Genomic DNA, 55918 nt, shown 5'->3' with positions numbered 1-55918 from the left:
GTGATAATCTCGCCAGCCTTGAACATCCGCCCATCCGCGGCCTGCAGCATCTTGAGCTTGGTATGGAACTTGATGTTGGATGCACCGACAATACAGGGCAGCCCCAGACCGCGGCCGATCACCGCGGCGTGGCTGGTCATGCCGCCCTTCTCCGTCAGCACCCCGGCAGCGGCGTGCATGCCGCGCACATCCTCCGGCGAGGTTTCCCGCCGCACCAGGATGCAAGGCTCGCCGCGGGCCGCGCTGGCCTGCGCCCCGGCGGCAGTGAACACCAGCTTGCCGGTGGCCGCGCCCGGGCTGGCGGCAATGCCGCGCCCGATCACGTCGCGCTTGGCATAAGGCGCCACCTGGCGGTGCAGCAGCTCGTTCAGGATATGCGCATCGACCCGCATCAGCGCCTCTTGCTGCGGGATGATGCCATCCTCCGCCAGCGCCACCGCAATCCGCACCGCCGCCCGCGCCGAGCGGACCACGCGAACCCCGTCCAGGATATGCACCCGGCCGTTGTCGACGACAAACTCCAGCTGCATCTCCTCGCGCAGCTTGCGGCGCATCAGCGCGGCGTGGGCCTTGAGATCCGCGAAGGCTTCCGGCGCCAGTTCCTCAAGCGACAGCCCGCGGGCGTCTTTGGCCAGATACAGCGCCCCGGCCCCGGCCCCCAGCGCGTCGCGTCCCTGGCTCTGGCTCAGGTAGCGCCCGGTCAGTTGCGGCTGGCCGGTGGTGGAATTCACCAGCTGCAGCACGCCGGAGCCGCATTCGCCCTGCCCTACACCGGGGATCATCTCCTGCACCACCAGCCCGAGGCCGGCATCGGCCGGTGCGCCCTTGGCCTGGCGCAACAGCCGCGCCGAGGTGCCCTCCCACGCCCGCGCCATCGAGCGCAGCACCTCCGCCAGCTGCTCGCCCGGGTCCTGCGGGAACGGTTCGTCAGTTTCCGCCTCATAGGCATGCAGGATCTCGCTCAGCGCATCCGGGCCGCCGTCCTCGACATCGTCGAACACATCCGGGTCCAGCCGCGCCACATGCACTGCGTAGGATTGCACGAACCGCAGATACAGCGCCGCCGCCGCTTCCCGGCCCAGGGTGTCGCACAGGTCGACATAGCGCGCATCATTCATGCCGATGTTCAGGATCGCGCCGGGACCGCCCCAGTCCGGGTCCTCGGACGAGGGGCGCACGCACAGCAGCGCTTCCGGGTCGAACTCTCCCAGCACCACCGACAGATCAGGCATCTGCCCTTCGGCGATGGCATGCACCGCGTCAAAGGACAGCGCCACCGTGCGCGGCACCGGCAGGTCCAGCCGCACCAGCCGCTGCAGGCATTTTGCCCGCCCGCCATGGGTGGCGGTGGCAATCGGCGCGGTGGCGGTGATGAGGCAGGCCGGCGGGGTCTGTACGAAATCTTTCTGCACTGCAGCACGTCTCCTTTGCCAGTCACCATAAGGGGATGCGGCGATGGCGCAAGAGCCTTGTAACGGCCTGCGGAGGCTGAAAGCGCTCCGGAAACGAAAAACCGGCCTTCCCTTGCGGAAAGGCCGGTCCCTGCGGGGCGAGTATTTCTGGAAAGATGAAAGCGCGGCCGCGCCCTTTCAGCCCTCGACTTTGGTGAGGTCAGCCACCTGGCCGCAGACCTGGCGGATCTGGCTGAGGAGGTTGAGGCGGTTGCGGCGCAGCACCTCGTTCTCCGCATTCACCTGCACCGCTTCAAAGAACGCATCGACCGGCGCACGCAGGGCGGCCATGCCCCGCATGGCTGCCGCGAAATCTTCGGCCTCGATGGCCGGAGAGATCGCCGCCCCGCCTGCCTCCAGCGCGTCGAACAGCGCGGTTTCGGCCGGGTCTTCGGCAAACTTACGGTCGGCGCCATAGGAGTATTCGACACCGTCCTTTTCCTCCGCCTGGCTGAGGATGTTGTTGGCGCGCTTGAACCCCTGCAAGAGGTTCCCGCCATCCTCCGTCTTAAGGAAATCCTCCAAAGCGCGGGCGCGTTTCACCAAGAGGGTCAGGTCGTCGTTGCCGTCCATGGCGATGCAGGCGTCGATCACGTCATGGCGGATGCCCTGATCGCGCAGGAAGACCTTGAGCCGGTCATGGAAGAAGGAGAGGAGGTCATCCGAAGTGTCCGGAACCTTCTTTTCGAGGTTCAGGAAGGCTTCCGCAGGAGACCCGCCAAGGCTCTCTTTCACGGCCTCAAAAGCGGACCCGAATACACCGTGCTCTGCAATCTCCTGCAGCAGGCTATTCACGGTCTCCTCCGGCAGCCCGCCATTGGCGGCGCTTTCCGCCCGCAGAAGCTGGCTGTCGAAGAACCGGTCCAGCGGCATCCGCACATCATTCTCCAGCACCAGCCGGATCACCCCCAGCGCAGCACGGCGCAGGGCAAAAGGGTCTTTCGACCCGGTAGGCTTTTCATCAATCGCCCAGAAGCCGGTCAGCGTGTCCAGCTTGTCGGCCAGCGCCACGGCAACCGAGACCGGCTCCGACGGCACATCATCGCCCGGCCCGAGCGGCGAGTAATGCTGCTCGCAGGCATTGGCGACTTCCTGAGGCAGGCCCGCGGCCTCGGCGTAGTAGCGGCCCATCAGGCCCTGAAGCTCCGGGAACTCATAGACCATTTCCGAGCTGAGATCGGCCTTGGCCACCCGCGCCGCCTGCTCTGCCAGATCGGCATCGGCGCCGACCACCGGCGCAATTTCCCGCGCCAGCGCGGCGATGCGGTCGATGCGCGCCGCCTGGGTGCCCAGCTTGTTGTGGAAGGTCACATTGCCGAGGTTTTCAACCCAGGACCCCATGCCCGCCTCGGACTTCGCCGTGCGCAGGTCGTTCTCCCAGAAGAACTTGGCGTCCGCCAGACGCGCGCTCAGCACCTTCTGGTTGCCCGCCAGGATGGTGGCGCCATTGTCCGCCGTTTCGCGGTTGGCAACGGTGATGAACTTCTCAATCCGGCCGGTCTTGGGGTTCTTCACCGAGAAGAATTTCTGGTGTTCCTTCATCGAAGTCTGCAGCACCTCTGCCGGCAGCCCTAGGAATTCGGCGTCAATCGCGCCCATCAGCACCACCGGCCATTCGACCAGGCCCGCGACCTCCGCCAGCAGGCCCTTGTCCTCGACCACGTCCAGCCCGCTGGCGAAGGCCTGATTGGTCGCCTCCTGCCAGATCGCCTCCGCCCGTTCGCGGGCGTCGAGCACCACATGCGCGCGCTTCAGCTTGGCCGCGTAGTCGTCAAAGCCGGTGACGGTGAACTCCTGCGGCGCCATGAAGCGGTGGCCGCGGGTGGTGTTGCCCGATTTGATGCCGTCGATGTCCAGGTCCACCACGGAGGTGCCGTTTTCATCCGACAGGATGCACAGAATCGAATGCAGCGGACGAACCCAGCGCAAAGACCCGGCGCCCCAGCGCATGGATTTGGGCCAGGGGAAGTTGCGGATCGTGTCTTCCAGCACTTCGGCAATGATCTCCGCCGCCGGGCGGCCCGGCTTTTCGATCATCGCGAAATAGACCGCGCCCTTGGGGGTTTCACGCTCCTCCAACTGGTCGCGGGTGAGGCCCGCGCCGCGCAGGAAGCCCTCGATGGCCTTCTCCGGCGCGCCCACTTTCGGCCCCTTGCGCTCTTCGCGGATGGTGGGGCTTTCGGCCAAGAGGCCATCCACCGCCAGGGTCAGGCGGCGCGGCGTCGACAGCGCCGCGGCGCCGGCATAGGTGAGGCCTGCCTCGACCAAACCATCGGTCACGCGCTTCTTCAGGTCCTCAGCCGCACGCGCCTGCATACGGGCCGGGATTTCCTCGGAAAACAGTTCAATCAGCAGATCGGGCATTGGATGTCCTCGGGCGTGGCCGCGCATACGGGCGCAGCAGTATTATTGAATAGGGCGGGCTTGCGGCGAAGACTCATCATTCGCTTCCGCCTGCCTCAGGCCGGGGCGGGCATTCCTCGCCGACCACGGTGCCGTCATAGGCTTTCTGGCCGCAATCGTTCAGCTCATGCCAGACATAGCCGCGGCCCTCCCCGGTGACGGCGACAATGCGGTCGACGCCATAGGAGATGTTCTTAACCGACAGGAACGACCTGGCCGTGCCATCCGCCAGCTTGGCGCCGATGGCGGCGGCATCGAAACACTCGAACCAGTCCGGCGCATTGCGCGGCTCGGTCTTGTCGGACAGGGTGAAGACCTGCGCCAGCTCATCCGGCGACACCTTGGTGCTGAAACAGGCGCGGTAGCGGATCGGGGAGCTGCCGGCGTCAATCGCCTCGAAGTCCGAATAGGCAATCGGCTGCCCCTCGCCGCCGTCCAGCGGCACCAGCACCACATCGCGGCCCGGCTGCAGCGCGACCTCATCGTAGAAGCCATAGACCTGCAGGTAATACATCGCGCTGCCGGCGGCGAGCGCGGAGACGATCAGGATCAGGGCAAGGAATTTCCCCATAACGTTCTGTCCCCTGCTCAGGCCGCGGTCTCTGCCGTGTGGCCGCCAGCCCCGGTCAGCACAAAGGCGTCGGCGCATTGCTTGGCCAGCGCCCGGACCCGGCCGATATAGGCCTGGCGTTCGGTGACGGAAATCACCCCGCGGGCGTCCAGCAGGTTGAAGATATGCGAGGCCTTGATGCACTGGTCATAGGCGGGATGCGCCATGATGATGCGCTTGCCGGTCTTGGGGTCGATATGCTCCTGCGCCAGGATCGCGGCGCATTCGGCCTCGGCCTCCTCGAAATGGCGCAGCAGCACATCGGTGCTGGCCACGTCAAAGTTCCAGCGGGCGTATTCTTCCTCGGTCTGCTTGAACACATCGCCATAGGTCAGCGGGATCATCGCGTCCGGATCGTTGAACGGCATGTCCATCACGTGATCGACGCCCAGCACATACATCGCCAGACGCTCCAGGCCATAGGTCAGCTCGCCGGACACCGGGTGGCAGTCATGGCCGCCGACCTGCTGGAAATAGGTGAACTGGCTGACTTCCATGCCGTCGCACCAGACCTCCCAGCCCAGGCCCCAGGCGCCCAGCGTCGGGCTTTCCCAGTCATCCTCGACAAAGCGGATGTCATGCAGCGCCATGTCGATGCCGATCGCCTCCAGCGAGCCCAGATACAGCTCCTGCAGGTCCGGTGGGCTGGGTTTGATCAGCACCTGGTACTGGTAATAATGCTGCAAGCGGTTCGGGTTCTCGCCGTAGCGCCCGTCGGTGGGGCGGCGCGAGGGCTGCACGTAGGCCGCGGCCCAGGCCTTGGACCCCAGCGAGCGCAGCGTGGTCGCCGGGTGGAAGGTGCCGGCGCCGACTTCCATGTCATAGGGCTGCATCACCGCGCAGCCTTTGGCGGCCCAGTAGTTCTGAAGCCTCAGGATAATCTCTTGGAAGGAGCGCGGCGCGCCGTTGGTCTGGGTCATGTCTTATCCCTTTATGGGCGCAGTTGCTGTGAATTCGAGCATTTGCCGCCGCGGGGTCATAATCAAAGGAGACACCCGAAGCTGCCTAAGGATGCGTCCAAAGTTGTCTCTGGGGTCATATGCAAGGCTTTTGGCAGGGTCAACGCCCTGCGGCAGCTTGCCCGGCAGCTGCGGCCCGCTGCACGCAGCGGATCGGCGACAAAAGTGCGGGAATGCGGCAACGGGCCGGGAATTCCCCCTGCGATGAGGAGTTCCCTTTGCTGCTGCAAAATGCTTTACCTCCGCGGCAAAGAATTAAGAGTAATTCCGGGATACGAGGCCCTGACAATGAATAAACTGTTTGCCGCTCTGGCGCTGCCGCTGATCGCGCTGGCCATTGCGTTCGCTGCGCCTGTGTCGGCGCAAAGCAGCCGGGAAGCGGTCTGGATCCAGATTGCCGCCCGCCCCTCCCTGCGCGAAGCCGAAAGCGAGGCCCGCACCTATGCCGCGCGCCTGCCGGATGTGTCAGGCTACGCGCTTGGCGGCGGCTGGTACGGCGTGGTGCTGGGCCCCTATGCCCGCGAGGACGCAGAGCGGGTGCTGCAGGTCTACCGCGCCGAGGGCCAGATTCCGCGCGACAGCTTCATCGCCTTCCGCCGCAATCTGCGCAGCCAGTTCTACCCGGTGGCGGCGGATGCCACCCCGCCGGCGGAGCCAGCCCCGGCCCCTGCCCCGGCAGAGCCTGCGGTGCAGGAGCCTGAACCGCAGCAGCAGACGGCCCCGCAATCGGCCCTGCCCGACGAGACTCCTGCCCAGGCGCGCCGCAGCGAAAGCGCGCTCAGCCGTGAACAGCGGATGAATTTGCAAGTCGCGCTGAAAGCCGCTGGCTTCTACGAGTCCGCTATCGACGGCGCCTTTGGCCGCGGCACCCGCGCCTCGATGAGCGACTGGCAGGCGGCCCGCGGCTTTGAGCCGACCGGCGTTCTGACCACCGCGCAGCGCCAGGTGCTGCTGGATGAATACAACGCGCCGCTGATCTCCGCCGGCATGGCGCGGGTGGAGGATGCCAAGGCCGGCATCGCCCTGCAGATGCCCGCAGGCGAAGTGGGGTTCGACCGCTATGAATCGCCATTTGCCCACTACACCAGCAAGGGCGATCTCGGGGCGCAGGTCCTGCTGATCAGCCAGCCCGGCGACAAGCGGACCCTGTTCGGCCTCTATGATATCATGCAGACGCTGGAAATCGTGCCGCTGGAGGGGCCGCGCCAGCGCGGTTCCAACAGCTTCACCATCGAAGGCCGCAATGACCGGATCGTCTCCTTCACCCAGGCCAGCCTGAAGAACGGCGAAGTGAAGGGCTTCACCCTGATCTGGCCCGCCGGTGACGAAGACCGCCGCACCCGGGTTCTGGCGGCGATGCAGGCCAGTTTCACCCGCCTCGGCGGCGTTCTGGACCCGGCAGCGGGCGGTGACGCGGTGCAGGACATCGACCTGGTCTCCGGCCTGGAGATCCGCAAACCGAAACTGTCGCGCTCGGGCTTCTTCGTGGACGGCAACGGCAGCGTGCTGACCACCTCCGATGTGGTGGCGGGCTGCACCCGGATCACCCTGGACCACGGCTACCAGGCCGAGGTTGCGGCCAATGACGCAGCCGGCGGCATCGCCATCCTGCGCCCGGCAGAGCCGCTGGCCCCGGCTGCGGTGGCCGAGCTGAGCACCTCTTCGCCGCGCCTGCAGTCAGAGGTTGCGGTGTCCGGCTTCTCCTATGAGGGCGTGCTGGGCGCGCCGAGTCTCACCTGGGGCAAAATCGCCGATGTCAAAAGCCTGGACGGCAACACGGGGGTGGCCCGGCTTGACCTCGCGGCCCAGCCCGGCGACGCCGGCGGCCCGGTGCTCGACCGCACCGGCGCGGTGCACGGCATGCTGCTGCCGCGGCAGCTCGAGGGCAAACAGCTGCCCGAGGGTGTGAGCTTTGCGGTCAACGCCGAAGCCATCCGCAGTGCGCTGAATGCTGCCGGGGTGACCGCGGCCAGCAAGTCCCCCGCCGCCGGCAGCCTGCCCAGCGCGGCAATCGCCCGGATCGCCTCCGGCATGACCGTCCTGGTCAGCTGCTGGGATTAACCGTCCGCCCCGGACGGGCCTCCATTGCCTGCAAGGCACCCGCCGGCGCGGTGAACGCGCCGGCTTTTTTGTGCGGCTGGCCCTGTCCCGGGAAGGGGGGCGTTCCGCCGGTGGAGAAGGGAGCTGCTCCCGCCCGGCTTCGGGCATTACCATGCCGTCAGCCCGTTGGGCATGGCACCGCACCGCGTGCGGTGCAGCGCCGCGCACAGGCGCGGCGCCGGGCCCAAGGCCGCCAAGGCGGCATCAGCTCAGCTGATGGCCCCTGCGGGCGCGGGAGCCCGCCTGGGCTAGCCATGCGAAACTAAAGTTCAGTAGGGGTGGATTCGCCCGTCCCAGGTGTGGAAGCAGCCAGTGGTTTCCAGCGACAGCACCTCGAACTCGTTGATCAGCCCGGCAACCGACTCCGCCACCGTGATGTCGCCCTCATCGCCGCCCATGTCGGTGCGCACCCAGCCCGGGTGGTAGATGCCGACGGCAATCCCTTCGGCCTTCAGATCGGCGGCCAGGTTGCGGCCAAGGTTCAGCGCCGCCGCCTTCGACGCACGGTAGGCATAGCTGCCGCCCGGCGCCCGTGACTGGCTGGCCATTTGCGACGACAGGATGGCGATCTTCGGCTCCTGCGCCAGCCGCAGATTGGGCATCATCGCCTGCACCGTCAGGAACACGCCCGTCACATTGGCCGCCAGCGTCTTGGCCCAGACTTCGGCCGAGTAATCCGCCAGCCCCATCGCCTTGTCGATATAAACCCCGGCATTGCAGACCAGCAGGTCCACCGGCCGGTTCCGGATCTGGGCGGCAAAACGCGCCTGCTGGCCGGGGTCGGAGACATCCAGCTTCACCCCCGAGGAGTGATCCCGCGAGGTGCCGGTCACATCGTGGCCCGCCTCCCGCAGCTGCTTCACCAGCTCCTTGCCGATGCCGCGGCTGGTTCCCGTCACGACTGCATGCATACTGCCCTGCCTCTCAATTCGCTTTACGCCCGGGACGGAACGGCAGCGGCAGCACCGGCACACCTTCCTCGATCAGCTCCCGCGCGTCTTCAAGTTTGGCCTCGCCATGAATGGCCCGCTCCGGCGCCTCGCCCAGATGCATCGCCCGCGCCTCCCGCACAAAGCGGTCGCCCACATAATCGGAGTTCTCTTCCACCTTCCGGCGCAGCTCGGCAATGGCCTTCTCCACCTCGCCTGACGGACGGCTCAGCAGGCCCGGCCCGGCCTGCGCTGCCGCAGGTGCCGGCAGCGAAGCGGAAGGTGCAGCGGCAGCGGGCGCGGCGGCCTGAGGTTCGGGCTCGCCAACAGCGGACACTGCCTTGCGCCCCGGGCGCACCCGCGGGGCCATGATCGCCTTTTTCACCCCGGAGCCGCCGCAAACCGCACAGGACACCATGCCGGCCGCCGCCAGCTTGTCAAACGCCGCCGCAGACTGGAACCAGCTGTCAAAGCTGTGGCCCTCTGCGCATTTGAGGCTGTATTGAATCATGTTTTCCCTCATAGCAGGAAGAGGCGATTAAATCTCCCTTTCCGGCAAGTGCAAGTGCTCTATGCGCTCAATCCGCCGCACCGGGGCGCTGCAACCGCTGCCGCAGCCGCGCCGCAAGTTCCTCCTGCGGCGTTCCAGCCTCCACCGCCAGCCGCCGCAGGCCGAAATGCACATGCGCCATCTCCCGGTAATAGCCGGAGAAGACGTAGTTCACCGCAGCCCCCGCAACCGCGCCGGCAAGCGGCACCGCCTGTGCCGCCAGCTTCTGCCCCAGCACCGCCCCCAGCTTGGGCGCCACCTGCGCAATCAGCTTATGCACCCCGCCGGGCAGCCCCAGCCGCAGCGAGACGAAGCCCAGATCGGCCCCGTCATCGCTGGCCAGCGGGCCCGCCGCGGCAAACACCTGGATGCAATCGAAGGTGACGCTCTCGGCTTCCGGGTCAAAGCCTTCGGCCGCTGCGGCGCTTTGAATGGTGCGCAGCAAAAAGGCGGTGGTGGCAGGCAGCTCGACCAGCGCCCCCGGCAGTCCCGCCGCGCCGCCCGCCGCGCCCATGGCGGCGCTGACAACCCGGTCGACGCCGGGCTTCTGGTCCGGCACCAGGCGGCGCGACGTGGTCGCGCCTTTCATGGCCAGCCGCAGCGCGGTTTCCGTGGCGCCGGTCAGCCCGGCGCGCACCGGCGCCGGCAAGCGTTCCAGCAGGCTCTCGCCGCTGCCGCCCAGCCGGGTCATCAGCTCCACGCCGAACCCGCCCGCCGCGTGATAGCGATTGGCCAGCGCGTCCAGCTCCGCCTCGACCTCTTGCGGGGTCAGCTCCCGCGCGTTGCTCAGAATGTCTGCCACATCCGTCTCCTGTACCTGCATAACAGATCGGCGGAAGCGGCGGCGATTTCAACCCTGCCAGCGGATCACCTGGCCGCGGATACCGTCCCAGGCGCCATCCTGCAGGGCAAGCCCCAGAACCCGGTCCGGGTTGGTGGGGGGCGGCATCTCAACCCCCTCCAGCCGGGTGAAGCCAAAGCGCTGGTAATAGGGCGCATCGCCCACCAGCATCACCCGCGCCCAGCCGCTCTCCTGCGCCTTGGCCAGGCTGTCGCGAATCAGCGACCCGCCCAGCCCCTCGCCCTGCCGCGTCGGATGCACCGCCACCGGCCCCAGCAAGAGCGCCGGCGCGTCCCCGATCAGCACCGGCCAGAACCGGATCGCCGCAGCCAGGATACCGTCGCTGTCGCGCGCCACCTGACTGAGGCCCGCCACCGGCGGCACCCCTTCGCGCAGCCGGTACGAGGACAGCGCCTCGCGGCCCGGCGCAAAGCACAGGTCGTAAAGCGCCTCGACCTCCCACCGGTCGTCCGCTCGTTCCGCTTGCAATTCGATCACGCTGCCCTGCCTCCGCCAATATCTCCTGCAGGCTGGCATTTGGCCTAACACGGGCGTAAGGCTTGGGCAAACACCTAAGCCACAGAACAGGAAGCCAGAATGTTCTACCGCCCCGAGGACGGCCACGGCCTGCCCCACAACCCGTTCAACGCCATTGTCACGCCCCGCCCCATCGGCTGGATCTCTTCCCGCTCCGCCGACGGGGTGAACAATCTGGCGCCCTACTCCTTCTTCAACGCGGTGGCCTATACGCCGCCGCAGGTGATGTTTGCCTCCACCAGCGCCAAGCCCGACCAGGACGGCACCAAGGACAGCGTCGCCAATATCGAGGCCACCGGCGTCTTTTGCGTCAACGTGGTGTCCTATGCGTTGCGCGACGCGATGAACGCCAGCTCCGGCGCGCTGCCCAAGGACGTGGACGAGTTCGCCCATGCCGGCCTGACCGCCGTGGAGTGTGAAACCATCGCCTGCGCCCGTGTCGCCGAAGCCCCCGCGGCGCTGGAATGCCGGCTGACCCGAATCGTGACCCTCCCGGGCGAGGCCAACAAGGTCGTGTTCGGCGAGGTGACCGGCGTCCACATGCGCGACGAGTGCCTGAAGGACGGCGCCTTCGACGTCACCACCTTCCAGCCGCTCGCCCGCCTCGGCTACCGCGACTATTCGGTGGTGCGCGACCTGTTCCCGCTCACCCGCCCCGATGATTGAGGCCCGCGATGCCGCTGCCTGATCCCCGCAAACGCAACCCCATCATTCTGCCGGACGGCACGCCGCACCCGGGCACCGTGATGCTGTCACGGGTGCTGGACCATCCCAACATTCAGGCGGGCGACTACAGCTATGCCTCCGATTTCGACCCGCCGGACAACTGGGCGCAGCACCTTGCCCCCTACCTGTTTCCCGGCGCGCGGGAGCGGCTGGTGATCGGCCGCTTCTGCCAGATCGCCCACGGCGCGCGCTTCATCACCGCCTCGGCCAACCACGCGCAGGAAGGCCTCAGCTGCTACCCCTTCCCTGTGTTCGACCCCAGCCAGATGGCCGGCTTCCAGCCCGACACCCGCGACACGGTGATCGGCAACGACGTCTGGATCGGCTACGGCGCCCTGCTCCTGCCCGGCGCCCGCGTCAGTGACGGCGCCATCATCGGCGCAGGCGCGGTGGTGCGCGGCACTGTGCCGCCCTACGCCATCGTCACCGGCAACCCCGGCACCGTGCAGGGCTACCGCTTCTCCAAGCCGCAGATCGCCCGGCTGCTGGCGCTTAAATGGTGGGACTGGCCCGCGGACCTCATTACCCGTGCCGAACCAGCGCTTTTGTCTGGCGACCTCGACATGCTGGAGAGCATCGCGCCTGACTAAGCGTTTGCTGATATGGTGAGCCGGAAGCCACCTTCGAAATTAAAAAAGCCCGCAGTTCTTTCGAACTGCGGGCTCTTTTGTCAAACCGTCAGCGATTAGTGGCCGCCCAGGATCCCGGTCCTGACCGAGTAGTCCACCGCCAGCTCATAGTCCGGGTCGTCGTCGCTATCGACCATCAGGTGGCCCGCCTTGGTCAGCAACTGGTGGCAGTCGCGGCTCAGGTGGCGCAGCACCAGTTTCTTGCCCTCAGCCTCATACTTTCCTGCCAGCGCCTCGATCGCCTGCAGCGCTGACTGGTCGACCACCCGGCTGCGGGCAAAGTCCACGATCACATGGTCCGGATCGCCCGCCACATCAAACAGCTCGATGAACCCGTCGGTGGAGCCAAAGAACAGCGGCCCTTCGATCTCATAAACCTTGGCGCCTTTGTCGGATGCCGACTCGCGGGTATAGGCGTGGATGCGGCGCGCGTTGTTCCAGGCATAGGCCAGCGCCGAGACGATGACGCCCACCACAACCGCAATCGCGAGGTCAGTCATCACCGTCACCACGGTCACCAGCACGATCACGAAGGCATCCATCAGCGGCACCTTGGTCATGATCTTGAGGCTGTTCCAGGCAAAGGTGCCGATCACCACCATGAACATCACCCCCACGAGCGCGGCCAGCGGGATCTGCTCAATCAGCGGCGAGGCCGCTACGATGAACAGCAAGAGGAACAGCGCCGCGGCTATGCCCGCAATCCGCGTCCGCCCGCCCGATTTCACGTTGATCATCGACTGGCCGATCATCGCGCAACCGCCCATGCCGCCGAAAAAGCCGGTCACCACGTTGGAGGCGCCCTGCGCAATGCACTCCTGGCTGGCACCGCCGCGCTTGCCGGTGATCTCGCCCACCAGGTTCAGTGTCAGCAGGCTCTCGATCAGGCCGATCGCCGCCAGGATCACCGCATAGGGCAGGATGATCCACAGGGTTTCCAGCGTGAAGGGCGCCAGCGCGGTGCCATAAAGCCCCTCACCGGTGCCAAACGGGTTATGGAACGCCGGGAAGCCGCCCTCGATCGAAGCCATGTCACCGACCCGCGGCACATCCAGACCCAGCGCAATCACCAGCACCGCGACGATGCCGATGCCCGCCAGCGGCGCCGGGATGATGCTGGTGATCTTGGGCGTCCCCCAGATGATCACCATGGTCAGCGCCACCAGCCCCAGCATCATGTAAAGCGAGGCACCGCTCAGCCACTCCGCGCCATCACTGCCCGGCACCTTGAACTGGGTGAGCTGCGCCAGGAAGATCACGATGGCGAGGCCATTCACAAACCCCAGCATCACTGGATGCGGCACCAGGCGGATGAACTTGCCCCAGTGCATGACACCCGCAATGATCTGCAAAATCCCCATCAGCACCACGGTGGCAAACAGGTACTCCACCCCATGCTGCGCCACCAGCGCCACCATCACCACCGCCAGCGCGCCGGTCGCGCCGGAAATCATCCCGGGCCGGCCGCCGAACACCGCGGTGATCAGCCCCACCATGAAGGCCGCGTACAGCCCGACCAGCGGATGCACCCCCGCAACAAAGGCAAAGGCCACCGCCTCCGGCACCAGCGCCAGCGCCACGGTGAGGCCAGACAGCAATTCGGTGCGCACGCGGGCCACGGTAAAGCCCTCGTCCTGCATGATGGAAAGGTTCGGAGGGGATATCTGCTTGGCCAGCAAAGCCATGGCTGCGCGTCTCATTGGGTGTACCTGTGCTCGGGAGGAGGAGTGTTCGCTGCCCGCCCCTAGCGGAAATACGCCAATGGGGCAAGGGCGCGGGGCCAAGCGGCCATCCATCGCGCGAACGTGAATTGCACCAGCAGCCCGCCATACACAGGTACAGCCGCAGTAAGCTCCCAGGGGAAAAGATGATGCGGATCCTGCTTGCCTGCCTTGCCCTCGCCGCCGCCCCTGCCCTTGCACAGGACCGGGCCGGGCCGGAAATGACACCGCCAGCGACTGGCGGGTCAAGCATTATGAAAACTTTGGCATTTGGACCTCCGCCTGCGACGAGCGCGAGGAGGCCAAAGCCCTGGTGCAGCGCTGCTACATCCGCTGGGTGGATGTGTTCTCGCCGCGCCCCAGATTTGCGGGCCAGTTCCTTTTCCTCACCCCAGATGCGGAGGGCTGGAAGGTCAGCTTCGGCATTGAACCCGGAACTCTGTTCAGCCCCGGAGGCTTCCGCATCGAACGGCAGGGAGAGGTCGCATGGCGCAGCCTGCATCCCGGCTGCCTCACCGGTCTCAGCTGCAGCTTTACCGGCGCCGGCGCGGACAAGCTGATTGCGCAGATGCGTGAGGGCGGCGCCTTCCGCTTCACTTTCCGCGACCGGCACGGGCAGGCGCAGGATCTCACTTGGCCGCTGGAAGGGTTTGATGCGGCCATTGCCGATTTCCAGGCCGCCGCCAAAACCCGCGGCCTTGTGGAATAGCCTGCGTGGAACGTCAGCAATCCCACTCTGCAAGGCTCAACCCGCCCCCCCTCCGGCACTCAGGAGCCTTGTGCGGAATGCCCGGTTGGCCGGCTTCATCTTTCCTCAAATACTCTCGCCGAAGGCGAAACTTCATAGGGGCTCCGCCCGTCCGGTCCTGAAGCTTTGCCCTTGAAAGCCTCCAAGGCGGGCCTCACCCCGCCGCAGACTCCCGCCGTCTGCGGCACCCGCCCGGTGCACGGGGGGTGCACAGGGGGTGCACGCATGCCACCCCCTCATTTTGCACCTTGGGCTTGCCAAACCCCGGCCCGCTTGCGCATATCCCCTCAACAGCATCAGGAGGGCAGCACGTGACCGCATCAGAACCCCGCGAAACCATGATCGCCGTGATCGGCGGTTCGGGCATCTACGAAATCGACGGGCTCGAAAACGCCGAGTGGGTTTCGGTGGAAACCCCTTGGGGCGCCCCGTCCGATCACATTTTCACCGGCTCCCTGGGCGGCGTGAAGATGGCCTTCCTACCCCGCCACGGCCGCGGCCATGTGCACTCCCCGACCGAAGTCCCCTACCGCGCCAATATCGACGCGCTGAAGCGGCTGGGCGTCACCGACGTGTTCTCCGTCTCCGCCTGCGGATCGTTTCGCGAGGAGATGGCGCCGGGCGATTTTGTCATTGTGGATCAGTTCATTGACCGGACCTTCGCGCGCGAGAAAAGCTTCTTCGGCACCGGCTGCGTCGCCCATGTGAGCGTCGCGCACCCGACCTGCGAGCGGCTCTCGGACGCGGCGGAGGCTGCGGGCCGGGACGCGGGCATCAAGGTCCACCGCGGCGGCACGTATCTCTGCATGGAAGGCCCGCAGTTTTCGTCCATGGCGGAAAGCAAGATGTACCGCGAGCAATGGGGCTGCGACGTGATCGGCATGACCAACATGCCCGAGGCCAAGCTCGCCCGCGAGGCTGAGCTGTGCTACGCCTCAATCGCCATGGTCACCGACTACGACAGCTGGCACCCGGAGCATGGTGCGGTGGAAATCACTGATATCATTGCGACTTTGCAGGGCAATTCGGCCAACGCCCGCGAGCTGGTGCGCCGTCTGCCCGACCTGCTGGGACAACAGCGCGCGGACTGCCCGCACGGCTGCGACAAGGCGCTGGAATACGCCATCATGACGGCGCCGGAGCGGCGGGATCCGGCGCTGCTGGCCAAGCTCGACGCGGTCGCCGGCCGGGTGCTGGGCTGATCCCCGGCAGCAACAGTTTTCAGGTTTCGGGGCGGGCCAGAGGGTACCGCCCCTTTTCTTTGCCCAACAGGGTGCCTTTATCAGTCAACAGGATTTACCTCAGGATTTCAGGACTTTTTCATGCGGCTTCACGGATTGGACATCGCCCGTTTCCTCGCCTTCTGCGGCATGGTGCTGGTCAACTTCCGGATCGCAGCGCAAGTAAGCTCGGGGACAGATGCCATCTCGCTGTTCACCAACGCCCTGGAAGGCCGCGCCGCGGCGCTATTTGTCATCCTTGCCGGCGTTGGCTTGTCTGTCGGCAAGCCGGACCGGGCAACCCTGCTGCGCCGCGCGCTGTTCCTGTTCCTGATCGGGCTCTTGAACCTGACCATCTTCGAAGCCGACATCCTGCATTTCTACGCGCTCTACTTCCTGGTGGCCCTGCCGTTCCTGACGGCCTCCGGCCGGGTGCTGCTGCTGGCGGCCGCGGGCACGGTGCTGATCGGCCTGATCAGCCTGCTGGCACTGGACTACGAGGCGCATTGGAACTGGGCGACGCTGGCTTACGCGGACTTCTGGACGCTGGAAGGCTTCCTGCGCCATTCGTTCTTCAATGGCTGGCACCCCGTGTTTCCCTGGGCGGCCTTCCTGTTTCTGGGCATGTGGATCGGCCGCCTGAACCTGGCCAGCCGTACCGTGCAGGCGCGCCTGGTGCTATGGGGCGCAGCCGCAGCGGTGCTGGCGGCCTTGCCCGGGCTATTGGTACAGAACCCGGACCTGGCAGAGCTTTCGGGCACCAGCGCCATTCCCCCCGGGCCCTTCTACATCCTCGCAGCCTCCGGCAGCGCGATGGCAGTGATCGGGCTGACGCTGGCCATCACCCCGGCTTTGGACAAGGCGGGCCTAGCCGAATGGCTGGCCGCCCCGGGCCGGCAGGCCCTGAGCCTCTATGCGGCGCATATCCTGCTTGGCATGGGCACCCTGGAGGCTATGGGTCAGCTTGATGGCTCGCTATCTGCCGAGCAAATCTTCGGCTACTCTCTGGGCTTCTGTGCCCTGTCCATGGTGGCGGCCTGGATCTGGAGCCTCTTTGCCAAACGCGGGCCGCTGGAGGCCTTGCTGCGCTGGAGCACCAGCTTTCCCAGGTGAAGCCCGCCAGCGGACCAACTGCGGCGCAGAAGGAATAGTCCGCACGCCGCCAACGCTTGCCGCGTTACGTCAGGATCCTTTGGATAAAGCGGCGGATTTCGCGGGCCGCCGTCGTGTCCAGATCCCTGCACAGCCCGGCAAGGGCGCCCCGGTTCTCCTTGCCGAAGCGCAGGATCAGCTGGCTGGCCTTCTTGCCCTGCGCCGCCGCGACTGGCGAAGTGCGCAACTGGCCTGGCTTCCATAAAGCCTCTACCGCAGCGGCCTGTCGCGGCGGAATACCCGGCACGGCAAGTGACGTCACCGGCACGGCTGCCGGTTCCCCCTTGCATGACAGCGCGGCTTCGGCCAAACCCCCTGTGCCTGGCGGCAGTGCCGGGCCGCCGGAACCGATGCGCCAAGGGGAGCCAAGCCGATGCCCAAGAAGACCGCTGTTAAGGATTACATCCGCACCATCGTCGACTTCCCGCACGAAGGGATCATGTTCCGCGATGTGACCACCCTGTTTGCCGATCCGCGCGGTTTCCGCATGGCGATCGACCAGATGCTGCATCCCTACGCGGGCGAGCAGATCGACAAGGTTGTGGGGCTTGAGGCGCGCGGCTTCATCCTGGGCGGCGCGATTGCGCATCAGCTGAGCGTCGGTTTCGTGCCGATCCGCAAGAAGGGCAAGCTGCCGGGCACCACCATCAGCCAGGAATACAAGCTGGAATACGGCGAGGCGATTGTCGAGATCCATGATGATGCAATCAAGCCGGGCGAGAAGATCCTGGTGGTGGATGACCTGCTGGCGACCGGCGGCACCGCCGGGGCCGGCATCAAGCTGATCGAGCGGCTGGGCGGCGAGATCGTGTCCTGCTCCTTCATCGTGGATCTGCCGGAGCTGGGCGGCCGCAAGCTGTTGGAGAGCATGGGGATGGATGTGCATGTACTCTGCGAGTTCGAAGGGCTCTGACGCCCGGCCTGCGGCACGTTCCTGCGATAGAGGCGCAGGCGGCGCGGCGCTCCCGCCCGTCCTGCGCCATTTTCTGCGAAAACGGCTTTGCCGGTTGGGCATGGCCTTTCAGGTGCCCCGCAAGGGCACCTGAAAGGCGCGCCGCGCGGATGCGCGGCGCCGGGCCCAAAGCCGCCAGGCGGTCCGGCGCAGCCGGGCAGCCGCGGGTGCGGGAGCCCTCCCTTATTCAGAGAAATCAGACGGCCCTCAGCACCGCGCCCGGGTTCATGATCCCGTTCGGGTCCAGCGCCTGCTTGATCGCACGCATGGCCGCCAGTTTGACCGGGTCACCGTACCGCTCCAGATCACTGGTCTTCATCCGTCCGATGCCATGCTCCGCGCTGAAGGAGCCGCCGAAGGTGTGGACCAGGTCATGCACCGCCTCCTTCACGGCGCCGCGCAGGTGGTCGTAGTCCTCCCGCCTGCGGCCCTTGGGCGGGAAGACGTTGTAGTGCAGGTTGCCGTCCCCCAGGTGGCCGAAGCAGTTGATCCGGAACGCGCCCAGTGTCTCCACCACCTCATGGCCGCGTTTGATGAACGCCGGGATCTCTGAGATCGGGACCGAGATGTCATGGCTTGAGATTGCGCCGATCGCCTTGTTGGCCACGGGGATATGCTCGCGCAGCGACCACAGCGCCTGCCGCTGCGCCTCAGATTGGGCAATGACGCCATCCTGCGCGAGCCCAGCCTGCTCGGCCGCCTCGAACAGCTCCGCCAGGGCGGTTTCAGGATCCAGCCCGCGCGGCAGGCCGACTTCTATCAGCACCGACCACTCAGGTGCCGGGGCGAACGGCTGGCGCACTTGCGGCTGGGTCTCGGCCAGGAACTCCAGCCCCTGCCGGTGGATCAGCTCAAAGGCGCTGACGGCCTCTCCGGCCTGATCCCGGGCCAGCGCCAGCAGCGCGATGGCCGCTTCCGGGTCCTTCACTGTGAACAGGGCCGTGCCCTGCCCCGCCGGGATGGGCGACAGTTTCAGGGCCGCAGCGGTGATCACCCCCAGAGTGCCCTCGGCGCCGATCAGCAGGTTCTTCAGGTCATAGCCGGTGTTGTCTTTTCGAAGGCGCGACAGCCCGTGCCAGACCTCTCCGGATGGCAGCACCGCTTCCAGCCCCAGGCACAAGTCGCGGGCGTTGCCATAGCGCAGCACGTTCACCCCGCCAGCATTGGTCGCGAGGTTGCCGCCGATCCGGGCCGAGCCTTCCGCCGCCAGCGACAGGGGAAACAGCCGGTCTGCCGCCTGCGCAGCGGCTTGCACATCCGCCAGAATGGCCCCGGCCTCGGCGATGATCACGTTTTCCTGCGGGTGAACCGCGCGGATCGCCGTCATCCGCTCCAGCGACAGCAGCAGCGGTGCCGGGCCGTCAGGCATCACCTGGCCGCCGACCAGACCGGTGCCGCCGCCGTAGGGCACGACCGGCACCCGGGCGGCATTGGCCTCGCGCACCAGGGTTGCGGCCTGTTCCACGGTGTGCGGCAGCCCCAGCACGCCCGCCTGCCCGCGATAGCGCCCGCGCGGCTCCTCCAGGTGGCGCGGCTCGGGCTGGCGCAGCACGCCTTCGGGCAGCAGGGCAGAGAGGCAGGCGGCAAAGGCGGGATCGGCGGGGTTCAGGCTCATGCCTCATCCATGCCGCAAGGCCCGGCGGCTGGCAAGCGGGCTCACTCCTCTTCCAGCAGGTGCTTCGGCCGCAGCACATGGATGGTCGGGCGGCTGGGCAGACTGCGCAGCGAAACGCTGAGTGTGCTGCTGCCGTCATCGACCACATCGAACTCCGGGCCGATCCGGGCCAGGAAGCGGTCCAGCGAGTAGTCGCTGAACCAGTGCATCGGGATGATGACAGAGGACCGCAACCGCCCCAGCACCTCCAGCATCTGATCGAGCGGCAGGGTGATGCCGCCGTCCACCGCTGCCATCACCACGTCCAGCCGCCCCAGCGCGGCATATTGTTCCGGCGTCGGCACATGGTGCAGGTGGCCCAAGTGGCCGATGCAGAGGCCCGCCGCCTCGAACACGAAAATCGAATTGCCCCGCTGCTCCACCCCGCCGAACATATTGCGGATATCGGTGGAGACATTGCGGATCAGCATCTCCCCAAGGTCGAGGTGATGGTCGATGCCCGCCCCGAAAGGGCCCCAGCCTTCCAGCACATGCGGGATCGCCGGATCGGGGTGGGCCGTCCAATGGGTTTCATGGGCGTGGTTCATGGTGACGACATCGGGGATCAAGGGCGCAGCGCCGGTGAAGCCGGTGAAATCGGTGACCACATTCAGCCCGCCTTCGGTGCGCAGCAGAAAGGAGGCATGGGCGATATAGCGGATCAGCACGCTGTCCCTGGCCACCGGATCCTGCCAGCTGGCCTTGTGCAGGTAAGCCAGGCCGGGCGTGCCTTGTGCCAGCGCGATGCAATGGCTCGCCCGCCGCTCCTGTGCGTGGAGGGCACTGGCACAAAGGATCAGCCAAATGAAACAGCAGAGCGCGCGCATGGGGCAGGTTCTAGGGCGCAAACCACCGCTGTCAGCCCCGGGCGCGAAAAAATCTGCTGGGGCGCTCCCGCCCGCTCCGGCAGAATTGAAAAATTCCGCCTAGCGGTTGGGCCGGAATGCGCCGCGCCGCAGGTGCGGCGCCATGCCCAACGGGCGCGGTGCATGCCAATGCACTGGCGGCGGGCGGGAGACTTTGCCTTTTGCGGGGCCGGAGCGCCTAGGCTTGGCCAGTCAGGGTCTTGCCGCGCCGATCGTGGCGCAGGGCGGCGTAGAGCACATGGGTGCGCCAGCGGCCGTTGATCTGCAGATAGGACTGGGCAACGCCTTCATACTTGAAGCCGGATTTCTCCAGCAGCCCGCGGGAGGCCTGGTTTTCCGGCAGGCAGGCGGCCTCGATCCGGCTAAGGTCGAGCTTGGTAAAGGCGTGATGCACCACCGCGCCGATCGCCTCGCGCATGAAACCTTTGCGGGCAAAGGGCTGGCCGGTCCAATAGCCCAGCGTGCCGGCCTGGGCGGGGCCGCGGCGGATGTTGTCGAGCGTGATCGCCCCGACCAGAACCTGGTCCGACCGGCGGATCAGGAACAGCGGCAAGGCTGAGCCCGAGGCCACCGAGCGGCGCGCCCAGTAGACCCGGTTGGTAAAGCTCTTGCGGCTGAGGTGATCCGCCGCCCAGCTGGGCTCCCAAGGTGTCAGATAGGGCTGGCTTTGCAGCCTCAACGCCGCCCAGCCGTGAAAATCCGCATGCACCGGCGGCCTGAGGGTCAGGCGCTCGGTTTCAATGCGGACCTTGCGGCGGCTGAGCAGCATCAGGCAGCGCGCCTCTCCTGCAGCCTCTCAAGCGCCGGGGCGTCCGCCACCGGGCCATAAAGCGCCAGCGCCGCCGGCGCCGTCACCGCCATGGTCTCTGCCAGTTCGCGCACATCCTTGGTTGTCACCGCATTGATGCGATCCACGGTGCGCTCCAGCGACGGCACCTTGCCCCAGATCTGCACCAGCCGCGCCAGCCGCTCCGCCCGGTTCGAGGGGCTTTCCAGCCCCATCAGCATCCCCGCCTTCATCTGGGCGCGGGCGCGTTCCACCTCGGCCTCGCTCATATCGTCCGCAGCGCGCTTCATCTCGTCGATGGTGATGCCCGCCAGTTCCGCCAGCTGCTCGCCGGAGGTGCCTGCGTAGACGGTCATCGAGCCGGTATCGGCATAAGACCCCGCCTGCGAGAAAATGGTGTAGCAGAGGCCGCGCTTTTCACGCACCTCCTGGAACAGCCGCGAGGACATGCCGCCGCCCAGGGCGCTGGCATAGATCTGCGCGGTGTACATCGACTGGTCGCGGTATCCCGGCCCCTCAAAGGCCAGCGCAAAATGCGCCTGCTCCAGATCCTTCACCTGCCGCGCCTCGCCGCCGGTGAAAGTGGCGCCTTCGGCGGTGAAGTCCGGCTTGGCCGACATATGGCCGAACAGCTGCTCCGCCAGTTTGACCAGCGCGTCATGGTCCACACCGCCGGCGGCTGCCAGGATCATCTGGCCGGGGCCGTAATGTTCGGCGACAAAGCCCTGCAGATCCTCGCGGGAGAAGCTGCGCACGCGTTCTGCGGGGCCCAAGATGGTGCGGCCCAGCGGCTGGCCGCGGTAGCTTTCCTCCTGCAGCCAGTCAAAGATCACATCGTCCGGCGTATCCAGCGACTGGCCGATCTCCTGAAGGATCACCCCGCGCTCAACCTCAATCTCGCGCTGGTCGAACACCGGATTGAGCAGGATGTCCCCGATCACATCCACCGCCAGCGGCACGTCATCCTTCAGCACACGGGCGTAATACGCTGTCACCTCGCGCGAGGTGTAGGCGTTGATATAGCCGCCGACATCCTCGATCTCCTCGGCGATCTGCAGGGCCGAGCGCCGCTTGGTGCCCTTGAAGGCCATGTGCTCCAGGAAATGGGCGATGCCGTTCTGTTCAAGCCGCTCGTGGCGGCCTCCGGCAGTGACCCAGATCCCGACCGCCGCGGATTCCAGACCCGGCATATGCTCGGAGACGATGCGGAACCCGTTGGCGAGTGTGTGCTGCTGAACTGTCAATTCGCGATGTTCTTTCTGATATGATCCTCAAGGGCAGCCAGATCGTTGGCAATCCGGGTCACCCGTTCCGGCCTGTCATACAGGTCTGCCATGCGCGGGGGAAGAGGCGGATGAATGCCGCTGGCCTCTTCCACAGCCGCCGGGAATTTCGCCGGATGCGCAGTGGCCAGGGTGATCATCGGCACATCCGCCTTGCGGTGCTCATTGGCGACTTTCACCGCAACCGCGCCATGCGGGCACAGCAGCTCGCCGGAGGAGGCCAGTTCCGATTTGATGGTCGCCAGCGTCTCCTCCTCCGAGGTGCGGCCGGAGGTGTAGTTTTCGGCCAGCGCCTGCATCGCGCCTTGCGAGACATCAAAGCCGCCGTTCCTCAGTTCGTCCATCAAGAGGGCTACCGCCTTGCTGTCCTGGCCGTAGGCGTAGAACAGGGCGCGTTCAAAGTTCGACGAAACCTGAATATCCATCGAAGGACTGATCGAGGGCTGGGTGTCCCCCTTGTAATACCCCTGCCCCGACAGGCAGCGGTGCAGGATGTCGTTCTGATTGGTGGCAACCACCAGCTGGTCGATCGGCAGGCCCATCTGCTTGGCGATGAAGCCTGCAAAAATGTCGCCGAAATTGCCGGTCGGCACGGTAAAGCTCACCTTGCGCTGCGGCGCGCCGAGGCTCACGGCCGAGGAGAAATAATAGACCACCTGCGCCAGCACCCGGGCGATGTTGATCGAGTTTACGCCGGCCAGTTTTACCCCGTCGCGGAAATCGAAGTCGTTGAACATGTCCTTGACGCGGGCCTGGCAGTCGTCGAAGTCGCCATCGACGGCCAGCGCGTGCACGTTCTTGTCCTGCGGCGTGGTCATCTGGCGGCGCTGCACCTCGGACACGCGGCCATGCGGGTAAAGGATGAAGACGTCCACGTTGCTGAGGCCGCGGAACGCTTCCATTGCTGCTGAGCCGGTGTCGCCGGAGGTGGCGCCGGCGATGGTCACCCGGTCGCCGCGACGCTCCAGGGCAGTCTGGAACAGCTGGCCGATCAGCTGCATGGCGAAATCCTTGAACGCCAGCGTGGGACCGTGGAACAGCTCCAGCAGGAAATGGTTCGGGGCCAGCTGCTTCAGCGGCGCGCGGGCGGCGTGGCCAAAGCCCTCGTAGGCGCGGGCGATGATGGCGCGGAACTCCTCATCCGTGAAGCAATCGCCGAGGAAGGGGCGCATGACGCGAAAGGCGGTTTCCTCGTAAGACAGGCCCGCCAGCGCCGCGATGTCGTGATGGGACATCTGCGGGATATCCGCGGGCACATAGAGGCCGCCGTCGCGGGCCAGGCCGGTCAGCATCGCGTCTTCAAAGGTCAGCTCGGGCGCTTGGCCCCGGGTCGAGATATATTTCATCGCCTTCAGCTCTTCAGGTTCAAGGGCGGCTGCGCCGCAGGAAGTAGAGGGTCATCGCCGCCCAGATAAAGGCCAGCGAAAACCAGGTGATCGCATATTGCAAGTGGTCATTGGGGATGCCGGAGGTGGTGACCGGCATGGGGCGCAGCCCCGTCTCTCCTTCGGGTTTTGCGCGCAGGACAATCATTACAGGCTCAGCGCCAAGCTGCGCCGCCATCTGTTCCGCGTCGCGGGCATACCAGATGTTGCCGGAGAGATCCGGTTCAGGCGTGTAGCTATCAACCTCCTGAGGCCAATGGATGTTGCCCTCAATGGCGGCGGGGCCGGCCAGACGCGCGGCCTGCTTTTCGTTGACCGGGATAAAGCCGCGGTCGATCAGCACCCGGCGGCCATCCTCCAGAGTAAACGGTGAAATCACCCGGTAGCCGGGGCCGACATCCTTGATCGAAGTGAGGACGTGCAGTTCCTGCGCGCCGATCTCGCCTTGCAGGCGCACGGGGCGGTACTTGTCGGTTTCGGGGTCCAGCTGCGCGGGCAGACCGGCGGCAGGCGCACCATCGATCCGCGCCTCGATGGTGGCCAGAATGCCATCCTTCCAGGCCTTGCGCTGCAGCTGCCAGGTGCCCAGCCCGATCAGCACGGCCAGGCCCGCGCCGCTGATGATCAACAGGAAGATGACACGCCGCATCTGTGCCGCTCCGCTTCAAAAACAAGGGCGCGCAAGGTCTCCCCTGCGCGCCCTGTGTGTGACTTCATGAGTGCGGATAATCAACCGCAAACATGTAACCGGTACAAACCGCCCGTTACAGGCCGCCCCTTACAGGCCGGAAGTGCCCCAGATGTAGACAGCGAAGAACAGGAATAGCCAGACAACGTCCACGAAGTGCCAGTACCAGGCTGCGGCCTCGAAGCCGACGTGCTGTTCCGGAGTGAAGTCGCCCTTGATCGCGCGGATCAGGCAGACGGTAAGGAAGATGGTGCCGATGACCACGTGGAAGCCGTGGAAACCGGTGGCCATGAAGAAGTTCGAGTAGAACTCGTCCTCGCCGAACTTCCAGCCTTCGTGCAGCAGGTGGGCGTATTCATAGCCCTGCAGGAAGGTGAAGGCGACGCCGAAGGCGATACCGATGGCCAGGCCCTGGATCAGCGCCTTGCGGTCGTTGTTGTGCACCAGCGCGTGGTGCGCCCAGGTCACCGCACAGCCTGACAGCAGCAGGATCAGGGTGTTGATCAGCGGCAGGTGGAACGGATCAACGGCATAGATTTCCGGCGCCACGTATTCGGTGCCGACATAGGTCTCCATCGGGTACATGGCGTGTTTGAAGAACGACCAGAACCAGGCGAAGAAGAACATCACCTCGGACATCACAAACAGGATGAAACCGTAGCGCAGGCCGATGCGCACAACCGGGGTGTGATCGCCCTGGCGGCTTTCGGCCACAACTTCGGACCACCAGGCAAAAGCGGAGTACAGAACCGCGACAAAGCCGATCCAGAAAGCCCAGGCGGTGATGCCCTTCATCCAGAACACCGCGCCAACCAGCATGACGAAAGTGCCCACAGAGGCGGCCAGCGGCCAGATCGACGGCGGCAGAATATGATAATCGTGATTTTTAGCGTGCGCCATTTAAGTGTCCCTCACCTAGCGGCCTAGTTCGTGGTTGCGCCTGCCCCGGTGTTACCCCCGGTGTCGAGAGCGGCATAGCCCTCGGGCAGATCGATTTCATGAAACGTGTACGACAGCGTGATCGTATGCACGTATTTTGCATCCCGGTCGTCGATGATTTCGGGATCCACATAGAAGGTTACGGGCATCTGCACCCGCTCCCCCGGCTGAAGCACCTGCTCGGTAAAGCAGAAGCAGTCGATTTTCGAAAAGAACCCGCCGGCCTGATACGGCGCCACATTGTAGGACGCCTGGCCCGCCACCGGGCGGTCGGTCGGATTGTAAGCCTCATAGAACGCCAGGCCGGTTTCGCCCAGGCGGACTTCCATCTCGCGCTGGAGCGGCTTGAACTCCCACGGCATGCCGCGCTCTTTGGAGCCGTCGAAGCGCACCTTGATGGTCTGGTCCAGAATGGTGTCAGAGCCGGTGCTGGCCACGCCGGTGACGCCGCCAAAGCCGGTGACCCGGCAGAACCAGTCGTAAAACGGCACCGAGGCCCAGGACAGGCCGCCCATCAGGACGACAACGCCGACCAGCTGGAGAACGGTTTTCCGGGGACCCTTCAGCGCCATCAGTTCTGCTCCGCCTGAGTGTCAGGGAAAGAGAAGCCGTTGGAGGTGACCTTGACCATGGTCAGGGCCAGTATCAGCACCACGAAGGCGGCAAGCAGGATGCCGACACCCATGTTGCGGCCGGACCGGCGCTTGTGCAGCTCATGTTCCTTGTGCAGTGCCATGTTACCAGCCTCCCAGCCCATAGGGCTTCAGCAGCGCTTCGGCCAGGATCGCGCCGAAGTGCAGGAACAGGTAGAGCAGCGACAGTTTGAAGAAGCTGCGCTCCACCTTGAAATTGTCGGCTTCGGAATCGTTCTCGTCGCGGCGGGTGATCTTCCAGGCACCGTGCAGGAACAGAGCGTTCATCACCAGCGCCGCGGCCAGATACAGCGGACCGCCAATGCCGGAGAAGGCAGTGCCTACCGCCAGAACCGCCAGCAGCATGGTGTAAACCAGAATGTGCACGCGGGTGGCGCGGCGGCCGTGGGTCACGGTCAGCATCGGCACGCCTGCGTCGTCGTAGTCGGAGCGCATGAACAGCGCCAGCGCCCAGAAATGCGGCGGCGTCCACATGAAGGTCAGCAGGAACATCAGCCAGGGCTCAACCGACATGGTGCCGGTGGCGGCAATCCAGCCAATGACCGGCGGGAAGGCCCCGGCGGCACCGCCGATCACGATGTTCTGCGGCGTCGCGCGCTTGAGCCACATGGTGTAGACCACCACGTAGAAAAAGATGGTGAAGGCCAGGAATGCGCCAGCAAAGACATTGGCGGCCAGCGCCAGCATGATCACCGACAGGCCCGACAGCGCCAGGCCCAGCGCCAGCGCCTCGCCCGGCTCAACCTTGCCGGCCGGAATCGGGCGGCCCTTGGTGCGCTTCATTACCTTGTCGATATCCGCGTCCCACCACATGTTCAGCGCGCCCGACGCGCCGCCGCCGATGGCGATGAACAGGATGGCGCAGAAGCCGACAACGGGATGCACAGCCACAGGCGCGGCCAGCAGACCCACCAGAGCAGTGAAGACCACCAGCGACATGACACGGGGTTTCAGCAGGGCGAAGTAGTCGCCAAAGCTGGCCTCGTCCTCATATGCCCGGCTTGCGTTGATGCTTGCGTCGCTCATCTTGGGTCCTTTTGGCGGCAACGGGTGCGCATCGCTGCGCACCCTGATCTTGGGTCTGACCTGCAGGACGCCCGCTCAGGCACCCCGCAGCAGCCAGCTATCAGTTGGAGGCGACCTGGTAGGCCTGCGGCAGCCCCGCGTACTCTTCCTTGGCGCCTTCCAGCCAGGCGTCATACTCTTCCTGGGTCACGACCTTGACGGTGATCGGCATATAGGCGTGGTCCTTGCCGCACAGCTCAGAGCACTGGCCGAAGTAGATGCCTTCCTTGCCCTCGTCGACCTTGAACCACAGCTGTGCCAGGCGGCCCGGAACGCCGTCCTGCTTCACACCGAAGGCCGGGATGGTCCAGGAATGGATCACGTCGGCGGCGGTCACGTTCATCACGATGGTCTTGCCCGACGGTACCACCACGGCGGTATCGGTGGCCAGCAGGTACTCGTCCTCGGCATAGCCGTTTGCAGCCAGCTGGTCCTTGGGCAGCAGGAAGCTTTCGAACCCGAACTCGTGGTCGGTGTACTCATAGCCCCAGTACCACTGGTAGCCGGTCACCTTGATGTTGATGTCGCCCTCGGGGATCTCCTGCTGGGCAAACAGCTGCGGCAGCGAGAAGGAGCCGATGAACACCAGGACCAGGATCGGGATCACGGTCCAGGCGATTTCGATCGGGGTGTAGTGGCTGAACTTGGCCGGGGTCGGGTTGGCGCGCTTGTTGAACCGCAGGATCGCCCACAGCAGCAGGCCCGCGACGAATACGCAGATCACGGTGATGATCACCAGGATCATATAGTCCAGGCGCTGCAGGCCTTCGGCCAGCGAGGTCGCCGCCGGCTGGAAGTTCAGCCCGCCGTCAACCGGCTTACCAATGGTTTCCAGACCTTCTTGCGCCATTGCTGGAAGGCTTGAAAGGCCGGCAAAAAGGCCCGAAAGCATCAAAGCGTTTTTCATGTTCTGTCCTGATCGGTTGATCGCATTTTTCTGCGGCAGCACGAATGGGGGGAATCAATGATTCCACAAAACGCACCAGCCCCGTTGTCTTTGACGCCGCTTAAAATCATATTCGGGCGTACAGATAAAGAGGCAGCCAAGCGTCAAACCGTCGCTTTCTTGATTTAGATCAAAAAAATCTGAGGACCGTGCCATGGAAAACCCAGCCTTCCGCCCCTTTGAAACCGCGCTTCCGCAGGATGAGGCGCTGGCGACCCTGCGCGATGCGCTGAATGGTGCGGAGGATGGTGAGATCTTTGCCGAGCGCCGCAAGTCGGAAGCGCTGTCGTTTGACGACGGGCGGCTGCGCAGCGCCAGCTACGATGCCTCCGAAGGCTTTGGTTTGCGGGCCGTGAACGGCGATGTGGCCGGTTACGCGCATTCCACCGATGTCTCCATCGCATCGCTGAAACGGGCGGCAGAGACGGCCAGGCTGGCTGTCGGAGCGGGCGGCGGCACTTACTCGGACCCGCCGCAGGCCACCAACAAGAAGCTCTATACCGATGCCGACCCGATCAGCGCCATGCCGTTCCCGGTGAAGGTGGAGACGCTGCGCGAAATTGATTCTTATGCACGTGATCTGGATCAACGCGTGGTCCAGGTCTCCGCGTCACTGGCCGCCTCGCTGCAGGAGGTGGAGATTCTGCGCGCCGACGGGGTGCGGGTGCGCGACACCCGCCCGATGGCACGGCTGAACGTTTCGGTGATCGTGGAAAAAGACGGCCGCCGCGAAAGCGGCTCTGCCGGCGGCGGCGGGCGGCTGGGCTTGGACGGGCTGGTCGACCCGAAGCACTGGCAGGCCCAGGTGCAGGAAGCGCTGCGGATTGCGCTGGTCAATCTGGACGCGGTCCCTGCCCCGGCGGGCGAAATGGACGTGGTGCTAGGCCCCGGCTGGCCCGGCATCCTGCTGCACGAGGCGATCGGCCACGGGCTGGAGGGCGACTTCAACCGCAAGGGATCGTCGGCCTTTGCGGGGCTCATGGGCCAGCAGATCGCCGCCCGGGGGGTGACGGTGCTGGACGACGGCACCATCCCGGACCGGCGCGGCTCGATCACTGTGGATGACGAGGGCACGCCCAGCCAGAAGACCACGCTGATCGAGGACGGTATTCTGGTCGGCTTCATGCAGGACCGCCAGAACGCGCGGCTGATGGGGGTTTCCCCCACCGGCAACGGGCGGCGCCAAAGCTATGCCCATGCGCCGATGCCGCGGATGACCAACACCTACATGCTGGGCGGCGGCGCCGACCCGGGCGATCTGGTGGCATGCATCAAGGACGGCATCTGGGCGGTGGGCTTTGGCGGCGGCCAGGTGGACATCACCAACGGCAAGTTCGTGTTTTCCTGCACCGAGGCCTACTGCGTGAAGGACGGCAAGGTCGGCGCACCGGTTAAGGGTGCCACGCTGATCGGCGACGGCGCCACCGCGCTGAAGCAGATTCGAGGCCTTGGCAACGACATGGCGCTGGACCCCGGCATGGGCAATTGCGGCAAGGCGGGCCAATGGGTTCCGGTCGGCGTGGGCCAGCCCTCGGTGCTGATGGGCGGGCTGACCGTTGGCGGCTCGGCGGCGTGAATCACTGCGTCAAAAACCGGTAAAACCATGATACTTCCGCAAATTTCCGGGCCGGAAGCCAGCGCTTCCGGCCCCTTTTTCTGCTTCGGGCGGCGCGCGCTCTCTGCCGGATTTGTATTTCTTCATTTGTTCTCGACACTTAGGAAAATTTTCAGGGTATTGGTTAAAAACTGCCGGCTGTTCACCAACTGTTAACCGCCTAAGGGTTAATTCTAGTCCTGCAAACAGGCGGAGCTGCGGATGACTGAAGAAGCACATTCTTCCACTCACCCCCCACTCCCACCCACCACGGAAGATACTCAGTTTTCATGGCTTCGCCTGTTGCGCTCCAAGCGGGTCGGCCCGGTGACATTTCACCGGCTGCTCGCTGAATACGGTTCAGCGCAGAACGCGCTGGATGCGCTGCCCGAAGTGGCACGCTCCGCAGGCATCAAAGGGTATGAAACATGCCCTGCCAATGCGGTGGACGCCGAAATTAAGGCCGCAAAAGCCGCCAAAGCGCGGCTTTTGTGCTTTCCGGACCCTGACTATCCCAAACTGCTTGCCGGGCTGAAGGATGCCCCGCCCCTGCTGTGGGCCATTGGCGACCTCTCTGTGCTGGAGCGGCCGGTGATAGCCATGGTCGGGGCACGCAACGCGTCCTCCCTGGGGCTGCGGATGGCGCGGTCGCTGGCGCAGAACCTGGGCGAGGCAGGCTATACCGTGGTGTCCGGCATGGCGCGCGGCATCGACACCGCCGCCCACCAGGCAGCCTTGAAGACCGGCACCATCGCGGTGCTGGCCGGCGGCGCCGACGTGATTTACCCCGCAGAAAACGCCCGGCTGGCCGAAGACATCTGCAAAACCGGGCTGCGGCTGTCGGAACAGCCGATGGGCCTGACACCGCGGGCCCGCGACTTTCCCAAACGCAACCGGATCATTGCGGGCCTTGCCCGCGCCGTTGTCGTGGTGGAGGCCGCGGCGAAGTCCGGCACCCTGATCACCGCCCGCGACGCGCTGGATTACGGGCGCGAGGTCCTTGCGGTGCCGGGCCACCCATTCGATGCCCGCAGTTCCGGCTGCAACCGGCTGATCCGCGACGGCGCCCAGCTGGTGCGTGATGCCGCCGATGTGCTGGAGGCGCTGCCGCCGCTCGACCCGCACCTGCCCGCCGATGATGCACCCGCCTTGCAACAGGCCCTGGCGGAGCTGCCCCCGCCGCCGCCCCAGCGGCGCAGCCTTGCGCAGACGCACGCCCTGCACCAGCAGATCCTGGGCAGGCTGGGCCCCTCCCCCACTTCCGAGACCGAACTGATGCGCGGCCTCGCCCTGCCGCCGCATGAACTGGCGCCCGCACTTACGGATCTGGAGCTTGAAGGGGCGATCCTCCGCCAGCCGGGCGGGCTGCTGTGCAAGGCGTTTCCGGATGAAAGCGATTGACCGCAGACGCCGCTGAAACGGCCCTCCCGGCACCGCGGCCAATGCACCCGGATTGACAATCGCCTCTTGCGCCCCACATGTTGCCCCGCCATAGAACCCGCAGAAGTGGTCCGAAGAGGTATCAGAATTTATGCCAGTCGTTGTTGTCGAATCCCCGGCCAAAGCAAAAACAATCAATAAGTATCTTGGCCCCGACTATACGGTTCTGGCGTCTTACGGCCACGTGCGCGACCTGCCGGCCAAAGACGGATCCGTCGACCCGGATGCGGATTTCGGCATGACCTGGGAGGTCGCCAACGATTCCCGCAAACACGTGAAGGCCATCGCCGACGCGCTGAAGGACGACAATGCGCTGATTCTCGCCACCGACCCCGACCGCGAGGGCGAGGCGATCAGCTGGCATTTGCAGGAAGCGCTGACCAAACGGCGGTCGATCAAGAAGGACACCGCCGTCAGCCGCGTCACCTTCAACGCGATCACCAAGGAAGCGGTAACCGAGGCGATGCGGAACCCGCGCGAGGTCGACATGCCGCTGGTCGAGGCCTATCTGGCCCGCCGGGCGCTGGATTACCTCGTGGGCTTCAACCTGTCGCCGGTCCTGTGGCGCAAGCTGCCGGGCGCGCGCTCTGCCGGCCGGGTGCAATCGGTCTGCCTGCGCCTGATCGTCGAGCGCGAGATGGAGATCGAGGCCTTCAACGCGCAGGAATACTGGTCGGTGCGCGCCCAGCTGGCCACCCCGCGCGGCCAGGAGTTCGAGGCACGCCTGACCGTCATGGGCGGCGACAAGCTCGACAAATACAGCCTCAAAAACTCGACCTCTGCCGAAATGGCGGTGCAGGCAGTGGCCTCGCGCAAGCTCAAGGTGCTGTCGGTCGAGGCCAAGCCTGCGGCCCGCAACCCCTCTGCCCCCTTCATGACCTCCACCCTGCAGCAGGAGGCCAGCCGCAAATTCGGCATGGGCGCACGTCAGACCATGAACGCGGCGCAGCGGCTTTATGAGGCGGGCTACATCACCTATATGCGGACCGACGGCATCGACATGGCGCCGGAAGCCGTGCAGGCCGCCCGCGCCGAGATCGAAAAGCGCTATGGCGCCGAGTATGTTCCCTCCTCGCCGCGGATCTACAAGAACAAGGCCAAGAACGCCCAGGAGGCGCACGAGTGTATCCGCCCGACCGATATGGGCCGCGATGCCAAGGCGCTGAAGGTGACCGACGACGACCAGCGCAAGCTCTATGACCTGATCTGGAAGCGGACGCTGTCGTGCCAGATGGAAGGCGCCCGGCTGGAACGCACCACCGTCGACATCGGCTCGGACGATCAGCAGGTCGTGCTGCGCGCCACCGGCCAGGTGGTGCTGTTTGACGGCTTCATGCGGGTTTACGAGGAAGGCCGCGACGATGTCGCGGATGAGGACGACAAGCGCCTGCCGCAGATCATGGAAGGCGAAGCGCTGAAATTCGCCTCCTCGCTGGCGGCACAGGCCGAAAAGGCCGGCAAGGAGGCTTCAGTCCTGTCGGACAACGGCGCCGTGCTGGCGCTGCAGCACCACACCCAGCCGCCGCCGCGCTATACCGAGGCGACGCTGGTCAAGCGCATGGAAGAGCTCGGCATCGGGCGCCCTTCGACCTACGCCTCTGTCATCACCACGATCCAGGACCGCGAATACGTCCGCAAGGACAAGAACCGCCTGTTCCCGGAGGACAAGGGCCGGATCGTTACCATCTTCCTGCTGAACTTCTTCCGCAAATACGTGGGCTATGAGTTCACCGCCAATCTGGAGGAAGAACTCGACGACGTGAGCGCGGGTGAACGCGACTACAAGGACCTCCTGGGCCGGTTCTGGCGTGATTTCTCGGCGGCGATCGCCGAGACCTCCGAACTGCGCATCACCGAGGTGCTGGACGTGCTGGACGCAGCACTTGCGCCGCAGCTCTACCCGCCGCGTGAGGATGGCACCGATCCACGCACCTGCCCGAAATGCGGCCAGGGCCAGCTGCACCTGAAGACCTCGCGCACCGGCGGCTTTGTCGGCTGCGGCAACTATCCCGAATGCAACTACACCCGCCCGATTTCCGGCGAAGGCGCCGAAGGGTATGAACGCGTCCTGGGCGAGGATGACGGCGACGAAATCCACCTGAAATCCGGCCGCTTCGGGCCCTATGTTCAGCGCGGCGAAGCCACGCCCGAGAACAAGAAGCCGCCGCGCTCCTCGCTGCCCAAGCAGGGCAAGGACTTCCTGCCCGGCTGGGGGCCGAACGAGATCACTCTTGAGCAGGCCCTGACCCTGCTCACCCTGCCGCGCGACATCGGCCAGCACCCGGACGGCGGTGCCATCCAGTCCAACCTGGGCCGGTTCGGGCCCTATATCGCGCATCAGCTGCCCGATGAGGAAAAGCCGGTGTATGTGAACCTCAAGGAGACGCTGGACGTCTTTGAGATCGGCATGAACCGCGCGGTGGAGATGCTGGCCGAGAAGCGTGCGAACCCTGGCCGCCGTGGCAGCCGCGCGGCTGCCAAGCCGCTGAAGGAGTTGGGCGAGCACCCCGAAGGCGGCGGCGCGGTCAACATCATGGACGGGCGGTACGGGCCTTACGTCAAATGGGAGAAGGTGAATGCCACCCTGCCCAAGGACGTTGAGCCCAAAGACGTGACCATGGAAATGGCAGTGGAGCTGATCGCCGAGAAATCGTCCAAGGGCGGCAAGAAGAAAGCCGCGGTGAAAAAGCCCGCTGCCAAGAAGAAGGCCGCCCCGAAGAAAGCCGCGTCCTAAGACCGGGGGCGGATGGCGGCACCCATCAGTGCCGCCATAGCCGCCTCGTAGGGCGCAGGTTCAGCGCCTTCGGCAATGGCAAGCGCCGCCCTGTCGAAGGCTGCTGACACCACCACCGCCAGCGCATCAAGCCCGGCTTCGTCCAGGCCGGTGCCCGCAGACGCAAGCCCCATCCTCAGCGCCCTGCGCCCTCCTCCGGCATCAATCTCATCCATCGCAGCAGCGCCAAGCACCGCGGGTCCATCGACCAGCAGAATGCGGGCACGCCCCGGAACGGCCATCGCGGTAAAATACGCCCTGCTGCCGGCTTCCAGCCCCTCCGCGCCGGGCACCCTGGCCGCGGCCTCGATCGCTTGGGTCACCGCTTGGGCCTCCGCCTCGGCGACGGCAGCGAACAGCGCCTCCTTCCCGTCAAAATGATGGTACAGCGCCCCGCGCGTGACCTCTGCGGCCTTGACGACTTCGGGCGTCGACGTCTCGGCATAGCCTTTTTCCGCAAACAGAATTCGGGCGGCAGTGATCAGCCGCTCGCGCATCGCAGCCCGGCGGGCGGCGTTCGGGACGGGGGTTTTATTCTCTTGCATACATGCAGCCTGTATGTTTATCCTCACATGCATACAGACTGTATGTTTTCCATGAGAGGTGCAAGATGAAAGTGACCCAATACTATCCGGTGCTGCAAACAAGCGACGTCGCGGGCACCGCCGCATTCTACCAAACCCACTTCGGCTTCAGGCCGGCATTTAAATCGGATTGGTACGTGCATCTCCAATCCTGCGCGGACCCCGCCGTGAACCTGGCCATTCTGGACGGAACCCACCCCACGATCCCCGAAGCCGGGCGCGGCAACAGTGCCGGCGTCATCCTGAACTTCGAGGTCGAGGACGCCGCTGCCGAATACACCCGGCTGACCGGCGCTGGCCTGCCGGTGCTGAAACCGCTTGTGGACGAGGACTTCGGGCAGCGCCACTTCATCACCGCGGATCCGAACGGCGTGCTGATCGATGTCATCACCCCGATCCCGCCCAGCGCGGAATTTGCAGACCAATACGCCGAAGACGCCCTGCCAGTATGACCTCCGGCCGTGGCGGACCGCCTGCCCGCGCAGGCCGCCACGGCCGCTCCGTAGAAATACGCAAACTTCTCCGTATCGTTGACTTGTGCCCGCCCCGGCGTCAGAACCACTGTCAAACGGTAGTTGTTGGGAGAGCTCCATGAAAAAGGTTTACGCCAACGCCGCCGAAGCGCTCGACGGGCTGCTTCACGACGGCATGCTGATCGCCGCGGGGGGCTTTGGCCTCTGCGGCATCCCCGAACTGCTTTTGCAGGCAATCAAGGACGCGGGCACCAAGGACCTGACCTTTGCCTCCAACAATGCAGGCGTCGACGATTTCGGCATCGGCATCCTGCTGCAGACCAAGCAGGTGAAGAAGATGATCTCCTCCTACGTGGGCGAGAACGCGGAATTCATGCGCCAGTACCTGTCGGGCGAGCTGGAGCTGGAATTCAACCCGCAGGGCACCCTGGCCGAGCGCATGCGCGCCGGCGGCTGCGGCATTCCGGGCTTTTACACCAAGACCGGTGTCGGCACCGTGATCGCCGAGGGCAAGGAGCACAAGGATTTCAACGGCGAGACCTATATCCTGGAGGAAGGCATCTTTGCCGATCTCTCCATCGTGAAGGCGTGGAAGGCGGATGACACCGGCAACCTGATCTTCCGCAAGACCGCCCGCAACTTCAACCCGCCCGCCGCCATGTGCGGCAAGATCTGCGTCGCCGAGGTGGAGGAAATCGTGCCCCGGGGCGCGCTTGACCCCGACCAGATTCACCTGCCGGGCATCTACGTGCACCGCATCATCCAGGGCGAGCACGAGAAGCGCATCGAGCAGCGCACCACCCGCAAGCGTGAGGAGGCTTGAACCATGGCTTGGGACCGCAATCAAATGGCCGAGCGCGCTGCGCAGGAGCTTGAAGACGGCATGTATGTGAACCTCGGCATCGGCATTCCGACGCTGGTGGCGAACTACGTGGGCGACAAGGACATCACCCTGCAGTCAGAGAACGGCATGCTGGGCATGGGCCCCTTCCCCTATGAGGGCGATGAGGATCCGGACCTGATCAACGCGGGCAAGCAGACCATCACCGAGCTGGCGCGCACATCCTATTTCGACAGCGCAACCTCCTTCGGCATGATCCGCGGCGGCAAGATCGCAGCGGCGATCCTGGGCGCGATGGAAGTGGCCGAGAACGGCGACCTGGCCAACTGGATGATCCCGGGCAAGCTGGTCAAGGGCATGGGTGGCGCCATGGATCTGGTCGCGGGCGTCGGCCGCGTGATCGTGGTGATGGACCACACCAACAAGCACGGCGACAGCAAGGTGCTGAAGGAATGCACCCTGCCGCTGACCGGCAAGGGCGTGGTCGACCGCATCATCACCAACCTGGGCGTTCTGGATGTCGCCGATGGCGGCCTGAAGATCGTCGAGCTGGCCGAGGGTGTCAGCGAAGAGGAACTGCGCAGCTCCACCGAAGCCACCATCGTCGGCTGATCCCGGATCAGAGCTGACACGATAAGGCCCGCCGGTTTCCGGCGGGCCTTTTGCGTGCGGATCGTGCTGGCGCTCACACTCCGGCGGCAGCCCCCGGACGCGGCCGGGGCCGCAGCGTGTGCCAGACCGCGCCTTCCGGCGGGTTGATGATTTCCCACATATAGACGCGCTTATCGTGCCAGTTGACGATCTTTTCCCGCCCGCCTTCGAACACCACCACGCAATAGCTGCCCTGCGCCGGATCGCAGCTGTCACGGCCCAGCACGGTGACAATGACAGGATCGACCAAATGGCTTTTGAACAGAACCATCGCCTTGGTCTGCTTGCCCGAGATGTAGAGCGCCCCTGCAAACAGCGCCGCCGCCAGCAGGACAAATCCCAGACCCGAGAAATTCCGGAACGGGTTAAACTCCGCTAGCTGCGGCCCGAAGGCGGAAAAGACCAGCCGCCCGAAAAACCCGATGAACGCCAGCAAGGCGAACAGCAGAAGCTTTCCACTAACACCCTGCGCACCCACGGCAATTTCCGATGGGTTAAATCCCAAATCCAAATCCGTTCTCCAAAAAAATTTAAGCTAAATAATGTGCTTTACTGCCACCATACCGGCGTCTCGGGGCGGATGGCAGGCCCTTTGCGAAAAAACTCCGCAAATCGGGCCGCGGCGAAACGCCTGTTCAGAAGGTTTTCCGCTGAGGCGTTTCGGCCCCGCAATCCCTGCAAATGCGCCGCCTGCCAGTCGCCGCCGGGCGGTGCGGCACACCGGCGCCGGCAGGTTTCCCTAGCCACTGCACCGGTTCGCTCAGGGGGCGCCCCGTTACCGTGGGCAGACGCCCGGCTTCAGCCGCCGTTCGGAGCTTGCACCGCGACTGTCCCGGCAGCCGGCCGCGGCAATGTCACCGGCAGCAGAACGCCGCCGGCAAGAACAGCGGCCAGCGCCGCCATGAGAATATCCCGTTTCATGCCTTGGCCCCTCCCGCATTGAATTGCACGCCTGTCCCGGACGCCGAATCCGGGCGTGTTTCCGTGGCCGGTGCCGTCAGCGCAGCGGCAATGCATGCAGCCAGTATTACTGGCCCGAACGGTGAAGCCATCGGTTTGAAAAGACGTCTCATCCCAGCCCCCTAACAAAGTGCACCGATCTGTCAACTCGCGCAAACAAAGTGTACCGATCGGTACTTATAATCAAGGATTTTTTCACACGCCCGGCGCTGTATGGCGGTGCTTGGCCCTAAGACCTTTTTGTTGCGGCAAAAATTATTTTGATTTGCTGGGCCGTCCCGGCGCCAATATGTACCGAACGGTACACTTGAGGACGAATCATGCGCCCCAACAAGCGAGACGAACTGGTCAGCAAAGCCCTGAACGTATTTTACCGAAGCGGGTTCCACGCAACAGGAATGGACACGCTGGTCAAGGAAACCGGCATCTCCAAGACCTCCATCTACAAGCACTTCCGCACCAAGGACGACCTGATTATTGCCGTGCTGCGCCTGCGGGACGAGAACTTCCGCTCTTGGCTGTTCAGCCGGATGGCGGCTTTGTCGGACGCACCCGCCGGGCAGCTGCTTGCGATGTTCACGGCTCTTGGCGAATGGTTCGGCAAGCCGGAATTTGCAGGCTGCATGTTCATAAAGGCCAGCGCCGAGTTCCAGAACCGGGCTCATCCGGTGTATCAGCAATCGACGGAGCACAAGCAGATGCTGCTGGAGCATTTCACCGGCCTGGCCAAAGCAGCCGGCGCGTCTGACCCCGCAGGCCTGGCGCGGCAGCTTCTGACGTTAAAGGAAGGCGCAATCGTTCTGGCAGCCATGTCGGTGACCCCGGATCCGGCCGGGGACGCGCGGTACACTGCCCGGATGCTGCTCCAGCCCTATCTGGCGGGGGGCTGAGCCGGGACGGCTAGTTCATCACCCGGAACACGCAGCCGTCGGAGATCAGCTGCGGCGGTGTCAGGCACAGGCCGCGGGCCACCTGATAGGCGGCCAGAACCTTGGGCACGTAATCCCGTGTTTCGGCAAAGGGCGGCACCCCCTGGTGGCTGCGCACAGCCCCCTCGCCCGCGTTGTAACCGGCCAGCACCAGGATCGGGTCGCCGCCGAACTCCGTCATCAGCCAGTCGAGATAGCGGATGCCCCCCGAGATGTTCTGATGCGCCTCAAGCGAGTCCGTCACCCCAAAGCGCGCGGCGGTATCCGGCATCAGTTGCATCAGCCCCTGGGCGCCGGCGGAACTGATTGCATCCGCCTTGCCCGCGGATTCAACAGCGATCACAGCCAGCACCAAAGCAGGCGAAACCTGTGTGCTGGCGCTTTCTGTCAGGATCTGCACCCCGCGGGTCTGGGCAATTTCCTGCATCAGCTGCAACCGCGGCGCCGCCAGCCCCTTGGCACCGGCCAGCGCCTGCAGGGCATCGTCCAGGCGGCCCGGCCCGCTCTCCTCCAGCCCGGGAGAGATCTTGTCCCAGAACCAGCCATACCGCCCGGCGGGCAGCTTTGCGCTCTCTGCCAGCTCCGGAACCGGTTCAGCCGCCCTGGCCTCCGGCTGTGGTTCGATCTGCACGGTGATGCGCTTGCCGGTGCCCGGCGCAGGCGGTTTCACCCGCTTCGCCTCGAACTGGGGAAACGGTTGCGGCGGGGCTTCCTGCCCTCTTGCTGCCAGGGGCACGGCAAAGGCCGCCAGTGCCAAAATCGCGTTACGGACTGCCATTTCCTTGCCTGCCAGTGGATTCTGCCAGGGAGACTCGGGAAAATGGCTGCTGAAAACCAGTCTCAGACCCCCAGAATCTGGCGCAATCGCCATATTTTCCCGCGTCTGGCGCGGAAATGCCACGGGCAGCAGGCGGGTAACGAAAATTTAACGGAGCAAAATCATCCGGTTACGCAAATCATTGCCAAAAAGTAAAATTGGGGCGGCGATTTCCGGCTTTCAGCCCAAATCCTGCCACGCTGGGCTGGCTATATAGGCTCATCCAAGCCGGACAGAGGTCAAGCAGGTGAGAGAGCGGACCCTGGCGCGAAGGCGGGATAGTGCAAATTCTGAGATCCTTTGGAGGGACCAAGCCATGATCAAATTCTTCAAAAACTTCCGCAAAGACGACTCCGGCGCCGTGACTGTTGACTGGGTTGTGCTGACCGCAGCCGTGGCCGCTCTGGGCGGCGTTGTCTACACCGCCATCGAAGACGGCGCGTCGGACCTGACCAGCAAGACCGGTTCTTACCTGGGCACCCAGGCTCCGACCTAATCGCCTTTAGTGGTCTAACCGACCGCGTGACAGGCCGCCCGTTTCCGGGCGGCCTGTTTCGTTTGCAGGTTCCCCAAATCCCGCTGCCTCCCTCAGCTTTTTCCAGCACCAAGTGAAGCGTCAGGTTTCCCGGCAATAGGGCAGAAAACTCAGTATTACGCCCAATTAACGCCCCATTCATGAAGCTTAATAGACTCATCAACCAGCGGGCAGGCCAGAAGGAGAGAGCTGGCCAGATCGCCCGGCGGGTCAGATACAGCATTCCAGTTTCCTTTGGAGGGACCAAGCCATGATCAAATTCTTCAAAAACTTCCGCAAAGACGACTCCGGCGCCGTGACTGTTGACTGGGTTGTGCTGACCGCAGCCGTGGCCGCTCTGGGCGGCGTTGTCTACACCGCCATCGAAGACGGCGCGTCGGACCTGACCAGCAAGACCGGCTCCTATCTGGGCACCCAGGCTCCGACCTGATCACTGCCTGATTTCTGAGGCGGCACCGGGCAGTCCGGTGCCGCCTCTGCCCCGGAACCGTTCAGGCAGCGAGGTTCAGACTATGAAAAAGTTACGGTTATATATCGCAAGCGACGACGGTGCGGTTTCTGTCGACTGGGTTGTTCTATGCGCTGCAATCGTCGGGATGGCCGCAATGATTGCGGCGGCAATGGAAGATGGCGCCCTGGGTGCGGCACAAGCGATTGCCGCCTTCATGTCCAATTGGTCATTCAGCTGACAACGGCCGAAATGACCAGCTCCGGACCACTGCCTTCCAGGCGGCCGCGCTGACCAGGCCAACGCCCGGTTTCTTGTTTCAGTTTGAGACACCCAGCAGCCGGTTCCGATTGCGGAACGCCGGCTAAAGTTGATGAGAGGTAACACAATGCGTGCAGTTTTCGGACTAGTGCTGATTGTCGGTGTCGCCCTCGCCGGCGGCGCAGTCATGATGGCCAAGAACTATATCTCGGCCTACCAGAATGAACTGGCGCGCGAGCGTGCGGCCCGCGCCGAGGCGGTGCCGACGGTGGACGTGTTTGTCGCCACCAAGCCGCTGAAATACGGCGAGCGGCTGTCCCAGGACGCGGTGCGCGCCGTGCGCTGGCCGGAAAACGCCATTCCCGAAGGGGCCTATACCACCCTGGACGCATTGTTCCCGCCGCAAAGCGGCGACAAGCTGCGCGTGGTGCTGCGCGCCATGGAAAAGGATGAGGCGGTCATGGCCGCCAAGGTCACCGCCCCGGGCGAGGATGCGGGCATCACCTCGCGGCTGCAGCGCGGCATGCGCGCCTTTGCGATCAAGGTCGATGTGTCCTCCGGCGTCTCGGGCTTCCTGCGCCCCGGCGACAAGGTCGATGTCTACTGGACCGGCATGATGCCCGGCGCCGGCGGCTCCCGCGGGGAGGTCACCCGGCTGATCGAAACCAACGTGGAACTGGTGGCTGTGGACCAGAGCGCCGGCGGCGACATCAACGAGGCCATCATCGCCCGCACAGTTACTGTTGCGGCCAAACCCGCACAGGTGGCGGCGCTGGCGCAGGCCCAGACCACCGGACGGCTGTCGCTGGCCCTGGTGGGCGCAGGCGACGACACCATTGCCTCAGTGGTCGAAGTGGACCAGCGCACGCTGCTGGGACTGGGCGCCCTGGAGGCGCCGCAAGAAGTGGAAAAGGAAAAGATCTGCACCATCCGCACCCGCCGCGGCGCCGAAGTTGTGGAAATCCCGATCCCGTGCACCAACTAGAAAACATACGCCCGCACAGGCCGTTAACGCATTCAGCCGCTTCTTCCCTGCGAAGAGCGGCTGTTTGGCCTGTTGCGCAGGCCCCACATGGGCGTCCTGCAAGAAAAGGCCTCGAAGCCTTTGATTCTTGCAATATTTCGGGATCTGAACCACAGTGCCCGAAAGAGCGGGCAAAAAGACCCGGATTTTGAGGCGTGATCGGAAAGGCAGGTCACATGGCAATTCGACGGTTCGTGGCGGCGGCCCTGATGGGTCTATCGCTGATTGGCGTGCCGCAGGCAGATGGGGCCTGGGCGCAGTCTTTGCGTGTGGTGAAAAAGGGCACGGCGGCAACGCTGGACGTTCCGATGAACCGCGCGGTGGTGGTGGAAAGCGAAATCCCCTTTGCTGAACTCAGCATCGCCAACCCCAGCATTGCCGATATCTCCTCGCTGTCCGACCGCACCATCTATGTTCTGGGCAAATCGCCGGGCCTGACGACACTGACATTGCTCGACGGCTCCGGCCGGCTGATCACCAACGTCGACGTGCGGGTGGCCGCCGACGTGACCGAGTTCAAGCAGCGCCTGCGCCAGATCCTGCCCAACGAGAAAATCGAAGTGCGCACCGCCAATGACGGCATCGTGCTGTCCGGCACCGTGTCCAGCTCGGCCCGGCTGCAGCGGGCGCTGGACCTGGCAGAGCGCTATGCGCCGGAGCGGGTCAGCAACCTGATGTCGGTGGGCGGCGTGCAGCAGGTGATGCTCAAGGTCCGCTTTGCCGAAATGCAGCGCTCGGTCTCGAAATCGCTCAGCGCCTCGCTGGGTTTCAACGGCGGCACCGGCAACGGCCGCACCGGCGGCTACAACACTTTGAACACCTCCGGCGCCCTGGCCAACTCGCTGGCCGGCAACATCCCCGCCGCCAACGAAAACACCGGCGCCTTCCTGTTCGGCTTCAACGCAGGCTCGGTTCAGGTCAGCCTGCTGCTGGAAGCGCTGGAGCAGAAGGGCGTGGTCCGCACCCTGGCCGAACCCAACCTCTCTGCCCTCTCGGGTCAGGAAGCGAAGTTCCTGGCCGGCGGTGAATACCCGGTGCCGGTCGCCCAGGAAGGCGGCGTGATCACCATCGAATTCAAACCCTTCGGGATTGAGCTGAACTTCATCCCGCGGGTGATTGACGGGGATCTGATCAATCTCGAATTGAACGCCGCGGTTTCCGCTATCGACCCGACCAATTCGTTGGAACTCAGCGGCCTGACCATCGACGCCTTCTCCCGCCGCGAGACCTCCACCACGGTGGAAATGCGCGACGGCGAAAGCTTTGCCATTGCCGGGCTGATCCGCGACGAATTCCTCGACAACTCCTCGCAGCTGCCGTGGCTGGGCGACGTGCCGGTGCTGGGCGCGCTGTTCCGCAGCGCCGATTACCAGCGCGAGCAGACCGAGCTGGTGATCATCGTCAGCGCCCATCTGGTCACTCCGACCCGCGGCGAGGCGCTGACCCTGCCCACCGACCGCGTGGCACCGCCCAGCGAGAAGGATCTGTTCCTGTTCGGGCGCACGTCCCGCAACCGCGCCGGGCCTGCCGCCGAGGTCGCCAAGCAGGATTTCAACGGCTCTTACGGCTACGTGCTGGACTGATAGGGAGTGGCACAGATGATCAGAACCGCTGCAATTCTCGGCCTTCTCCTCACCGCTGCCGCCTGCGAGCGGGAAGCCGGGCGCGAGCTGAACCGCAGGGGAACCTTTGGCGAGGCCACCCTCAACAACGCGGCGGTGATGAGCGGCGAGCGCAGCTTCGCCATCCAGTTGGCCGGCCGGTTCGCCCAGGAAGTGCCCACCACCATCACCTTTGACTTTGACAGCGCCCGTCTGGACCAGACCGCGCTTGCGGTGCTGGACCAGCAGGCGCATTGGATCCGGCAGTTCCCCGAGGTGCGGTTCCGCGTCTTCGGTCACACGGATGCAGTCGGCAGCAACGCCTACAACCGCGCGCTAGGCCTGCGCCGGGCCCGGGCCGCCGTGAATTACCTGGTCTCCCGCGGCATCAGCCGCAGCCGCCTGGAAGCGGTGATCTCGCACGGGGAAACCCAGCCGCTGATCCCGACGCCGGAGCGCGAGCGCCGCAACCGCCGCACCGTCACCGAGGTGAGCGGCTTCCTCAAGAGCCACCAGTCGGTGCTGGACGGCAAGTATGCCCAGATCATCTACCGCGAGTATCTGGAGAGCGCGGTTCCGGCCACCACCCTGACCCAGCAGAAGTCGCTGGAGCGCACGCTGCAATAAGCCCGCCGCGCAGGCGGCCGGTTACGAAGTAGTAACAATTCCCCACATTTGGGGATTTTTGGCCCCAATATCGCCTAGATTGCCACCGACATTGTTTCCAAGAGGCGGACTGTGCCCATGGCCCGGTTCTGCCCATGTGAACAAGGATGATGGCGATGAGCAGCGGTATGCCGCAAACAGAAACACCAGCGATTGTTGCCTGCACAATCAGCCGCGATGTGCAGAACTTCGACCTTCTGATCGAGGATATGGAAGCCTCGCTGGGAGAGGCCTGGGGCGATCTGGGCTTCACCGAGGCGCTGGCGTTCTTTGGTCAGACCGAGGCGGAGCCGCTGCAATTTGTTGCCCTGGCCATCGACAGCGCCGACGAGGGGGATCTGCCGCTGATGGGGGAGATCATCACCCAGGCCAAGGCGCGCGGCATCAAGGTCATTCTGATTGCAGAAGACGTCACCCCGGCCGCGCTGCACACGCTGCTGCGCCAGGGCGCGGATGAGTTTGTCCCCTACCCGCTGCCCGAGCAGGAGCTGCAGGCCGCCATCGAACGGCTGCAGGCACCGCCGCCGCCGGCGGCGCAGAAGCCGCATCAGCTGCAATCCGGCAGCCAGCGCGAAGGCGCGGTGATCGTTTGCCACGGGCTGGCCGGCGGCACCGGCTCGACCACCATGGCGGTGAACCTGGCGTGGGAGCTTGCCGCGCTCAGCGAGCAGGAGGAACCCAGCGTCTGCCTGCTGGATCTGGACCTGCAGCATGGTTCGGTTTCCACCTATCTGGACCTGCCCCGCCGCGAGGTGGTGATGGAAATGCTGAGCGAATCCGAAAGCATGGACGAGGAGCTGTTCGGCCAGTCACTGCTGCCGTTCCAGGAGAAGCTGCAGGTTCTGACCGCCCCGCTGGAGATGGTGCCGCTGGACCTCCTGTCGCCCGAGGACATCACCCGGGTGATCGAAATGGCGCGCAGCCACTTTGATTTTGTCGTCATCGACATGCCGCACACGCTGGTGCAGTGGTCCGAAACCGTGCTGACCACGGCGCATGTCTATTTCGCCCTGATTGAGCTGGACATGCGCTCGGCCCAGAACGCGCTGCGCATGAAACGCGCGCTGCAGTCGGAGGACCTGCCGTTCGAGAAGCTGCGCTTTGCGCTGAACCGGGCACCCAAGTTCACCGATCTTGCCGGCAAAAGCCGGGTCAAGCGGATGGCCGAGTCCCTGAGCATCTCCATCGACCTGCAATTGCCCGACGGCGGCAAGCAGGTGCTGCAAAGCTGCGACCACGGGCTGCCGCTGGCTGTTTCGGCGGCGAAGAATCCCTTGCGCAAGGAAATCGCCAAGCTCGCGGCCTCGCTGCATGCGCTGGGCCGCAGTGAAGCAGAAGCCGCCTGAACGGCTTGAATTGGGGGTGAGTTGATGTTTTCCAAGTATAAAAAACAAGCGCCAAAACCTGCCGCGGCGGCACCTGAACCGGTAACTGCGCCCGCCGCTGCCGCCCCTGCCGCCAGCCTGCGCCGCCCGGTGCAGCGCAAAGCGGCTGAGGCGCAGCCAATGGACAAGGAGCGCAAGCGCAAGGAGCGTCTGGGCGAGATCAAGGTCCAGCTGCACCGGGAGCTTTTGGAGAACCTGAACCTGGCCGCCCTGGAACGCGCTGGCGAAGCGGAGCTGCGCTCTGAGATCGCCACCATCGCCACGGAGATCCTGGCTGAGAAAAGCATCGTCCTGAACCGCGAGGACCGGCAGCAGCTCACCAAGGAGCTGTATGATGAGGTGACGGGCCTGGGCCCCCTGGAAACGCTGCTGCAGGATGAATCGATCAGCGATATCCTGGTGAACGGCCCGCATCAGATCTTTGTCGAACGCAGCGGCAAGCTGCAGCTTTCCGACATCACCTTCAAGGATGAGAAGCACCTGATGCGGATCATCGACAAGATCGTCTCTGCCGTGGGACGCCGGGTCGATGAATCCAACCCTTACGTGGACGCCCGCCTCGCCGATGGCTCGCGCTTCAACGCGATGGTGCCGCCGATCGCGGTGGACGGCTCGCTGGTGTCGATCCGGAAATTCAAGAAAGACAAGCTGGGCATCGACGATCTGGTGCAATTCGGCGCTTTCACCGAGGAAATGGCGGCCTACTTGCAAGCCGCCGTTTCCACCCGCCTGAACGTGATCGTCTCCGGCGGCACCGGCTCCGGTAAAACCACGACGCTCAACGCGCTGTCCTCCTTTATCGACAATTCCGAACGGATCCTCACCATCGAGGACACCGCGGAACTGCAGCTGCAGCAGACCCATGTGGGCCGGATGGAAAGCCGCCCGCCCAACGTGGAAGGCAAGGGCGAGGTCTCCCCGCGCGACTGCCTGAAGAACGCGCTGCGGATGCGCCCCGACCGCATCATCGTCGGCGAAACCCGCGGCGAGGAAGTGATCGACATGCTGCAGGCCATGAACACCGGCCATGACGGGTCGATGACGACGATCCATGCCAACTCCGCCCGCGACGGCATTTCCCGTCTGGAAAACATGATCGCCATGGCGGGGATCGAGATGCCGATCAAGGCGGTGCGCAGCCAGATTGCATCGGCTGTGAACCTGATCGTGCAGGCCTCCCGCCTGCAGGACGGCTCGCGCCGGATGACCTCGATCACCGAAATCACCGGGATGGAGGGCGACGTGATCTCGATGCAGGAAATCTTCCGTTTCCAGCGCGTCGGCCTGACCCCGGACAACAAGATCATCGGCCACTTCACCGCCACCGGCGTGCGCAGCCACTATTCCGAGCGCTTCCGCCTGTGGGGGTACGACCTGCCGCCCTCGATCTATGAACCCACCGTGATGGAGAAGCGCTGATGCAGCTGAGTGCGGAACCGCTTATCTACGGCCTGATCTTCTTCGGGGTGCTGGCCCTGGTCGAGGGCCTGTATCTGTTCACCTTCGGCAAATCCATCAGCCTCAACAGCCGGGTCAACCGCCGGCTGGAGATGATGGAGAAGGGCAGCAACCGCGAGCAGGTGCTGGAGCAGCTGCGCAAAGAACTGGGCCAGCACGCAAAATCGCAGTCGATCCCGCTGTACTCGCTGCTATCGGAACGGGCGCAGAAGGCGGCCATTGCCTTTTCACCGAAACAGCTGATCCTGATCATGGCCGGGCTGGCCGTGCTGGCCTTCGCCGGCCTCAGCATCGGCACGTCGGCCCCCCTGCCCGTCCGCATTCTGGGCTCTGTCATCATCGGCGTCGGCGCGGTGTTCTTCTGGGTCAACAAGAAGGCCGCCAAGCGGATGGCGATGATCGAGGAGCAGCTGCCCGACGCCGTGGAACTGATGGTGCGCTCCCTGCGTGTCGGCCACCCTTTCACCTCTGCCGTGCAGATCGTCGCCAACGAGGTCGAGGACCCGCTGGCCACCGAATTCGGCATCATCTCCGATGAATGCGCCTATGGCCGCGATGTCGGCGAAGCGCTCAAGGAAATGGCGGAGCGGCTGGACATGCAGGACATGCGCTTCCTTGCTGTCGCGGTGACGATCCAGCAGCAGTCGGGCGGCAACCTGGCCGAAGTGCTGGCAGGCCTTGCCAAGGTGATCCGCGCCCGCTTCCGCCTGTTCCGCCGGGTGAAGGCCATCACCGCAGAGGCGCAATGGTCGGGCAAGTTTCTGTCAGGCTTCCCGCTGTTCTGTCTGGCTGGCATCCTGGTCAAGGACCCCAACTATTATGACAAGGTGCTGGATCACCCCTGGTTCATTCCCGCCTGCTTCACGGTTGGCGTGATGCTGACGGCCAACCTCTTTGTCATGCGCATGCTGACCAACATCAAAGTCTAAGGAGGCGGACCGTGGGTTTTCTGAGCGGAATAAACGACTACCTGACCTCGCACTTCGGCGAATTCGGCCCGCTTCTGGCGCTTGGCATTGCCGGGCTGTTCATGATCCTGCTGGCGGTTCCGCTGCTGCTGAACCAGCCCGAAGACCCGCTGAAGAAGCTGCAGAAGAACATCAAGCCGGAAACCCGCAACGTCCCCAAGAAAGAGCGTCTGCGCCAGGCCAACCGCAACGAGCAGCTGCAGAAATTCGCAGGCTTCCTGGAACCGCAAAACGCGGATGAGCTGTCGGCGATGGAGCTGAAGCTGCGCCAGGCGGGCTATCACTCCAAGGACTCGGTGCGCCTGTTCCACTTTGCCCAGTTTGCCCTCGGCCTGCTGGGGCTGATGGGCGGGCTGTTCTTTGTCTATGTGCTGAAGGCCGACATCGACTATGACAGCCAGCAGATGGCCATCCGCATCGTCGGCCCTGGCGCGGCCGGGTACTTGCTGCCGAAATACTGGATCACCCGCCGCATCGAAGAGCGCAAGCAGAAGATCACCGAAGGCTTCCCGGACGCGCTGGACATGATGCTGGTCTGCGTCGAAGCCGGCCAGTCGCTGGACCAGGCGATTGTCCGCGTCGCCAAGGAGCTGCACGCCTCCTACCCGGATCTGGCCGAGGAATTTGAGGTCGTCGCCTATGAGATGAAGGCGGGCAAGGAAAAGGACAAGGTGCTGCGCGACATGGGCACCCGCTGCGGGGTGCAGGATATCTCCTCCTTCGTGACGGTGATGATCCAATCCGCCAGTTTCGGCACCTCGATCGCCGATGCGCTGCGGGTCTATGCCGGTGAAATGCGTGACAAGCGCGTGATGCGCGCCGAGGAGGCCGCAAACAAGTTGCCCGTGAAGATGACCCTTGCCACAATGGGCCTGACGGTGCCGCCGCTGCTGATCATTCTGGTTGGCCCGTCGATACAGGGCATCATGAATATGGGCAACGCAGGCAACTGAACATGACATCACAAGGACGGGCCGCGCCTGTCCGCCTCAGCCGCGCTCTTGCCGCCGCCAGCGTTCTTGCGCTGGCGGCGGCCTGCGCGCCGGGCGGTCTGAAACAGGACACGGGCAGCCCCTGGGCGCCGGGCGCCGATCACCGCAAAACCGCAGAGGACGGCTTGCAGGTCGGCCACCGGCTGATGGCCGCAGGCGAGCACGAGCTGGCGCTGGAGGCCTTCACCCGCGCCGCCCTCGACCAGGGCCTGACGGCCGAGGTGCTGTCCGGCATGGGATCGGCCAAGCTGGGCCTCCGGCGGCTGGGGCAGGCAGAGGATCTGCTGCGCCAAGCGGTCGATGCCGACCCGGCCTGGCCCGAGCCGATGAACAACCTTGGCGTCGTTCTGATGGAACGGGGCAAGACCGCCGAAGCCGTGCAGGTGTTCCAGCGCGCCTATGCGCTCGACAATGGCGAAAGTGACGCAATCCGCGATAATTTGCGCCTGGCCCTCGCAAAACTGGACGATCCTGCGCATACTGAGCCGCAAAACCAAGATTACAAATTGGTGCGGCAAGGCGGCGGCAGCTACCTGATTCGCCCGACACCATGACCGAGGCAGAGCAGTAAAAGGACGCACAAATGCGCCAGCAGTTTTTCCTATCCGCTTCTCTGGCAGGGGCGCTGGTCTTGTCGGCCTGTGCAGAGAAAGCCGACGAAACCGTGGAACGGGCCTTTCAGGAAGTGAATGTCATAGACGAGAGCAATCTCAACGATGTCATGATGACTGTGGCCGACCCGAATGAGGCGGTGGCCCATTTCCAGCGCACCCTCAAGACCGGTCCGGACCGGATCGAGCTGCAGCGCGGCCTCGCCTACTCGCTGATCCGCGCCAAGCGCACCACCGAGGGCACAACCGCCTGGAAAAAGGTGGTGTCGATGAAAGGCGCCACCAGCGAGGACCAGGTGCAACTGGCGGGCGCTCTGGTGCGCAGCGGCGAATGGGACGCGGCCAAGGGCATTCTGGACAAGGTGCCGCCAACCCATGAAACCTACGAGCGCTACCGGCTTGAGGCCGTGGTGGCGGACGCGAACAAGGACTGGAAGCGGGCGGACAGCTTCTACGAGATTGCCACCGGGCTGACCACCAAACCCGCCAAGGTGATGAACAACTGGGGCTATTCCAAGCTGACCCGCGGCGATTTCACCGGGGCTGAGCGGCTGTTCGGCGAAGCGATCCGCCAGAACCCGGGCCTATTCACCGCCAAGAACAACCTGGTGCTGGCCCGCGGCGCACAGCGCAACTACACCCTGCCGGTGATCCCGCTGGACCAGACCGAACGCGCGCTGCTGCTGCACACGCTGGCGCTGTCGGCGGTCAAGCAAGGCGACGTCAAGGTGGGCGAGAACCTGCTGCGCGAAGCCATCGACACCCATCCGCAGCACTTCGAGGAAGCCTCGCGCTCGCTGGCGGCACTGGAAAACGGCTGATCCATGCAGTTCCCGGCCCATGCCGCCCTGTGGTTCCTGCCCTTCGTGCTGCCGCTGTGCTACACGGTGGCGCTGACCGACCTGCGCGGCATGCGCATTCCCAACTGGGCGGTGGACTTGCTGGCGGTGATCTATGTGGCTGTGGGCGCCTTTGCGATGCCCTCCTGGGCAGACTACGGCTGGCACCTGCTGCATCTGCCGGTGGGGATCGGCCTGGGCTTCCTGTTCTATTCCGCTGGCGCCGTCGGCGCCGGCGATGCCAAGTTTGCCGGCGCCGCCGCGCCGTTCTTTGCGCTTGGCGATTTGCGGCTTTTGATGATCATCTTTGCCGCCACCCTGCTGGCGGGCTTCACCGCCCACCGGATCGCCAAATACACGCCGCTGCGCCAGCTGGCGCCGCAGTGGCAAAGCTGGGAAACCGGCAAGAGCTTTCCCATGGGCCTGTGCCTGGGCGGCACCCTCGCGCTCTATCTGATCCTAGCCGCCCTGTTCGGCAGCTAAGCCGCGCCGCCGCCTGAAAAGGCCGCGGATTTCCCGCCGCCTCCGCGGAAATGCTGCAGCTCTGCCCCGCTGTTGCCACAGTCCTGAATAGTCTGTTTCCAAGGCCGCCTCCCAACCCGGGGGCGCAAATCCGGAATTCAGGAATAGGCACCGCCATGAACATGCAGAACCTCACCGTGACGGCCCCGCCCGCCCCCAAGGGGCTGGAGCAGATGCAGCTGCCGCTGGTGATGATGCGGGACATCCTGCTCAAGACCATCTTCCGCAAGAACGCGGAAACGGTGACGGAGATTGCCGAGGCACTCTGCCTGCCCGGCGCCGTCACCCAGGAACTGGTGGACATGGCGCGCGAGCAGAAACTGCTCGAAGCCACCGGCACGCTGAACGCCAACAGCGGCAACGAGATGGGCTACCAGCTGACCGATGCAGGCAAGGCGCGGGCGCTGGATGCGCTCAGCCAGTCGGAATACTTCGGCGCCATGCCGGTGCCGCTGGCGGTCTACCGCGAGCAGGTCAAGCGCCAGTCGATCCGCAACATCCAGGTGACCCGCGACCAGCTGATCAGCGCCATGGGCCACCTGATCCTGCCGAACAGCCTGCTGGACCACCTGGGCCCGGCGGTCAGCGCCGGCCGCTCGATCCTGATGTACGGCCCGCCGGGCAACGGGAAATCCTCGATCTCCAACGGCATCCGCGACGCCCTTGGCGATCATGTCTATGTGCCGCGCGCCATCGAATACGCGGGCCAGGTGATCACCGTCTACGACCCGATCGTGCACACCATGGTCGAGCAGGAGCCGGAAGACCCCAACGCCCTGCGCCGCCGCCGCCGCTTTGACGAGCGCTACGTGATGTGCGAACGCCCCACCGTGATCACCGGCGGCGAACTGTCGCTGGACATGCTGGACCTGGTCTACAACCCCACCGCGCGCACCTATCAGGCGCCCTTGCAGCTGAAGTCCACCGGCGGCATCTTCATCGTCGACGACCTTGGCCGCCAAGCCGAGCCACCGCAGGCGCTGGTCAACCGCTGGATCGTGCCGCTGGAGGAAAGCAAGGACATCCTGGCGCTGCAGTCGGGCGAGAAATTCGAAGTGCCCTTCGACACGCTGGTGATCTTCTCCACCAACTTCCACCCGAACGAGATCTTTGACCAAGCCGCCCTGCGCCGGATCTTCTTCAAGATCAAGATCGACGGCCCGGATCAGGAAAACTTCCTCAAGATCTTTGCCATGGTGGCCCGCAAGAAGGGCATCCCCTTGGATGAAAGCACGCTGGTGCACCTTCTGAAGAACAAATACCCCACAATCAGCAACGTTTACGCCAATTATCAGCCGGGGTTCCTGATCGACCAGATGATCGCCATCTGCGAGTTCGAGGGCATCCCCTATCAGATGTCGCCGGAACTGATCGACCGGGCCTGGGCCAACATGTTCGTCAGGGACGAGCAGATCGTGAAATGACCCGGCCCCAAAGTTTTTTGAAAACTTTGGGCCACCCTTTTCTAAAAAGTTTTGCGGCAGCACCTACATGGGACGGATGAGCATTCTGCCGCCCGTCATCGAGAACTGGTTCGCCTCCAAGGGCTGGTCCATCCACCCGCACCAGCACGCCATGCTGGAGCGGGCGTCTCAGCCCTGCACCCTGCTGATCGCCCCCACCGGCGGCGGCAAGACCATGGCCGGCTTTCTCCCCACCCTGGCGGAACTGGCGGACGGCAGCCATGAAGGGCTGCACACGCTCTATATCTCCCCGCTCAAGGCTCTGGCAGCCGACATCAAGCGCAACCTGCGCACCCCGGTGGAGGAGATGGGCCTGCCCGTCCGCATCGACGACCGCACCGGCGACACCCCCTCCAGCCGCAAGAAACGCCAGCGCGCCGACCCGCCGCATATACTGCTGACCACCCCGGAAAGCCTCGCCCTGCTCACCTCCTACGAGGACGCCGCCCGCACCTTCAAGGGCCTGAAGCGCGTGGTGGTCGACGAAATCCACGCCCTGGCCGAAAGCAAGCGCGGCGACCAGCTGATGCTGGCGCTGGCGCGGCTGCAGACCCTCTGCCCGGATCTGCGCCGGATTGGCCTCTCGGCCACCGTGGACGACCCTCAGGCCATCGCCAGCTACCTCGCCCGCCATCCGGACCCCTGCGATATCGTGCAGGCCGATCCCGGACCTGCCCCCGATATCCGGATGCTGGAAACCGCAGAGCCGCCGCCCTGGGCCGGCGGCGGCGCGGCCTATGCGATCCCGGCGGTGATGGCGCAGATCAAGGCGCATAACACCACGCTGATCTTTCACAACACCCGCGCCCAGGCCGAGATCTTCTTTCATAACCTCTGGCTCGCCAACGAGGACGCGCTGCCGATCGGCATCCACCACGGCTCGCTAGACCGGGTCCAGCGCGAGCGGGTCGAGGCGGCGATGGTCCGCGGCGAGCTGCGCGCCATCGTCTGCACCGGCTCGCTGGACCTCGGCATCGACTGGGGCGATGTCGACCTGGTGATCCAGATCGGCGCGCCCAAGAACGTGAAACGCCTGGTCCAGCGCATCGGCCGGGCCAACCACCGCTACAACGCCCCGTCCAAGGCGCTCTTGGTGCCTGCCAACCGGTTTGAAGTGGTCGAATGCCGCGCCGCGCTGGAGGCGGTGCGCGCAAACGATCTGGACGGCGCGCCGCGCGGCCCCGGCCCCCGCGACGTCCTGTGCCAGCACATCCTGATTGCGGCCTGCGCGGGCCCCTTCGACGCGGATCAGCTCTATGCGGAAATAACCCAGGCGGGGGCCTATGCCTCCCTGCCCCGTGCCGAATTCGATGCCTGCCTCGAATTCTGCGCCACCGGCGGCTACGCGCTGAAAGCTTACGACCAATGGCAGCGCCTGCGGAAGCGCCCGGACGGCAAGTGGCAGCTGCGCGACCCCCGCGCCGCGGCCCGCATCCGCATGAACCTGGGCACCATCCAGGACACCGATCTGGTCAAGGTCCGCCTGAAACGCACCCGCGGCGGCAAGCCGCTGGGTGAAATCGAGGAAGCCTTTGCCGCCACCCTCACCCCCGGCGACACTTTCCTGATCGGCGGCCAGACCGTGCGCTACGAGGGCCTGCGGGAAATGACCGTGGAGGTCAGCCGCAACCCTGGGAAAAAACCCAAGATCGCTGTCTTCTCGGGCACCAAATTCGCCACCTCCACCCAGCTCAGCGCCCGCATCCTGGAGATGTTCAAGCAGGACAGCTGGCCCAGCCTGCCGCGCCATACGGCAGAGTGGCTGGAACTCCAGCGCGAAGTCTCCGAGCTTCCCCGCGCAGGCAGTCTGCTGATCGAAAGCTTCCCGCATGACGGGCGCGCGCACGCTTGCGTCTATGGCTTCGCAGGCCGTAATGCCCAGCAGACGCTGGGCCTCTTGCTGACCAAGCGGATGGAGGAACTGGGCCTCGACCCCCTGGGCTTCGTCTCTACCGATTACGCCACGCTGATCTGGGGGCTGGAGGAACTCACCGACCCCGCGCCGCTGTTCGACATCGGCGCCTTGCGCGAGGGGCTGGAGGGCTGGCTTGCCGGCAACGCGGTGATGAAACGCGCCTTCCGCGGTGCCGCCACCATCGCCGGGCTGATCGAGCGCAACACCCCCGGGCAGCGCAAGAACGGGCGGCAGGCGACCTTCTCCTCCGACATCCTTTATGACACACTGCGCAAGTACGACCCTGATCACCTGCTGATGGACATCACCCGCGAGGAAGCCCTGCGGGGGCTGGTGGATTTCGGCCGCATTGAGGAGATGATCGCCCGCATAGACGGCCGCATCACCCTCCTGCAGCTGCAGCGGATCTCCCCCCTTGCCGCGCCGCTGCTGCTGGAGGCCGGCAAAGTGCCGGTCAAAGGCGCCGCCGAGGAGAAACTGCTGCTGCGGGAAACCGAAGCGCTGATGCAGCAATCCGGTCTCAGCGCCCTGCCGCAATAGGCCTTGCCAGCGCCGCTGGCACCGTTAAGAACGCATCATGAACGGCTTCGATTTCACCCTCGCTGGCGCCCGCCTGACCGCTCTCGGCAGCGGCGCTCTCTGGTGGGCGGAGCAGCGCACCCTCTGCGTCTCCGACCTGCATCTGGGCAAATCCGAACGCCACGCGCGGCGCGGCGGCAGCGCCCTGCCGCCCTATGAAACCCGCGACACGCTGGACCGCCTCGAAACCGCGCTTGAGATCACCGGCGCACACACGCTGATCTGCCTTGGCGACAGTTTCGACGATGACGCGGCCTGCCGTGCGCTCCCCCAGGCGGACCTGAACCGCATCACCTGCCTGATGCAGACCCGCCGCTGGATCTGGATCGAGGGCAACCACGACCCTGCCCCGCCGGCCCTGGGCGGAGAGCACGCCGCCGCCCTGACGCTGGGCCCGCTTACCTTCCGCCATATTGCCGACCCGCAATCCAGCGCCGAAATCTCCGGCCACTACCACCCCAAGGCGCGGTTGCGCAGCACCTCCCGGCCCGCCTTTCTGGTGGATGCGGCCCGCGTGATCCTGCCGGCCTTCGGCACCTATACCGGGGGCCTGCGCAGCAGCGATCCTGCCTTCGCTCCGCTGATGGCGGCCGATGCCCTGGCCATCCTGACCGGGCCGCGGCCGCTGCCGGTGCCAATGCCGCGCTGACCGGGCAAATGGCGCAGCGTCACCTGCGCAAGGGTCCCGCGCTCCTCTATGCTGCGGGCAGACCAGCAGAAGGACACCGCCATGGAAGACCGCATCCGCAGCAGTTTCGCCAAACAAAGCATGATGCAAACACTTGGTGCAGAAGTTGCCAGCGTTGCGCCCGGTGAAGTGGTGATTACCGCCCCCATCCTGCCCGGCAGCCGCCAGCAGCACGATGTGGCCCATGCCGCCCTCAGCTTTGCCATCGGCGACACCGCGGCAGGCTACGCCGCGCTTACCGTGATGCCCGAGGACTGCGAAGTGATGACCGCAGAGATGAAGATCAACCTGCTGGCCCCCGGCGCCGGAGAGCTCCTGCGCGCCACCGGCAAGGTCATCAAGCCGGGCCGCCGCCTGGTCATCGTCACCGCGGAGGTCCACGCCGTGACGGCAAAGGAAGAAAAACTGGTCGCACTCCTGCAAGGCACCATGGTGCCGGTCACCGCCTGACCCCCGCTTCGTTCATCTTTCCAAAAGGGGCTCCGCCCGTTCGCGGGGAACCACCACGCCTCTTTCATCTTTCAAAAAATACTCCCGCCGGAGGCGTCCGGCGGGAGCGGTTTTGTTCGAACCTTGGCGGTCTGCGCGTCAGGCGGTCAGCCCTTCCGGCTCCGCGAGGTTGCTGGCGCGGCAGGCGGCGGTCACGGTGTTGGCCAAGAGGCAGGCGATGGTCATCGGGCCGACGCCGCCCGGCACCGGGGTGATGGCGCCCGCGCGCTCCGCGGCCGAGGCGTAATCCACATCGCCCACCAGACGGGTCTTGCCCTCACCCTTCTCCGGCGCATCGATGCGGTTGATGCCGACGTCGATCACCGTCGCGCCCTCCTTGATCCAATCGCCCGGCACCATCTCCGGACGGCCCACGGCAGCCACCACGATGTCGGCGCGGCGCACCACATCCGGCAGATCCTTGGTGCGCGAATGCGCGATGGTCACGGTGCAGCTGTCGCCCAGCAGAAGCTGCGCCATCGGCTTGCCGACGATGTTGGAGCGGCCAATGACAACCGCGTTCAGGCCCGACAGCGAGCCATGATGCTCGCGCAGCATCATCAGGCAGCCCAGCGGCGTGCAGGGCACCATCGACTTCTGGCCGGTGCCCAGAAGGCC

General features: G+C 65.0%; 57 protein-coding genes and 1 pseudogene (1 of these 58 cut by a window edge). 32 read left to right on the top strand and 26 right to left on the bottom strand.

Features of this window, described 5'->3' with window-relative positions; translation table 11 throughout:
- The 4 genes from PHA8399_RS00335 to PHA8399_RS00320 all read right to left on the bottom strand — a co-directional run.
- Positions 1–1412 carry the 5' portion of a putative PEP-binding protein gene (locus PHA8399_RS00335; protein ID WP_058284234.1) on the bottom strand. The gene continues 1165 nt to the left of window position 1, outside the view, so the window shows 1412 of its 2577 coding nt (coding positions 1–1412); it begins with the start codon at positions 1410–1412; its stop codon lies beyond the left edge, outside the window.
- A 177-nt stretch (positions 1413–1589) separates the two neighbouring features.
- The gene (glyS, locus tag PHA8399_RS00330; RefSeq protein ID WP_058284233.1) at positions 1590–3815 is read right to left on the bottom strand and encodes a glycine--tRNA ligase subunit beta; all 2226 of its coding nucleotides are present in this window, start codon (positions 3813–3815) and stop codon (positions 1590–1592) included.
- Between the two features lie 76 nt (positions 3816–3891).
- Positions 3892–4425, bottom strand: coding sequence for a DUF6446 family protein (locus PHA8399_RS00325; protein ID WP_058284232.1), 534 nt, complete (start codon positions 4423–4425; stop codon positions 3892–3894).
- A gap of 17 nt (positions 4426–4442) precedes the next feature.
- A complete protein-coding gene (locus PHA8399_RS00320; RefSeq protein ID WP_058284231.1) occupies positions 4443–5384 on the bottom strand; it encodes a glycine--tRNA ligase subunit alpha in 942 nt (313 codons plus the stop codon).
- Positions 5385–5711: 327 nt separating this feature from the next.
- Here PHA8399_RS00320 and PHA8399_RS00315 point away from each other — a divergent pair, with 327 nt between their 5' ends.
- Positions 5712–7484, top strand: coding sequence for a trypsin-like peptidase domain-containing protein (locus PHA8399_RS00315; protein ID WP_058284230.1), 1773 nt, complete (start codon positions 5712–5714; stop codon positions 7482–7484).
- A 308-nt stretch (positions 7485–7792) separates the two neighbouring features.
- Here the strand turns inward: PHA8399_RS00315 and PHA8399_RS00310 are convergent, their stop codons facing one another.
- The 4 genes from PHA8399_RS00310 to PHA8399_RS00295 all read right to left on the bottom strand — a co-directional run bounded on the left by PHA8399_RS00310 (position 7793) and on the right by PHA8399_RS00295 (position 10341).
- On the bottom strand, positions 7793–8434 hold the full coding sequence (locus PHA8399_RS00310; protein WP_058284229.1) for an SDR family oxidoreductase: 642 nt from the start codon (positions 8432–8434) through the stop codon (positions 7793–7795).
- A 13-nt stretch (positions 8435–8447) separates the two neighbouring features.
- The gene (locus tag PHA8399_RS00305) at positions 8448–8963 is read right to left on the bottom strand and encodes a DUF1178 family protein (protein ID WP_058284472.1); all 516 of its coding nucleotides are present in this window, start codon (positions 8961–8963) and stop codon (positions 8448–8450) included.
- A gap of 67 nt (positions 8964–9030) precedes the next feature.
- On the bottom strand, positions 9031–9804 hold the full coding sequence (locus PHA8399_RS00300) for an EcsC family protein (protein ID WP_082649417.1): 774 nt from the start codon (positions 9802–9804) through the stop codon (positions 9031–9033).
- A gap of 48 nt (positions 9805–9852) precedes the next feature.
- Positions 9853–10341, bottom strand: coding sequence for a GNAT family N-acetyltransferase (locus tag PHA8399_RS00295; RefSeq protein ID WP_058284227.1), 489 nt, complete (start codon positions 10339–10341; stop codon positions 9853–9855).
- Between the two features lie 99 nt (positions 10342–10440).
- On the opposite strand from PHA8399_RS00295, the gene PHA8399_RS00290 reads away from it, so the two are divergent.
- Positions 10441–11046 (top strand): flavin reductase family protein, encoded by a 606-nt coding sequence (locus PHA8399_RS00290; protein ID WP_058284226.1) that lies wholly within the window; start codon positions 10441–10443, stop codon positions 11044–11046.
- 8 nt (positions 11047–11054) lie between these two features.
- The gene (locus PHA8399_RS00285; protein ID WP_058284225.1) at positions 11055–11696 is read left to right on the top strand and encodes a CatB-related O-acetyltransferase; all 642 of its coding nucleotides are present in this window, start codon (positions 11055–11057) and stop codon (positions 11694–11696) included.
- A gap of 95 nt (positions 11697–11791) precedes the next feature.
- Here PHA8399_RS00285 and PHA8399_RS00280 read toward each other — a convergent pair whose 3' ends face one another.
- The gene (locus PHA8399_RS00280) at positions 11792–13435 is read right to left on the bottom strand and encodes a SulP family inorganic anion transporter (protein ID WP_058284224.1); all 1644 of its coding nucleotides are present in this window, start codon (positions 13433–13435) and stop codon (positions 11792–11794) included.
- Positions 13436–13769: 334 nt separating this feature from the next.
- Here PHA8399_RS00280 and PHA8399_RS00275 point away from each other — a divergent pair, with 334 nt between their 5' ends.
- The 3 genes from PHA8399_RS00275 to PHA8399_RS00265 all read left to right on the top strand — a co-directional run bounded on the left by PHA8399_RS00275 (position 13770) and on the right by PHA8399_RS00265 (position 16537).
- Positions 13770–14165 (top strand): invasion associated locus B family protein, encoded by a 396-nt coding sequence (locus tag PHA8399_RS00275; RefSeq protein ID WP_058284223.1) that lies wholly within the window; start codon positions 13770–13772, stop codon positions 14163–14165.
- Positions 14166–14542: 377 nt separating this feature from the next.
- The gene (locus PHA8399_RS00270) at positions 14543–15406 is read left to right on the top strand and encodes an S-methyl-5'-thioadenosine phosphorylase (RefSeq protein ID WP_058284222.1); all 864 of its coding nucleotides are present in this window, start codon (positions 14543–14545) and stop codon (positions 15404–15406) included.
- A 120-nt stretch (positions 15407–15526) separates the two neighbouring features.
- Positions 15527–16537, top strand: a complete 1011-nt coding sequence (locus PHA8399_RS00265; RefSeq protein ID WP_058284221.1) for a DUF418 domain-containing protein — start codon at positions 15527–15529, stop codon at positions 16535–16537.
- 64 nt (positions 16538–16601) lie between these two features.
- Here PHA8399_RS00265 and PHA8399_RS22160 read toward each other — a convergent pair whose 3' ends face one another.
- The gene (locus tag PHA8399_RS22160; protein ID WP_145976952.1) at positions 16602–16886 is read right to left on the bottom strand and encodes a hypothetical protein; all 285 of its coding nucleotides are present in this window, start codon (positions 16884–16886) and stop codon (positions 16602–16604) included.
- Between the two features lie 63 nt (positions 16887–16949).
- On the opposite strand from PHA8399_RS22160, the gene PHA8399_RS00260 reads away from it, so the two are divergent.
- Positions 16950–17489: an adenine phosphoribosyltransferase gene (locus tag PHA8399_RS00260; protein WP_008556837.1), complete on the top strand. Its 540-nt coding sequence runs from the start codon at positions 16950–16952 to the stop codon at positions 17487–17489.
- A gap of 235 nt (positions 17490–17724) precedes the next feature.
- Here PHA8399_RS00260 and PHA8399_RS00255 read toward each other — a convergent pair whose 3' ends face one another.
- The 11 genes from PHA8399_RS00255 to coxB all read right to left on the bottom strand — a co-directional run bounded on the left by PHA8399_RS00255 (position 17725) and on the right by coxB (position 27755).
- Positions 17725–19143 (bottom strand): FAD-binding oxidoreductase, encoded by a 1419-nt coding sequence (locus PHA8399_RS00255; RefSeq protein ID WP_058284220.1) that lies wholly within the window; start codon positions 19141–19143, stop codon positions 17725–17727.
- A 41-nt stretch (positions 19144–19184) separates the two neighbouring features.
- Positions 19185–20009: an MBL fold metallo-hydrolase gene (locus PHA8399_RS00250; RefSeq protein WP_058284219.1), complete on the bottom strand. Its 825-nt coding sequence runs from the start codon at positions 20007–20009 to the stop codon at positions 19185–19187.
- A 217-nt stretch (positions 20010–20226) separates the two neighbouring features.
- Positions 20227–20817 carry a GNAT family N-acetyltransferase gene (locus PHA8399_RS00245; protein WP_058284218.1) on the bottom strand — a complete coding sequence of 197 codons (591 nt, stop codon included), beginning with the start codon at positions 20815–20817 and terminating at the stop codon, positions 20227–20229.
- On the bottom strand, positions 20817–22079 hold the full coding sequence (locus PHA8399_RS00240) for a M16 family metallopeptidase (protein ID WP_058284217.1): 1263 nt from the start codon (positions 22077–22079) through the stop codon (positions 20817–20819). Before PHA8399_RS00240 ends, PHA8399_RS00245 begins: the two co-directional genes overlap by 1 nt.
- The gene (gene thrC / locus PHA8399_RS00235) at positions 22076–23464 is read right to left on the bottom strand and encodes a threonine synthase (RefSeq protein ID WP_058284216.1); all 1389 of its coding nucleotides are present in this window, start codon (positions 23462–23464) and stop codon (positions 22076–22078) included. The genes PHA8399_RS00240 and thrC overlap by 4 nt, the downstream gene beginning before the upstream one ends.
- Before the next feature lie 19 nt (positions 23465–23483).
- Positions 23484–24152 carry an SURF1 family protein gene (locus tag PHA8399_RS00230; protein WP_058284215.1) on the bottom strand — a complete coding sequence of 223 codons (669 nt, stop codon included), beginning with the start codon at positions 24150–24152 and terminating at the stop codon, positions 23484–23486.
- 129 nt (positions 24153–24281) lie between these two features.
- Entirely contained in the window at positions 24282–25091 is an 810-nt protein-coding gene (locus PHA8399_RS00225; RefSeq protein WP_058284214.1) for a cytochrome c oxidase subunit 3, read from the bottom strand.
- A 23-nt stretch (positions 25092–25114) separates the two neighbouring features.
- On the bottom strand, positions 25115–25702 hold the full coding sequence (locus tag PHA8399_RS00220; protein ID WP_058284213.1) for a cytochrome c oxidase assembly protein: 588 nt from the start codon (positions 25700–25702) through the stop codon (positions 25115–25117).
- Positions 25702–25866 (bottom strand): cytochrome c oxidase system small membrane protein, encoded by a 165-nt coding sequence (locus tag PHA8399_RS00215; RefSeq protein WP_058284212.1) that lies wholly within the window; start codon positions 25864–25866, stop codon positions 25702–25704. Before PHA8399_RS00215 ends, PHA8399_RS00220 begins: the two co-directional genes overlap by 1 nt.
- Position 25867: 1 nt before the next feature.
- On the bottom strand, positions 25868–26809 hold the full coding sequence (gene cyoE, locus PHA8399_RS00210; RefSeq protein WP_058284211.1) for a heme o synthase: 942 nt from the start codon (positions 26807–26809) through the stop codon (positions 25868–25870).
- 100 nt (positions 26810–26909) lie between these two features.
- Positions 26910–27755, bottom strand: a complete 846-nt coding sequence (coxB, locus tag PHA8399_RS00205; protein WP_058284210.1) for a cytochrome c oxidase subunit II — start codon at positions 27753–27755, stop codon at positions 26910–26912.
- Between the two features lie 193 nt (positions 27756–27948).
- Between coxB and tldD the strand changes: the two genes are divergently transcribed.
- The 3 genes from tldD (at position 27949) to topA (ending at position 33562) form a co-directional block, all read left to right on the top strand.
- Positions 27949–29370 carry a metalloprotease TldD gene (gene tldD / locus PHA8399_RS00200; RefSeq protein ID WP_058284209.1) on the top strand — a complete coding sequence of 474 codons (1422 nt, stop codon included), beginning with the start codon at positions 27949–27951 and terminating at the stop codon, positions 29368–29370.
- Between the two features lie 240 nt (positions 29371–29610).
- Positions 29611–30789, top strand: a complete 1179-nt coding sequence (gene dprA / locus PHA8399_RS00195) for a DNA-processing protein DprA (RefSeq protein WP_058284208.1) — start codon at positions 29611–29613, stop codon at positions 30787–30789.
- A gap of 130 nt (positions 30790–30919) precedes the next feature.
- Positions 30920–33562: a type I DNA topoisomerase gene (topA, locus tag PHA8399_RS00190; protein ID WP_058284207.1), complete on the top strand. Its 2643-nt coding sequence runs from the start codon at positions 30920–30922 to the stop codon at positions 33560–33562.
- On the opposite strand, the gene PHA8399_RS00185 is transcribed toward topA, so the two are convergent.
- Positions 33559–34146, bottom strand: a complete 588-nt coding sequence (locus tag PHA8399_RS00185) for a TetR/AcrR family transcriptional regulator (protein WP_058284206.1) — start codon at positions 34144–34146, stop codon at positions 33559–33561. The two genes, topA and PHA8399_RS00185, sit on opposite strands and share 4 nt — an antisense overlap.
- A 65-nt stretch (positions 34147–34211) precedes the next feature.
- On the opposite strand from PHA8399_RS00185, the gene PHA8399_RS00180 reads away from it, so the two are divergent.
- The 3 genes from PHA8399_RS00180 to PHA8399_RS00170 all read left to right on the top strand — a co-directional run bounded on the left by PHA8399_RS00180 (position 34212) and on the right by PHA8399_RS00170 (position 36111).
- Complete coding sequence (locus tag PHA8399_RS00180; protein ID WP_058284205.1) at positions 34212–34637, top strand: VOC family protein; 426 nt, start codon at positions 34212–34214, stop codon at positions 34635–34637.
- Between the two features lie 139 nt (positions 34638–34776).
- The gene (locus tag PHA8399_RS00175; RefSeq protein WP_027243363.1) at positions 34777–35481 is read left to right on the top strand and encodes a CoA transferase subunit A; all 705 of its coding nucleotides are present in this window, start codon (positions 34777–34779) and stop codon (positions 35479–35481) included.
- 3 nt (positions 35482–35484) lie between these two features.
- Positions 35485–36111: a CoA transferase subunit B gene (locus tag PHA8399_RS00170; RefSeq protein ID WP_058284204.1), complete on the top strand. Its 627-nt coding sequence runs from the start codon at positions 35485–35487 to the stop codon at positions 36109–36111.
- Between the two features lie 73 nt (positions 36112–36184).
- Here the strand turns inward: PHA8399_RS00170 and PHA8399_RS00165 are convergent, their stop codons facing one another.
- The gene (locus PHA8399_RS00165; RefSeq protein WP_058284203.1) at positions 36185–36661 is read right to left on the bottom strand and encodes a hypothetical protein; all 477 of its coding nucleotides are present in this window, start codon (positions 36659–36661) and stop codon (positions 36185–36187) included.
- Positions 36662–36948: 287 nt separating this feature from the next.
- On the bottom strand, positions 36949–37071 hold the full coding sequence (locus tag PHA8399_RS22865) for a hypothetical protein (RefSeq protein ID WP_259938777.1): 123 nt from the start codon (positions 37069–37071) through the stop codon (positions 36949–36951).
- Between the two features lie 359 nt (positions 37072–37430).
- Between PHA8399_RS22865 and PHA8399_RS00160 the strand changes: the two genes are divergently transcribed.
- Complete coding sequence (locus PHA8399_RS00160) at positions 37431–38000, top strand: TetR/AcrR family transcriptional regulator (RefSeq protein WP_058284202.1); 570 nt, start codon at positions 37431–37433, stop codon at positions 37998–38000.
- A 10-nt stretch (positions 38001–38010) separates the two neighbouring features.
- Here PHA8399_RS00160 and PHA8399_RS00155 read toward each other — a convergent pair whose 3' ends face one another.
- A complete protein-coding gene (locus tag PHA8399_RS00155) occupies positions 38011–38817 on the bottom strand; it encodes a lytic transglycosylase domain-containing protein (RefSeq protein ID WP_244270123.1) in 807 nt (268 codons plus the stop codon).
- Between the two features lie 42 nt (positions 38818–38859).
- Here PHA8399_RS00155 and PHA8399_RS22510 point away from each other — a divergent pair, with 42 nt between their 5' ends.
- The 18 genes from PHA8399_RS22510 (at position 38860) to PHA8399_RS00075 (ending at position 55261) form a co-directional block, all read left to right on the top strand.
- Complete coding sequence (locus PHA8399_RS22510; RefSeq protein WP_158509243.1) at positions 38860–39012, top strand: hypothetical protein; 153 nt, start codon at positions 38860–38862, stop codon at positions 39010–39012.
- A 160-nt stretch (positions 39013–39172) separates the two neighbouring features.
- On the top strand, positions 39173–39352 hold the full coding sequence (locus PHA8399_RS00150) for a hypothetical protein (protein ID WP_058284201.1): 180 nt from the start codon (positions 39173–39175) through the stop codon (positions 39350–39352).
- Positions 39353–39641: 289 nt separating this feature from the next.
- Positions 39642–39821 carry a hypothetical protein gene (locus PHA8399_RS00145; protein WP_058284201.1) on the top strand — a complete coding sequence of 60 codons (180 nt, stop codon included), beginning with the start codon at positions 39642–39644 and terminating at the stop codon, positions 39819–39821.
- Between the two features lie 82 nt (positions 39822–39903).
- Positions 39904–40080: a hypothetical protein gene (locus tag PHA8399_RS22615; protein ID WP_167510235.1), complete on the top strand. Its 177-nt coding sequence runs from the start codon at positions 39904–39906 to the stop codon at positions 40078–40080.
- Between the two features lie 147 nt (positions 40081–40227).
- The gene (gene cpaB / locus PHA8399_RS00140; protein WP_058284200.1) at positions 40228–41085 is read left to right on the top strand and encodes a Flp pilus assembly protein CpaB; all 858 of its coding nucleotides are present in this window, start codon (positions 40228–40230) and stop codon (positions 41083–41085) included.
- A 215-nt stretch (positions 41086–41300) separates the two neighbouring features.
- On the top strand, positions 41301–42707 hold the full coding sequence (locus tag PHA8399_RS00135) for a type II and III secretion system protein family protein (RefSeq protein WP_008556882.1): 1407 nt from the start codon (positions 41301–41303) through the stop codon (positions 42705–42707).
- Positions 42708–42722: 15 nt separating this feature from the next.
- On the top strand, positions 42723–43352 hold the full coding sequence (locus PHA8399_RS00130) for an OmpA family protein (RefSeq protein WP_058284199.1): 630 nt from the start codon (positions 42723–42725) through the stop codon (positions 43350–43352).
- Positions 43353–43507: 155 nt separating this feature from the next.
- On the top strand, positions 43508–44737 hold the full coding sequence (locus PHA8399_RS00125; RefSeq protein WP_027243358.1) for a CpaE/TadZ family protein: 1230 nt from the start codon (positions 43508–43510) through the stop codon (positions 44735–44737).
- Positions 44738–44761: 24 nt separating this feature from the next.
- A complete protein-coding gene (locus PHA8399_RS00120) occupies positions 44762–46195 on the top strand; it encodes a TadA family conjugal transfer-associated ATPase (RefSeq protein ID WP_058284198.1) in 1434 nt (477 codons plus the stop codon).
- Complete coding sequence (locus PHA8399_RS00115; RefSeq protein ID WP_058284197.1) at positions 46195–47163, top strand: type II secretion system F family protein; 969 nt, start codon at positions 46195–46197, stop codon at positions 47161–47163. The genes PHA8399_RS00120 and PHA8399_RS00115 overlap by 1 nt, the downstream gene beginning before the upstream one ends.
- A gap of 11 nt (positions 47164–47174) precedes the next feature.
- On the top strand, positions 47175–48155 hold the full coding sequence (locus PHA8399_RS00110) for a type II secretion system F family protein (protein ID WP_058284196.1): 981 nt from the start codon (positions 47175–47177) through the stop codon (positions 48153–48155).
- Positions 48156–48157: 2 nt separating this feature from the next.
- Positions 48158–48748 (top strand): tetratricopeptide repeat protein, encoded by a 591-nt coding sequence (locus PHA8399_RS00105; RefSeq protein ID WP_082649406.1) that lies wholly within the window; start codon positions 48158–48160, stop codon positions 48746–48748.
- Positions 48749–48777: 29 nt separating this feature from the next.
- Positions 48778–49626 (top strand): tetratricopeptide repeat protein, encoded by an 849-nt coding sequence (locus tag PHA8399_RS00100; RefSeq protein ID WP_058284194.1) that lies wholly within the window; start codon positions 48778–48780, stop codon positions 49624–49626.
- 3 nt (positions 49627–49629) lie between these two features.
- Positions 49630–50127, top strand: a complete 498-nt coding sequence (locus PHA8399_RS00095; protein ID WP_058284193.1) for a prepilin peptidase — start codon at positions 49630–49632, stop codon at positions 50125–50127.
- Positions 50128–50282: 155 nt separating this feature from the next.
- Complete coding sequence (locus PHA8399_RS00090; protein WP_058284192.1) at positions 50283–51590, top strand: DUF8689 domain-containing protein; 1308 nt, start codon at positions 50283–50285, stop codon at positions 51588–51590.
- A 76-nt stretch (positions 51591–51666) separates the two neighbouring features.
- Entirely contained in the window at positions 51667–54084 is a 2418-nt protein-coding gene (locus tag PHA8399_RS00085) for a ligase-associated DNA damage response DEXH box helicase (protein WP_058284191.1), read from the top strand.
- 37 nt (positions 54085–54121) lie between these two features.
- Entirely contained in the window at positions 54122–54772 is a 651-nt protein-coding gene (pdeM, locus tag PHA8399_RS00080; RefSeq protein ID WP_058284190.1) for a ligase-associated DNA damage response endonuclease PdeM, read from the top strand.
- A gap of 81 nt (positions 54773–54853) precedes the next feature.
- Entirely contained in the window at positions 54854–55261 is a 408-nt protein-coding gene (locus PHA8399_RS00075) for a PaaI family thioesterase (RefSeq protein WP_058284470.1), read from the top strand.
- Positions 55262–55399: 138 nt separating this feature from the next.
- On the opposite strand, the pseudogene PHA8399_RS00070 reads toward PHA8399_RS00075, so the two are convergent.
- Positions 55400–55918: pseudogene (locus tag PHA8399_RS00070) on the bottom strand (bifunctional methylenetetrahydrofolate dehydrogenase/methenyltetrahydrofolate cyclohydrolase); the annotation flags it as partial.

Source organism: Leisingera aquaemixtae, assembly GCF_001458395.1.
GTDB classification, from domain to species: domain Bacteria; phylum Pseudomonadota; class Alphaproteobacteria; order Rhodobacterales; family Rhodobacteraceae; genus Leisingera; species Leisingera aquaemixtae.
The sequence above is the reverse complement of the archived record's forward strand: the minus strand, read 5'-3'. Positions and strand labels throughout refer to the sequence as shown.

Bases quoted from the DNA above. Each gene is read 5' to 3' on its own strand.
- glyS (WP_058284233.1), bottom strand. From the start codon at position 3,815: ATGCCCGATCTGCTGATTGAACTGTTTTCCGAGGAAATCCCGGCCCGT.
- PHA8399_RS00325 (WP_058284232.1), bottom strand. From the start codon at position 4,425: ATGGGGAAATTCCTTGCCCTGATCCTGATCGTCTCCGCGCTCGCCGCC.
- PHA8399_RS00320 (WP_058284231.1), bottom strand. From the start codon at position 5,384: ATGACCCAGACCAACGGCGCGCCGCGCTCCTTCCAAGAGATTATCCTG.
- PHA8399_RS00315 (WP_058284230.1), top strand. From the start codon at position 5,712: ATGAATAAACTGTTTGCCGCTCTGGCGCTGCCGCTGATCGCGCTGGCC.
- PHA8399_RS00310 (WP_058284229.1), bottom strand. From the start codon at position 8,434: ATGCATGCAGTCGTGACGGGAACCAGCCGCGGCATCGGCAAGGAGCTG.
- PHA8399_RS00305 (WP_058284472.1), bottom strand. From the start codon at position 8,963: ATGATTCAATACAGCCTCAAATGCGCAGAGGGCCACAGCTTTGACAGC.
- PHA8399_RS00290 (WP_058284226.1), top strand. From the start codon at position 10,441: ATGTTCTACCGCCCCGAGGACGGCCACGGCCTGCCCCACAACCCGTTC.
- PHA8399_RS00285 (WP_058284225.1), top strand. From the start codon at position 11,055: ATGCCGCTGCCTGATCCCCGCAAACGCAACCCCATCATTCTGCCGGAC.
- PHA8399_RS00280 (WP_058284224.1), bottom strand. From the start codon at position 13,435: ATGAGACGCGCAGCCATGGCTTTGCTGGCCAAGCAGATATCCCCTCCG.
- PHA8399_RS00270 (WP_058284222.1), top strand. From the start codon at position 14,543: ATGATCGCCGTGATCGGCGGTTCGGGCATCTACGAAATCGACGGGCTC.
- PHA8399_RS00265 (WP_058284221.1), top strand. From the start codon at position 15,527: ATGCGGCTTCACGGATTGGACATCGCCCGTTTCCTCGCCTTCTGCGGC.
- PHA8399_RS00260 (WP_008556837.1), top strand. From the start codon at position 16,950: ATGCCCAAGAAGACCGCTGTTAAGGATTACATCCGCACCATCGTCGAC.
- PHA8399_RS00255 (WP_058284220.1), bottom strand. From the start codon at position 19,143: ATGAGCCTGAACCCCGCCGATCCCGCCTTTGCCGCCTGCCTCTCTGCC.
- PHA8399_RS00250 (WP_058284219.1), bottom strand. From the start codon at position 20,009: ATGCGCGCGCTCTGCTGTTTCATTTGGCTGATCCTTTGTGCCAGTGCC.
- PHA8399_RS00245 (WP_058284218.1), bottom strand. From the start codon at position 20,817: ATGCTGCTCAGCCGCCGCAAGGTCCGCATTGAAACCGAGCGCCTGACC.
- thrC (WP_058284216.1), bottom strand. From the start codon at position 23,464: ATGAAATATATCTCGACCCGGGGCCAAGCGCCCGAGCTGACCTTTGAA.
- PHA8399_RS00230 (WP_058284215.1), bottom strand. From the start codon at position 24,152: ATGCGGCGTGTCATCTTCCTGTTGATCATCAGCGGCGCGGGCCTGGCC.
- PHA8399_RS00225 (WP_058284214.1), bottom strand. From the start codon at position 25,091: ATGGCGCACGCTAAAAATCACGATTATCATATTCTGCCGCCGTCGATC.
- PHA8399_RS00220 (WP_058284213.1), bottom strand. From the start codon at position 25,702: ATGGCGCTGAAGGGTCCCCGGAAAACCGTTCTCCAGCTGGTCGGCGTT.
- PHA8399_RS00215 (WP_058284212.1), bottom strand. From the start codon at position 25,866: ATGGCACTGCACAAGGAACATGAGCTGCACAAGCGCCGGTCCGGCCGC.
- cyoE (WP_058284211.1), bottom strand. From the start codon at position 26,809: ATGAGCGACGCAAGCATCAACGCAAGCCGGGCATATGAGGACGAGGCC.
- coxB (WP_058284210.1), bottom strand. From the start codon at position 27,755: ATGAAAAACGCTTTGATGCTTTCGGGCCTTTTTGCCGGCCTTTCAAGC.
- tldD (WP_058284209.1), top strand. From the start codon at position 27,949: ATGGAAAACCCAGCCTTCCGCCCCTTTGAAACCGCGCTTCCGCAGGAT.
- dprA (WP_058284208.1), top strand. From the start codon at position 29,611: ATGACTGAAGAAGCACATTCTTCCACTCACCCCCCACTCCCACCCACC.
- topA (WP_058284207.1), top strand. From the start codon at position 30,920: ATGCCAGTCGTTGTTGTCGAATCCCCGGCCAAAGCAAAAACAATCAAT.
- PHA8399_RS00185 (WP_058284206.1), bottom strand. From the start codon at position 34,146: ATGCAAGAGAATAAAACCCCCGTCCCGAACGCCGCCCGCCGGGCTGCG.
- PHA8399_RS00180 (WP_058284205.1), top strand. From the start codon at position 34,212: ATGAAAGTGACCCAATACTATCCGGTGCTGCAAACAAGCGACGTCGCG.
- PHA8399_RS00175 (WP_027243363.1), top strand. From the start codon at position 34,777: ATGAAAAAGGTTTACGCCAACGCCGCCGAAGCGCTCGACGGGCTGCTT.
- PHA8399_RS00170 (WP_058284204.1), top strand. From the start codon at position 35,485: ATGGCTTGGGACCGCAATCAAATGGCCGAGCGCGCTGCGCAGGAGCTT.
- PHA8399_RS22865 (WP_259938777.1), bottom strand. From the start codon at position 37,071: ATGAAACGGGATATTCTCATGGCGGCGCTGGCCGCTGTTCTTGCCGGC.
- PHA8399_RS00160 (WP_058284202.1), top strand. From the start codon at position 37,431: ATGCGCCCCAACAAGCGAGACGAACTGGTCAGCAAAGCCCTGAACGTA.
- PHA8399_RS00155 (WP_244270123.1), bottom strand. From the start codon at position 38,817: ATGGCAGTCCGTAACGCGATTTTGGCACTGGCGGCCTTTGCCGTGCCC.
- PHA8399_RS22510 (WP_158509243.1), top strand. From the start codon at position 38,860: ATGGCTGCTGAAAACCAGTCTCAGACCCCCAGAATCTGGCGCAATCGC.
- PHA8399_RS00150 (WP_058284201.1), top strand. From the start codon at position 39,173: ATGATCAAATTCTTCAAAAACTTCCGCAAAGACGACTCCGGCGCCGTG.
- PHA8399_RS00145 (WP_058284201.1), top strand. From the start codon at position 39,642: ATGATCAAATTCTTCAAAAACTTCCGCAAAGACGACTCCGGCGCCGTG.
- PHA8399_RS22615 (WP_167510235.1), top strand. From the start codon at position 39,904: ATGAAAAAGTTACGGTTATATATCGCAAGCGACGACGGTGCGGTTTCT.
- cpaB (WP_058284200.1), top strand. From the start codon at position 40,228: ATGCGTGCAGTTTTCGGACTAGTGCTGATTGTCGGTGTCGCCCTCGCC.
- PHA8399_RS00135 (WP_008556882.1), top strand. From the start codon at position 41,301: ATGGCAATTCGACGGTTCGTGGCGGCGGCCCTGATGGGTCTATCGCTG.
- PHA8399_RS00130 (WP_058284199.1), top strand. From the start codon at position 42,723: ATGATCAGAACCGCTGCAATTCTCGGCCTTCTCCTCACCGCTGCCGCC.
- PHA8399_RS00125 (WP_027243358.1), top strand. From the start codon at position 43,508: ATGAGCAGCGGTATGCCGCAAACAGAAACACCAGCGATTGTTGCCTGC.
- PHA8399_RS00120 (WP_058284198.1), top strand. From the start codon at position 44,762: ATGTTTTCCAAGTATAAAAAACAAGCGCCAAAACCTGCCGCGGCGGCA.
- PHA8399_RS00115 (WP_058284197.1), top strand. From the start codon at position 46,195: ATGCAGCTGAGTGCGGAACCGCTTATCTACGGCCTGATCTTCTTCGGG.
- PHA8399_RS00105 (WP_082649406.1), top strand. From the start codon at position 48,158: ATGACATCACAAGGACGGGCCGCGCCTGTCCGCCTCAGCCGCGCTCTT.
- PHA8399_RS00100 (WP_058284194.1), top strand. From the start codon at position 48,778: ATGCGCCAGCAGTTTTTCCTATCCGCTTCTCTGGCAGGGGCGCTGGTC.
- PHA8399_RS00095 (WP_058284193.1), top strand. From the start codon at position 49,630: ATGCAGTTCCCGGCCCATGCCGCCCTGTGGTTCCTGCCCTTCGTGCTG.
- PHA8399_RS00090 (WP_058284192.1), top strand. From the start codon at position 50,283: ATGAACATGCAGAACCTCACCGTGACGGCCCCGCCCGCCCCCAAGGGG.
- PHA8399_RS00085 (WP_058284191.1), top strand. From the start codon at position 51,667: ATGAGCATTCTGCCGCCCGTCATCGAGAACTGGTTCGCCTCCAAGGGC.
- pdeM (WP_058284190.1), top strand. From the start codon at position 54,122: ATGAACGGCTTCGATTTCACCCTCGCTGGCGCCCGCCTGACCGCTCTC.
- PHA8399_RS00075 (WP_058284470.1), top strand. From the start codon at position 54,854: ATGGAAGACCGCATCCGCAGCAGTTTCGCCAAACAAAGCATGATGCAA.